The sequence below is a fragment of the Streptomyces sp. NPDC034085 genome (assembly GCF_055575555.1).
In genome coordinates, this window is sequence record NZ_JBVISL010000007.1 from 170,200 (window position 1) to 227,870 (window position 57,671).

General features: G+C 73.6%; 42 protein-coding genes (1 of these 42 running past the window's edge). 9 read left to right on the top strand and 33 right to left on the bottom strand.

Annotated features, from left to right (window positions below):
• The 25 genes from ACZ501_RS24035 to sbnA all read right to left on the bottom strand — a co-directional run.
• Window positions 1-251, bottom strand: the 5' end (the start) of a protein-coding gene (locus tag ACZ501_RS24035; RefSeq protein WP_361596520.1) for an FtsX-like permease family protein. The gene continues 2,311 nt to the left of window position 1, outside the view; the window shows 251 of its 2,562 coding nt (coding positions 1-251); the start codon lies at window positions 249-251; its stop codon lies off the left edge, out of view.
• The gene (locus ACZ501_RS24040; RefSeq protein ID WP_361596523.1) at window positions 251-1,030 is read right to left on the bottom strand and encodes an ABC transporter ATP-binding protein; all 780 of its coding nucleotides are present in this window, start codon (window positions 1,028-1,030) and stop codon (window positions 251-253) included. Before ACZ501_RS24040 ends, ACZ501_RS24035 begins: the two co-directional genes overlap by 1 nt.
• 186 nt (window positions 1,031-1,216) lie before the next feature.
• The gene (locus tag ACZ501_RS24045) at window positions 1,217-1,927 is read right to left on the bottom strand and encodes a hypothetical protein (RefSeq protein ID WP_468797941.1); all 711 of its coding nucleotides are present in this window, start codon (window positions 1,925-1,927) and stop codon (window positions 1,217-1,219) included.
• Window positions 1,928-2,072: 145 nt separating this feature from the next.
• Window positions 2,073-2,894 carry a 4'-phosphopantetheinyl transferase superfamily protein gene (locus tag ACZ501_RS24050; protein ID WP_361610354.1) on the bottom strand — a complete coding sequence of 274 codons (822 nt, stop codon included), beginning with the start codon at window positions 2,892-2,894 and terminating at the stop codon, window positions 2,073-2,075.
• A gap of 30 nt (window positions 2,895-2,924) precedes the next feature.
• Window positions 2,925-4,313, bottom strand: a complete 1,389-nt coding sequence (locus ACZ501_RS24055) for an alkaline phosphatase family protein (RefSeq protein WP_468797944.1) — start codon at window positions 4,311-4,313, stop codon at window positions 2,925-2,927.
• Complete coding sequence (gene eboE / locus ACZ501_RS24060; protein WP_468797947.1) at window positions 4,310-5,524, bottom strand: metabolite traffic protein EboE; 1,215 nt, start codon at window positions 5,522-5,524, stop codon at window positions 4,310-4,312. Before eboE ends, ACZ501_RS24055 begins: the two co-directional genes overlap by 4 nt.
• 21 nt (window positions 5,525-5,545) lie before the next feature.
• Window positions 5,546-6,403, bottom strand: a complete 858-nt coding sequence (locus ACZ501_RS24065) for a TatD family hydrolase (protein WP_361610351.1) — start codon at window positions 6,401-6,403, stop codon at window positions 5,546-5,548.
• A gap of 106 nt (window positions 6,404-6,509) precedes the next feature.
• The gene (locus ACZ501_RS24070; protein WP_362464328.1) at window positions 6,510-7,190 is read right to left on the bottom strand and encodes an EboA domain-containing protein; all 681 of its coding nucleotides are present in this window, start codon (window positions 7,188-7,190) and stop codon (window positions 6,510-6,512) included.
• Window positions 7,187-8,083, bottom strand: a complete 897-nt coding sequence (locus tag ACZ501_RS24075; RefSeq protein WP_361610348.1) for a sugar phosphate isomerase/epimerase family protein — start codon at window positions 8,081-8,083, stop codon at window positions 7,187-7,189. Before ACZ501_RS24075 ends, ACZ501_RS24070 begins: the two co-directional genes overlap by 4 nt.
• Entirely contained in the window at window positions 8,080-9,042 is a 963-nt protein-coding gene (locus ACZ501_RS24080; RefSeq protein WP_468797949.1) for an SCO3242 family prenyltransferase, read from the bottom strand. The genes ACZ501_RS24075 and ACZ501_RS24080 overlap by 4 nt, the downstream gene beginning before the upstream one ends.
• Window positions 9,043-9,062: 20 nt before the next feature.
• Complete coding sequence (locus ACZ501_RS24085) at window positions 9,063-10,277, bottom strand: inositol-3-phosphate synthase (RefSeq protein ID WP_361606762.1); 1,215 nt, start codon at window positions 10,275-10,277, stop codon at window positions 9,063-9,065.
• 89 nt (window positions 10,278-10,366) lie between these two features.
• Window positions 10,367-11,155: a Tat pathway signal sequence domain protein gene (locus tag ACZ501_RS24090; protein ID WP_361606759.1), complete on the bottom strand. Its 789-nt coding sequence runs from the start codon at window positions 11,153-11,155 to the stop codon at window positions 10,367-10,369.
• 182 nt (window positions 11,156-11,337) lie between these two features.
• Window positions 11,338-12,744 (bottom strand): MFS transporter, encoded by a 1,407-nt coding sequence (locus ACZ501_RS24095; protein ID WP_468797952.1) that lies wholly within the window; start codon window positions 12,742-12,744, stop codon window positions 11,338-11,340.
• Window positions 12,741-13,751 carry an ornithine carbamoyltransferase gene (locus ACZ501_RS24100; protein WP_361606753.1) on the bottom strand — a complete coding sequence of 337 codons (1,011 nt, stop codon included), beginning with the start codon at window positions 13,749-13,751 and terminating at the stop codon, window positions 12,741-12,743. Before ACZ501_RS24100 ends, ACZ501_RS24095 begins: the two co-directional genes overlap by 4 nt.
• A gap of 4 nt (window positions 13,752-13,755) precedes the next feature.
• A complete protein-coding gene (locus ACZ501_RS24105) occupies window positions 13,756-20,289 on the bottom strand; it encodes an amino acid adenylation domain-containing protein (protein WP_468797955.1) in 6,534 nt (2,177 codons plus the stop codon).
• Entirely contained in the window at window positions 20,286-25,562 is a 5,277-nt protein-coding gene (locus ACZ501_RS24110) for an amino acid adenylation domain-containing protein (protein ID WP_468797958.1), read from the bottom strand. The genes ACZ501_RS24105 and ACZ501_RS24110 overlap by 4 nt, the downstream gene beginning before the upstream one ends.
• Window positions 25,563-25,718: 156 nt before the next feature.
• A complete protein-coding gene (locus ACZ501_RS24115) occupies window positions 25,719-25,946 on the bottom strand; it encodes an MbtH family protein (protein ID WP_468797961.1) in 228 nt (75 codons plus the stop codon).
• A gap of 142 nt (window positions 25,947-26,088) precedes the next feature.
• Window positions 26,089-27,261, bottom strand: coding sequence for an FAD-dependent monooxygenase (locus ACZ501_RS24120; protein WP_361608435.1), 1,173 nt, complete (start codon window positions 27,259-27,261; stop codon window positions 26,089-26,091).
• Complete coding sequence (locus ACZ501_RS24125; RefSeq protein ID WP_468797964.1) at window positions 27,258-28,736, bottom strand: condensation domain-containing protein; 1,479 nt, start codon at window positions 28,734-28,736, stop codon at window positions 27,258-27,260. The genes ACZ501_RS24120 and ACZ501_RS24125 overlap by 4 nt, the downstream gene beginning before the upstream one ends.
• Entirely contained in the window at window positions 28,733-29,452 is a 720-nt protein-coding gene (locus ACZ501_RS24130) for a DsbA family protein (protein WP_468797967.1), read from the bottom strand. Before ACZ501_RS24130 ends, ACZ501_RS24125 begins: the two co-directional genes overlap by 4 nt.
• A 45-nt stretch (window positions 29,453-29,497) precedes the next feature.
• The gene (fabG, locus tag ACZ501_RS24135) at window positions 29,498-30,241 is read right to left on the bottom strand and encodes a 3-oxoacyl-[acyl-carrier-protein] reductase (protein ID WP_468797970.1); all 744 of its coding nucleotides are present in this window, start codon (window positions 30,239-30,241) and stop codon (window positions 29,498-29,500) included.
• Between the two features lie 89 nt (window positions 30,242-30,330).
• The gene (locus tag ACZ501_RS24140; protein WP_468797973.1) at window positions 30,331-31,425 is read right to left on the bottom strand and encodes a beta-ketoacyl synthase N-terminal-like domain-containing protein; all 1,095 of its coding nucleotides are present in this window, start codon (window positions 31,423-31,425) and stop codon (window positions 30,331-30,333) included.
• A complete protein-coding gene (locus ACZ501_RS24145; RefSeq protein ID WP_361608445.1) occupies window positions 31,422-32,690 on the bottom strand; it encodes a beta-ketoacyl-[acyl-carrier-protein] synthase family protein in 1,269 nt (422 codons plus the stop codon). The genes ACZ501_RS24140 and ACZ501_RS24145 overlap by 4 nt, the downstream gene beginning before the upstream one ends.
• Complete coding sequence (locus ACZ501_RS24150; protein ID WP_361608447.1) at window positions 32,687-32,950, bottom strand: acyl carrier protein; 264 nt, start codon at window positions 32,948-32,950, stop codon at window positions 32,687-32,689. Before ACZ501_RS24150 ends, ACZ501_RS24145 begins: the two co-directional genes overlap by 4 nt.
• A 107-nt stretch (window positions 32,951-33,057) precedes the next feature.
• Window positions 33,058-34,092, bottom strand: coding sequence for a 2,3-diaminopropionate biosynthesis protein SbnA (gene sbnA, locus ACZ501_RS24155; protein WP_361608449.1), 1,035 nt, complete (start codon window positions 34,090-34,092; stop codon window positions 33,058-33,060).
• A gap of 178 nt (window positions 34,093-34,270) precedes the next feature.
• On the opposite strand from sbnA, the gene ACZ501_RS24160 reads away from it, so the two are divergent.
• From ACZ501_RS24160 to ACZ501_RS24170, 3 genes are all read left to right on the top strand, one after another.
• A complete protein-coding gene (locus ACZ501_RS24160) occupies window positions 34,271-35,869 on the top strand; it encodes a tryptophan halogenase family protein (RefSeq protein ID WP_361608451.1) in 1,599 nt (532 codons plus the stop codon).
• Window positions 35,870-35,972: 103 nt separating this feature from the next.
• Window positions 35,973-36,653 (top strand): flavin reductase family protein, encoded by a 681-nt coding sequence (locus ACZ501_RS24165; protein WP_468797976.1) that lies wholly within the window; start codon window positions 35,973-35,975, stop codon window positions 36,651-36,653.
• Window positions 36,640-37,947 (top strand): cation:proton antiporter domain-containing protein, encoded by a 1,308-nt coding sequence (locus ACZ501_RS24170; RefSeq protein WP_361608455.1) that lies wholly within the window; start codon window positions 36,640-36,642, stop codon window positions 37,945-37,947. Before ACZ501_RS24165 ends, ACZ501_RS24170 begins: the two co-directional genes overlap by 14 nt.
• Before the next feature lie 90 nt (window positions 37,948-38,037).
• On the opposite strand, the gene trpD is transcribed toward ACZ501_RS24170, so the two are convergent.
• The 7 genes from trpD to ACZ501_RS24205 all read right to left on the bottom strand — a co-directional run bounded on the left by trpD (window position 38,038) and on the right by ACZ501_RS24205 (window position 47,288).
• A complete protein-coding gene (gene trpD / locus ACZ501_RS24175; RefSeq protein ID WP_468797979.1) occupies window positions 38,038-39,132 on the bottom strand; it encodes an anthranilate phosphoribosyltransferase in 1,095 nt (364 codons plus the stop codon).
• A gap of 36 nt (window positions 39,133-39,168) precedes the next feature.
• A complete protein-coding gene (locus ACZ501_RS24180) occupies window positions 39,169-39,369 on the bottom strand; it encodes a hypothetical protein (protein WP_361599515.1) in 201 nt (66 codons plus the stop codon).
• Window positions 39,370-39,634: 265 nt separating this feature from the next.
• Window positions 39,635-40,963, bottom strand: coding sequence for a class II 3-deoxy-7-phosphoheptulonate synthase (locus ACZ501_RS24185; protein WP_361599518.1), 1,329 nt, complete (start codon window positions 40,961-40,963; stop codon window positions 39,635-39,637).
• A 15-nt stretch (window positions 40,964-40,978) separates the two neighbouring features.
• Window positions 40,979-41,575: an anthranilate synthase component II gene (locus ACZ501_RS24190; protein ID WP_468797982.1), complete on the bottom strand. Its 597-nt coding sequence runs from the start codon at window positions 41,573-41,575 to the stop codon at window positions 40,979-40,981.
• Window positions 41,572-43,110, bottom strand: a complete 1,539-nt coding sequence (locus tag ACZ501_RS24195) for an anthranilate synthase component I family protein (RefSeq protein WP_361599524.1) — start codon at window positions 43,108-43,110, stop codon at window positions 41,572-41,574. Before ACZ501_RS24195 ends, ACZ501_RS24190 begins: the two co-directional genes overlap by 4 nt.
• Before the next feature lie 92 nt (window positions 43,111-43,202).
• Window positions 43,203-44,237, bottom strand: coding sequence for a 2,3-diaminopropionate biosynthesis protein SbnB (gene sbnB, locus ACZ501_RS24200; RefSeq protein ID WP_468797985.1), 1,035 nt, complete (start codon window positions 44,235-44,237; stop codon window positions 43,203-43,205).
• Between the two features lie 66 nt (window positions 44,238-44,303).
• Window positions 44,304-47,288 carry an AfsR/SARP family transcriptional regulator gene (locus tag ACZ501_RS24205; protein ID WP_468797988.1) on the bottom strand — a complete coding sequence of 995 codons (2,985 nt, stop codon included), beginning with the start codon at window positions 47,286-47,288 and terminating at the stop codon, window positions 44,304-44,306.
• Between the two features lie 814 nt (window positions 47,289-48,102).
• Between ACZ501_RS24205 and ACZ501_RS24210 the strand changes: the two genes are divergently transcribed.
• The 6 genes from ACZ501_RS24210 (at window position 48,103) to ACZ501_RS24235 (ending at window position 54,220) form a co-directional block, all read left to right on the top strand.
• Window positions 48,103-48,558, top strand: a complete 456-nt coding sequence (locus tag ACZ501_RS24210) for a helix-turn-helix domain-containing protein (RefSeq protein WP_361599533.1) — start codon at window positions 48,103-48,105, stop codon at window positions 48,556-48,558.
• Window positions 48,559-48,831: 273 nt separating this feature from the next.
• Window positions 48,832-49,359, top strand: a complete 528-nt coding sequence (locus tag ACZ501_RS24215; RefSeq protein WP_361599536.1) for a M48 family metalloprotease — start codon at window positions 48,832-48,834, stop codon at window positions 49,357-49,359.
• Entirely contained in the window at window positions 49,356-50,546 is a 1,191-nt protein-coding gene (locus ACZ501_RS24220; protein WP_468797991.1) for an MAB_1171c family putative transporter, read from the top strand. Before ACZ501_RS24215 ends, ACZ501_RS24220 begins: the two co-directional genes overlap by 4 nt.
• Window positions 50,543-51,712, top strand: coding sequence for a cytochrome P450 family protein (locus tag ACZ501_RS24225; RefSeq protein WP_468797994.1), 1,170 nt, complete (start codon window positions 50,543-50,545; stop codon window positions 51,710-51,712). The genes ACZ501_RS24220 and ACZ501_RS24225 overlap by 4 nt, the downstream gene beginning before the upstream one ends.
• Window positions 51,713-52,030: 318 nt before the next feature.
• Complete coding sequence (locus tag ACZ501_RS24230) at window positions 52,031-53,893, top strand: DNA/RNA helicase domain-containing protein (protein ID WP_468797997.1); 1,863 nt, start codon at window positions 52,031-52,033, stop codon at window positions 53,891-53,893.
• A 198-nt stretch (window positions 53,894-54,091) separates the two neighbouring features.
• Window positions 54,092-54,220, top strand: coding sequence for a DUF6408 family protein (locus ACZ501_RS24235; protein ID WP_361599548.1), 129 nt, complete (start codon window positions 54,092-54,094; stop codon window positions 54,218-54,220).
• 54 nt (window positions 54,221-54,274) lie between these two features.
• Here the strand turns inward: ACZ501_RS24235 and ACZ501_RS24240 are convergent, their stop codons facing one another.
• Window positions 54,275-56,419 (bottom strand): DUF2075 domain-containing protein, encoded by a 2,145-nt coding sequence (locus ACZ501_RS24240; RefSeq protein ID WP_468798000.1) that lies wholly within the window; start codon window positions 56,417-56,419, stop codon window positions 54,275-54,277.
• Window positions 56,420-57,671: the final 1,252 nt, after the last annotated feature.

Consider the following 57,671-nt stretch of genomic DNA (forward strand, 5'->3'; position numbering starts at 1 on the left):
AGCGGCTTCTCCTTCGCCTTCGTCTTGGTCTTGTCCCCCTTGTTCTTGACGGTGACCTGGTGGACGTTCTGGTCACCGCCGACGATCACCGGGGCACCGGCGTAGCGCTCGGTGCCGATCGTTCCTCTCAGGCCGGTCTCCAGCAGGATGCCGCAGGCGGTGACGAGCGCGGCGGCGCAGAAGAGGGCGAGGAAGGCCCCGATGAAGCCGCCCTTGCGGGCGCGCAGGGTCTGCAGGGCGTATCGCAGCATCAGGCCCACGCTCCCAGGTGGGTCATGCGGTCGGCGACGCGGTCGGCGGTGGGGGCCTGCATCCGGTCGGCGATCCGGCCGTCGGCGAGGAAGAGGACGGTGTCGGCGTAGGAGGCGGCGACCGGGTCGTGGGTGACCATGACCACGGTCTGGCCGGTCTCGTCGACGCAGGACCGCAGCAGGGAGAGGATCTCCTTGGCGGTCACGGTGTCGAGGGCGCCGGTGGGCTCGTCGCCGAAGATGACGTCGGGACGGGTGATCAGGGCGCGGGCGATGGCCACGCGCTGCTGCTGGCCGCCGGAGAGCTCGGCGGGCCGGTGGGTGGCGCGGCCGCCCAGGCCCACGCGCGTGAGGATCTCCTCCAGCCAGGCCGCGTCGAGGCGCTCGCCGGCCAGGCGCAGCGGCAGCTCCACGTTCTGGCGCACCGACAGCGCCGGAATGAGGTTGAAGGCCTGGAAGACGAAGCCGATGCGCTGGCGGCGCAGCTTGGTCAGCTGGGTCTCGTTCATCCCCCCGAGTTCGGTGTCGCCGATGAAGGCCTTGCCGCTGGACGGCTTGTCCAGGCCGGCCGCGCAGTGCAGGAAGGTCGACTTGCCGGAACCGGAGGGTCCCATGACGGCGGTGAACGAGCCGCGCTCAATGCCGACCGAGACGCCGTCCAGCGCGCGCACTCCGCGCCCGCTCTTTCCGTACTCCTTCACGACACCGTCCAGGCGCAGCGCGAACCCGGGGGATCCGGTGCTGCTCTGCCCACGGAGGCTGTTCGTCTGGGTCCGCATGCGCGACCAGTCCTTCCAATGCGTTTGAGGGGGGGTGTGTCGGCAGCCCCGTCCGCCCAGGGCGGCGGATGCAACACGCCGATCCTTGGGGGCGGATCTATATTCGCTCTACGCGGGAAGGCCCCGGGCGCGCGTTTCCGGCCGGGGGCGGTGCCCTCCGGCCGGATCCGTGCGGTCCGGGGCGGTTCAGCGGGTGGTGCGGGTGCGGCGGCCGCGGGTGAGGCGGTGGACGAGGGCCGCGACGGTGGCGGCGGCGCACAGGGCGTAGGCGGCGACGACCCAGGCGGCGGGGGTCCGGCCGGCGCCGAGGCCGTGGACCAGCCCGGCGGCCCAGCCGGCGTACGCGAGCCCGTGGAGTATCCGGAAGGGGCGGATCCAGCGGCGGGTGGCGAAGACGCCCCGCCACAGGCCGGTCAGCAGGGCGAGTACGAAGAGCTGGGCGGCCAGGGTGCCGAGGTCGACGAGGAGGTCCCCGCTCCCCCAGCCGAGCACCGCGTCGGCGGCGTCGATCCTCTCGCCGGCGACCTTGACGCCGATGTGGACGAGCAGGAAGCCGACGCCGGCCAGGCCGGCCGCGCGGTGCAGGAGCTGCGCGAACTGCCGCCGGCCGGGGGTGAGTACGTCGCGGAAGACGGTGGCGAGGCCGAGCATCACGGAGCCGGAGAGCGCGACCAGCGCGAAGACCCCGGCCATCCGGTCCAGGAACTCCTGGACGGCGCCGCCGGCGAGGGGGCCCGCGCACAGCAGCAGGGCGACGACGGCCAGCCCGCCGGTGACGGCCCCGGCCCCGGGGGCGGGCGTGTGCGGGGGCCCCGGCCGGACGGGGGCCGGGGCGGTGGCTGCGGCGGCCGTGGGGGCGGCTGCGGCCGGGGCGGCGGGGGTGGCGGACTGGGCCATGGGGAGCTCCGGAAAGGGTCGGTCCTCCGTGCGGGGAGGTCGGCCGGGCCGGGCCCGGGCCCACGGGGTGGGATCCGGGCCCGGAGCCTGGTGGTGGACACGGCGTCCCTGCCGGGACGGGGCCCCGGCAGCGCCGGGCAGGTGGTTACGCCGGGCGGTGGCGGTGGACCGGGCCCAGGGGGGAGCCGTCCACCGGGCGGGCCAGGGAGGCCGACCAGTTGCCGTCCAGGTCGAGGTCGTCGATCTGCCAGCTGCTGACCTCGCCCTGGTAGCCGTGCTCCACCTCGACCGGCCCCGCCGTGCCCGGGCTGACGTCCAGGGCGTTGAGGTCGATGCCGAGCAGCCCCAGCCCGACCCCCTTCAGCACGGCCTCCTTGCGGGTCCACACCCGGTGGAAGGCGGCGGTGCGCTCCGGACCGGCCGGCAGCGACAGGATGTAGGCGTGCTCGGCGGGGGCGAGCACCACACTGGCGAGGGAGCCCGACTCGACGGGCCGCAGCGCCTCGACGTCCACGCCGATCCAGTCCCCCGCGTGCAGGGCCAGCACCCCGCAGCCGCTCGTGCGGGTCAGGCTCACCGCGAGCCCGACGGCGGGGCTGGCCACGGCGGGCGGGCCGTGCTCGAGGTCTCCGCAGCCGGGGCAGACGCGGCGGCCGAGGGCCACCGTACGGGCCTCCACCCCCAGCAGCGCTCCGATGGCGCGCCGGGCGCCGGCCCGGGTGCGGACGAAGGCGGCGGCGTCCTTCTCGGCCCGGTAGCGGCGGGCGCGCACCTGCTCGACCTCGTCGAGCAGGTCGAAGTCCGCCTGGTCCACGCGGTCCTCGAGCGGCCACCACCACACGTGCGCCTCGCCCGTGGCGCGCAGTCTCGCGGCCTCCCGTGCAGCCGGTCCCGGCACGGGCAGTACACCGGTCGTGGCGGTGTGGTCGATGCGGCCGCGCACGGCGGTCAGGGTCTGGCTCGTCATCGGGTCCTCCTCTCCCCCTTGAGGGCGTTGTCAGGTCAGTCCGCCCAGGCGCAGGAGCAGGTCCTTCACCTCGGTGGCGTGGTAGCGGGGCCGTTCCTCGGACGGGTCCGAGCACAGCAGGACGGGGGCGTCCCGGTCGTCGCCGGGCAGCCGTCCGTGGCTGCCCCGGACACAGCCCGGGTCGAGGGGCACCACCTGGAGCGGTGCGCGCATCCCCGCCTTCTTCTTCAGCACCGCGAGCGCCGCCTTCGCCTTGGCCGCCGGATCGGCGGGGTCGAAGAACAGCTCGGCCGGGTCGTAGCCCGGCTTGCGGTGGATCTCGACGCCGCGCGCGAAGTCGGGGGCGCGCTGGTCGTCGAGCCAGTAGTAGTACGTGAACCAGGCGTCGGGTTCCGACACGGCGACGAGCTCGCCGGCGTTCGGGTGGTCGATGCCGTAGTCGGCCTGCTGGGTCCGGTCCCAGACCTCGTCGACGCCGTCCAGGGCCTTCAGTACGTCGCGCACGCGCGGGATGTCGGCCGGGTCGGCCACGTAGACGTGGGCGGCCTGGTGGTCGGCGACGGCGAACGCCCGGGACGTGTAGGGGTCGAGGTACTCCATCCCGCGCTGGGCGTAGACCGACAGCAGTCCCTCGCGGCGCAGCGCGCGGTTGACGTCCACGGGCCGGCTGACCGGTGAGATGCCGTACTCGCTCAGCGCGACGACGGTGGTGCCGCGCTCGCGCAGGGCGTCGAGGAGCGGGCCGAGGGCGGCGTCGGCCTCGCGGGCGGCCCGGACGGCCTCGGGGCTGTCGGGGCCGTACCGCTGGAGGTCGTAGTCGAGGTGCGGGACGTAGATGAAGGACAGGTCGGGATCGCGGGTGTCCGCCACGTGCAGGGCGGCGCCGGCGATCCACCGGGTGGAGGTGAGCGAGGCGGTCGGGCCCCAGTAGTTGAAGAGCGGGAACTCGCCCTGCCGGTCGGTAAGTTCGTCGCGCAGGGCGTCCGGGACGGTGTAGCAGTCCGGGGCCTTGCGGCCGTCGTAGTGGTAGACGGGCCGCGGGGTCAGCACGGTGTCGACGTCCGCGCCCATGGCCCACCACCAGCACAGGTAGGCGGTGGTGTGGTCCGGGTCGTGGCGGCGGGCGGCCTGCCAGACCTTCTCGCCCCGGACGAGGGCGTTGTGCTGGCGCCACATCATCACTTCGCCGTGGTCGCGGAAGTACCAGCCGTTGCCGACGGCCCCGTGTTCGCGGGGCAGGGTGCCGGTGGTGAGGGTGGCCTGGACGGTGGCGGTGACGGCCGGGAACACCGTGTCGAGCGGGGCGGCGAAGCCCTGTTCGCCGATGGCCCGGACGTTCGGCATGTGCGGCAGCAGCCGGGACGTCAGGCCGACCGTGCACAGGACGGCGGTCTTCTTCCGCCGGGGGGAGGGGGTCATGAGCCGGGCTCCTTCTGCGCGGCGGGGGCCGTCGGGGTCAGGTCGAGGGGGGTCAGCCCGAGTGCGGTCAGCTCGCGGGCCGTCCAGGAGAGTTCGGCGGCGATGCCCCGGGCGAGGCCGGCCGCGCCGACGGGCCGCGCGTCCTCGGGCAGCACGGACCAGGTGTACGTCTCCACCTCGATGTGGTCGGTGACGGCGTGGTCCCCGCCGAACAGCGCCCGCAGGGTGTCCCGCAGGACCGGCGCGGTGGAGGCCAGCGGCGGGGCGGGTTCCTCGTGCAGCGGCACGTGGTAGTGGATGCGCCAGGGGGCCTTGCCGGGCAGGGCTCCGGCCAGGGCGGGGCCGAGGTCGTCGGAGCCGAGGAGCGCGGAGCCGTCCGGGCCGGCCTCGCGGGTCTGGTGCAGGAAGCGCGGCTCGGCGAAGGCGGCCAGCGCCTCCCGTACGCGGGGGTCGTGCGGGTCGGCGGCCTCCAGGGCGCTGGAGGCCTGGAGCTTGACCACCTGGAGCCCGGCCGCCAGCAGCCGGCCGACGGCGGTGCCGGGCTCCTCGTGGGCGACGGCGAGGTGGCAGGCGTCCAGGCAGAGGCCGATCCGGTCGTGGTCGACGTCGGACAGCACGTCGATGGCCTGCTCGGTGGTCTCGGCGACGCAGCCCGGCTCGGGCTCGACGGCGACGCGCACGGTCCGGCCGGTCTCCTCCTCGATCCGGGCGAGGCCGGCGGCGAGTGCCTGGAGGTGGCGGGCGGCGGCGGCCGTACGGGTGCGCGACCAGGCGGTGCGCCAGGCCAGCGGCAGGGTGGAGACCGAACCGCGCTCGGCGTCGTCGGGCAGCAGTCCCGCCAGGATCCGGGCCAGGTTCAGGGTGTAGTCGAGCCGGGCGGGCTCCGACCAGTCCGGGTAGTACACGGCCCGCTTGACCACGGGGGCGTGGAAGCCCCGGTAGGGGAAGCCGTTGAGGGTCACCGTCTCCAGTCCGCGCGCGGTGAGCTCCCCCCGCAGCCGGGTGACGGCGGCCGGGTCGGCGGCGAGGGCCGCCGCGGCGTCCACGGGCAGCCACAGGCCGAGGCCGACGACGGGTTCGCCGGCAGCCCGGCGGACCGGTTCGGCGTACGTGTCGAGCTGGGCGGTGATCCCTTCCAGGGTTTCGGCCGGGTGCACGTTGGTGCAGTAGGCGAGGTGGACGGCCGTGCCGTCGGGGTGGCGGAAGCGCATCAGGCGGTTCCTCTTTCCTGATCAGTTTCCGCCGCGGGCGATGGAGTTGCCCGCGTAGAGGCCTGCGGCCTGTACGTCCGTGTACCCGTCGAGGCCGAGCCGGCCCGACTGGCCGTAGAAGGCCACCGGGTTGCGCCACAGCACGCGGTCCACGTCGTCCTCGTCGAAGCCGGCGGCGAGCATGGCCTCGGCGGTGGCGCGGGTGAGCAGCGGGTCGCTGTGGCCCCAGTCTGCGGCGGAGTTGACGAGGATCCGCTCCGTGCCGTGTTCCTCGAGGACGGCGACCATGCGGTCGGGGGTCATCTTGGTGTCGGGGTAGATGGAGAAGCCCATCCAGCAGCCGGAGTCGCGGACCTCGCGGACGGTGACCTCGTTGAGGTGGTCGAGGACGACGTGCCCGGGGTCGATGCCCGATTCGCGGATCACGGCCAGGGAGCGGCTGGTGCCGCCGGCCTTGTCGCGGTGCGGGGTGTGGACGAGGGCCGGCAGGCCGAACTCGACGGCGAGGGCGAGCTGGACGGCGAAGGCGTGGTCCTCGGCCTCGGTGACCGTGTCGTAGCCGATCTCGCCGACCGCCACGACCCCGTCCTTGGCGAGGTAGCGGGGCAGCAGGTCCAGGACGGGGGTGCAGCGCGGGTCGTTCGCCTCCTTGGGGTTGAGGCCGATGGTGCAGTGGTGGCTGATGCCGAACTGCGCGGCGCGGTAGGGCTCCCAGCCGAGGAGGGCGTCGAAGTAGTCGGTGAAGCTGGCGGGCGAGGTACGGGGCTGGCCCAGCCAGAACGCGGGCTCGACCAGCGCGCGCACGCCGGCGGCGTGCATCGCTCGGTAGTCGTCCGTGGTGCGGGACGTCATGTGGATGTGCGGGTCGAAGATGCGCATGGTCGGGCTCCGGTCAGGGGTCGGTGGTGGCGTCAGTGGTCGGCGGGCGCCGGTGGTGTGGCCGCGGAGGCGTCCCGGGGCGCCGCGGTCCGGTGGACCGGGGCGGTCACGGCGCCAGGGACCACAGGTCGGCCGGTACGGCGCGGTCGGCGGCGCGCCGCTCGGCGGCGAACCCGTGCGCCATGCGGGCCAGTTCGGCGTCGCGGCGTTCGTTCAGGCCGGCGACCTTGGCCAGCGGGATCCCGGTGAACAGGCACTTGAGGACGGCCTGGCGCCAGCGGTACTGGTCGAGGTGGGCGCGGGCGTAGGGGCCCAGCGCCGCGGCGATGAGCCGGTTGTCGTTGGTGCGCACGGCGTCGTCGGTGAGGTGCACCGCGCGGTCGCCGACCGGCAGGAACGGCAGGGCGCGCAGCACACCGCGGCGTTCGGCGGCGTCGCCGTGCGCGTACCGCTCGGCGGCCTCCCCGGCCAGGGCGGCGCCGGTGGTCCCGTAGCGGGTCAGGGCCAGCAGCAGCACGGTGCGTACGGCGTCCTCGACGGCCCAGTCGGCCCAGCCGGGCAGGGAGCCGCGGCCGTACTCGCGCCCGGCGGCGGGGAAGCGGCGGTCCAGGGCGGCGGGTCCCTCGGCGGCCACGGCGTCCACGGCGGCGGTGAGCCGCAGGCGGTGTTCCTGGTCGAGGACGGAGCGCAGGGACTCCCGGAGGGTGCGCAGGGTCAGGGCGTCGTGTACGGCGCCGTCCGCGCTCGCGGCTGCTGCGGCGGGCGGGGCGAGGGTGGGGGCGGTCATACCGGTACGGCCTCCTTCTGTGGAGCCTGCTGCTGCGGGCGCCGGCCGGCGGCCGCGTGCAGGAACGCGATGCTGTGGCGGGCCGACTCCGCTCCGGCGTGGCTGTGGCGCGGGAGTTCGACGGAGACGAGCCCCTGGTAGCCGGCGTCGGCGAGGGCGCCGAGGACGGGCGGGAAGTCGATCTCCCCCTCGCCGAAGGGGAGGTGTTCGTGGGTGCCCCGGCGCATGTCCTCGATCTGGACGTGGGCGAGGCGGTCGGCGGCCAGGGCCACGCAGTCGGCGACGGGCCAGGGCTCCAGGCACCGGCAGTGGCCGAGGTCGAGGGTCAGCCGGAAGCGGTCCGGCCGGCCCAGGGCGGCCAGCAGCCGGCGGTAGCCGGTGAGGTCGGCGACGAGCATGCCCGGCTCCGGTTCGAAGGCCAGGTCGATCCCGGCGTCCTCGGCGTGGGCGACGGTCTCGGCGCAGCCGTCGACCAGCCGCTGCCAGGCCTGCTCGCCGGTGGTGCCCGGGTCGGGGGCGCCGCTCCAGAAGTGCACGGCTCCGGCGCCCAGTTCGGCGCCGATGGCGACGGCCCGGCGCAGCAGGCCCAGGCGCAGCCGCCGGCCCTCGGGCTCGGCGGACAGCAGCGTGGGGCGGTGCTTGCGGCGCGGGTCGAGGAGGTAGCGGGCGCCGGTCTCCACGACGACGGCCAGGCCGGTGGCGTCCAGGGCGCGGCGGACCTCCTCCACGCGGGCGGCGAGGTCGGGGGCGTACGGGTCCAGGTGCTGGTGGTCCAGGGTCAGCGCAACGCCCTCGTAGCCGAGGTCGGCGAGCAGCCGCAGGGCGTCGCCGAGCCGGTGGTCGGCGAGGCCGTTGGTGCCGTACGAGAACCGGAGCGCGGCGGGGCCGCTCATGTCGGGGAGACCTTCCTGGCGAGCCGCCGCACCAGCGGCAGGGCGGCGGCGAGCGGGACGGCGACGCGGGGGGCGCCGGCCCGGGCGGCAAGCGCGGCCTGGAGGGGCAGCAGCGCGTGGATGCCGGCGCCGACGGCCCGGCGCACCTCGGGGGCCGCGGGGTGGCGCACGGCCGCCGCGAGGGCGGGGCCGTAGCCGGCGCCGTACAGGGTGAGGGCGGCGCCCTGGGCGGGGCCGGCGGTGCGGGTGAGGGTGGCGGCGGCCGCGGCGGCGGACGCCAGCGCGGTCAGGGCCGCCTCGTGGGGCGGGGCTCCGGCGACCTCGTGGCGGCTGAGCCGGGTCAAGGCCAGGGTGTGGCCCGCGACGGCGGCCGCGGGCGCGAGGGCCGCCCGGGCCGGTCCGGGGCCGGTGCCGTGCAGGACGTCCAGGGCCCGGGCGGCGGCCATCACGGCGGGACCGAGCGGGGTGTTCTTGGCCCCGAGGTCGTAGGCCCACACCGCGGCGGCCAGGGGCAGGGTGCGCCGCAGGACGGTACGGGGCCCGCCCGCGAGGGCCGCGGCGCCCAGGCCTGCGGCGGTGAGCGCGGCGGCCGTGGTGAGGGCGGCGCGGGGGCTGATCCGGCCCGACGGGAGGGGGCGTTCGGGCCGTTCGAGGGCGTCCTGCTCCCGGTCGGCCCAGTCGTTGAGGGCCATGCCCGCCCAGTAGAGGCAGACGGAGGAGCCGGCCAGGCCCAGGGTGCGGGGGCCGGTGCCGCGTCCGGCGGCCAGGGCCCCGGCGAGGACGTCGCCGGGGACGGTGATCGCGGCGGGCGCCCGCAGCAGCTCGGCGTAGGCGCGCAGGGTGCGCCGGGCGCGGAAGGCCCGGCCGGGGAAGGGCGGCAGGCGCAGCGGTCCGGCGGAGGCTTCGGAGCCGGGGCGGGCCGTCCGCCCGGCCGCGGCGGCGGTCGCCGCGGGGCTCACGGCGGGACCCGCTGCCGGGCTCACGGCCGGGCCCCGGTCAGCGGTCGCGGGCGGGACGGGGCGGCGGCGGGGACGGCTGGGGCGGTGGCCCAGGTACGCAGGGCCTCGTACTGGAGGGTGAGGTTGTGCTCGGTGGAGCCCGCCGGGTCCTTGAAGAAGAAGCCGAGGGCGGCCAGCGCCCCGGCCTCGCCGCGGCGGCCCGCCAGCGCGGTGAGCCGTACGAGGTCCAGGACCAGCGGGGCGGCCAGCGCCGAGTCGCAGCCCTGCCAGGTGAACTGCATCGTCATGCGGACGCCGAGGAAGCCCTCGAAGGAGATGTGGTCCCAGGCGGTCTTCCACTCCCCCATCTCGGGGACGTTGTCGATGTGGACCTGGCCCTCGACGGCGTGGCCGACGGTCTCCTCGAGGCTGCGCTGCTTCGACTCGGTCTTGGAGCGGGCGGCCGCCGGGTCGGCGAGGGTCGCTCCGTCGCCGCCGCCGAGCAGGTTGGTGCCGGACCAGGAGCGCAGGCGCAGCGCGCGCTGGGTGAACATGGGCGCGAGGGCGCTCTTGACGAGGGTCTCGCCGGTCTTGCCGTCGCGGCCGGCGTGCGGGACGCGGCGCAGCCGGGCCAGTTCCTCCAGGGCGGGCAGGGCGGCGCCCGCCGAAGGGGTGAAGTTGACGTAGGAGAAGCCCGCGGTGAAGGCGGCGTAGGCGTAGAGGGAGCTGGCGGGCAGGGTGACCGTGCCGGCGGCGAGGCCCGCTTCGAGGGCGGCGAGGTCCAGGAAGGCCGGGTCGGGTTCGGGCAGCGGCTCCGTGGAGGAGACGTTGACGACGACCACCTGTTCCAGGGCGTGCCGGTCGCGGAAGGAGGCCATGTCCGCCGCGAGGCGGGCCGCGGTCTCGGACTGGGCCTCGCCGGCCCGCGGGGATCCGTCGCGGATCTCCAGTTCGGCGGCGGCCAGCGGGGTGTCCAGCGCCTTCAGCACGGACGCGGGCAGTACCCCCGCGTCCACGAGCTGCCCGGCCCTCGCCGCCAGCGGGGTGTCGACGACGTCGTGGCCGCCGAACACCAGGTCGGCGAGGGCCGGGAGGGGCGCGTCACGGAAGGGGGCGGTCTCGGTGACGCACCCGACGGGGGAGGCGGCACCCGCGACGATGGCGGCGGTGCCGGCGACGGCGGCCGTGGCGACCGAGCCTCGCGCGCCGACCATCCAGACGCCGATTCGGGGTGCTGATCCGGTCGTGTCTCGCATGGTGTGCCAATCCTCCTGAGCCGAAAGGAACGTGGGGGCCGGGATGTGGGGGGTCCGGGGCCGGTCCGGCGGACGGGCCCCGGCGGGGGTCACTTGCCCAGGTCGGCCGGGTGGGGCCAGACGTCGAAGGCCGCGGTGACCTTGGAGTCGGAGCGGCACAGCCACTTGGCGGTGACCTTGTTGACCACGTGCCTGGGCAGGTGCTTGTTGTCGTTGGCGTCGTTGACCGGCTTGCCGATCGACTGGAGCTCCCAGGCCGTGCCCGCGAGGCGGTTGATGTGGGCCCAGAAGCGGCGGTCGATGTTCAGCAGCTGGAAGGACTGCAGGTAGGCGTGCCAGCGGTGGTAGGCCTGGGTGGGGGTCGGCGGCGTGTAGTTCATCATGTGGACCTTGTTGCCGGCCGGGCGGCGCGGGTCGAAGAGGGTGCCCTGGCCGAACTCCTGGAAGGCGAAGACCAGACCCTTGGGGTCGTGGCCGTACCACTTGTCGTAGACCTTCTTCTGCTCGCGGGAGAGCAGTTCGAAGTGGGCGCGGTTCGGCTGGATGATCTCCATCCAGCTGCGCGGGTAGCGGCCGCCCTGGCGGGTGGCGAGCCAGGCGTCGTACGACTTGGTGAACCCGCCGAAGGGGGCCGTGATCGCGGCGACCGCGGCCTTCATCTCCGCGGTCGGCGTGTAGTACGACATCTCGTCGTAGTCGTACCAGAACTCGCTCGCCCAGCGGTCGCCCACCAGGCCCTCGACCTTGGGGAGCTCCGGGCGGTGGCGGCCGTGTGCGGCGGCCGGCGCGGCACCGACGAGGCCGACGGTGGCGGCGGCCCCGGCGACGCCGAGGGCGGTCCGCAGGACGCTCCTCCGGTCCATGGAGTTGAGCGGCATGGTCGTGCTCCTTCAGGGTCTGGCGCGGATGCGGACGGGCATTCGGGAGACTGCGATGACCTGTACTTTTCCGTGGCCGGCTATGGCCGCTCTATACGTCCCGTACGTCCGCGCGAGCTGCGGGAACGCAGCCGCGCAGGCCCCCGGTGCGGGGGCCTGCGCGGGCTGGAGCGGCGGGCCTGCTACGCGTCGAGCGGATTGCGGCGCAGGGCGGGCGAGAGCAGCGCGATGAGGGCGGTGAGGCCCATGGCGGCGCTGAGCCCGAGGACGGTACGGGTGGGCCCGAAGGCCTCGAGGGCGAAGCCGGCGGCGACCGGGCCCGCGGCCATGGCTCCGCCGCCGACCAGCATCGCTAGGGAGTTGGCCCTGCCCCGCATCCGGTCCGGGGCGACGCGGACCATGAAGACCCCGCCGGCCACGTTGAAGACGCCGCCGACGTACCCGCTGGCCGCGAACAGGGCGCCGAGGGCGAAGGGATCGCGCAGGACCGCGACGGGCACCATCAGCACGGTCCAGACGGCCAGTCCGCCGAGGACCAGGGCGCGCAGCGAGAACCGGGTGGCCCACCAGCCGCCGCTGAGGGCGCCGACGAGTCCGCCGGCCCCGCTCAGGGACAGGACGAGGCCGATCTCGAACTGCGATCCGTGGTTCTCCTGGATCCCGGTCATGACGGCGAGGTTGAGGCCCTGGAAGAGGACGTTGGAGACGGCCACGGCGGCCATGACGGCGCGCAGGAAGTGCTGGCGCCACATCCAGACGAGCCCCTCCTTGACGTCCGCGAGCAGGTCGGGGCGCGGACCGGTGCGTTCGGTCTGGAGCTTGCCGCGGACCCCGAACAGCAAGGCCACGGAGGCGAGCTGGCCGGCCAGCGCCGCCACGTAGGGGAAGGAGGCACCGAGGGCGACCAGGCCGCTGCCCAGCGGCTGGCCGGCGATGGCCGCGCCGCGGGTCCTCGCCTCGTTTCCGGTGAGGGCGGCGGGCAGCTGCCCGGCGGGGACGACCGCGGGGACCGCGGCCCGCTCGGCGAGCTGGTGCAGGACGCCGAGGGTGCCCTCCACGAAGGCTGCGGCGAGCAGGGCCCACAGCCAGACGTGGCCGCTGAGCAGCAGGGCGGCGACGGCTCCCGCGACCAGTGCCTGGCCGAGGCCGGCGCCGAGCATGATCCGGCGCCGGTCCCAGCGGTCCACGAGGGCGCCGCCGGGGAGCTGGACGAGGAGCTGCGGGAGGAGCAGGGCGGTGCCGACCAGGCCGGCGTCGCCGGGTGAGCCGGTGAGCCAGAGGACGGTGAGGGGGTAGGCCACCGCGGTGGCCCGCCCGGCGAGCAGCGACAGTCCGGCGCCGCCCCAGAGCAGGGAGAAGTCCCTGTTCCGCCGCAGCGGCACGACCTCCGTCGCGGCGCCGCCGCCGGCCTCGGATCCGGCCTCGGCGCCGGCCCGGGATCCGGACCCGACGTCCGCTCCGGCCTTCGGGGCGGCCGTGGCTCGCTCCGCGGGCCCGGTGTCAGGGGTGTCCCCGGCGTTCGCGGTGCCCTCGGCCTGGTGCCACGGGAGGACCGCCGGGTCCGTCACCGTCTTCGGCGGCGGGGTCACCGTACGGCCAGTGCGGGACGCGGCCCGGCGAGGTCGTCCGCGGTGTCCCGCGGACCGGAGTGGGTGTACTCCAGCACGGCCATGGCGCTGTGCATCTTGTTGGTGGCCTGGGCGAAGGCGATGCTCCGCGGCCCGTCCAGCACCTCCGCGGTGACCTCCTCGCCCCGGTGGGCGGGCAGGTCGTGCATGAAGACCGCCTGCGGACTGTCCTTCCACAGGTCCTCCGTGACCTGGAACGGGGCGAAGACCTCCCGCCAGTTCGCGTCCGGCTTCTCCGTGCCCGTGGTCTGCCAGCGCGTCGTGTAGACGACGTCGAAGCCCCCGGGCAGGGCCTCCATGTCGTGCCGCTCCGCGAGCACGGCGCCCGTGCGCCCGGCCCGCGCCAGCGCCCGGCGCGTGATGGAGGGGGACAGCCCGTAGCCAGGCGGGGTGCGGACCTCGAAGTGGACGCCCGGGAACCGGGTGAGGGCCAGGGCCAGGGCGGCGGCGGTGTTGTTGCCCTCGCCGGCGTACAGGACGCGCAGCCCCTCGATCCGGCCGAAGTGGCGCAGCAGGGTGGTGAGGTCGGTGAGGGCCTGCGTGGGGTGCTCCTCGGCGCTCATCGCGTTGACGACGGCCATCCGGTCCTGGGCGGCCCAGCCGCGCAGCTCGGCTTCGGGGCCGGCGGTGCGGGCGACGAGGACGTCGAGCATCCCGGACAGGACGCGGCCGGTGTCCTCGACGGACTCCCCGGTGTTCAGCTGGAGGTCGCCGGGGCCGTAGGCGACGGTCCGGGCGCCCACGCGCAGCGCTCCGGAGGAGAAGGCGGTGCGCGTGCGGGTGGAGGTCTTGGCGAAGTAGATGCCGGCGACGAGGCCTTCGAGCGCGTCGGAGCCGGTGGCGGTGCCCGCCGAGAACTCGGCGCCGCGTTCGACGATCCGGAGCAGGTCCCGGTCGGTGAGGTCGTCGATGGAGATCAGGTGGCGGGCGGGGCGGCGGCCCTGCCGGTCGGTGGTGTGCGGGTCCATCGGATCAGCCCTTCCGGGGGTGGTGTGCGCCGTCCTGGCGGGCGGCGGCTTCGAGCGCGGTGGCGGTCTGGGCGACCGTGTGGTGGCGCAGCGCGGTGGCCAGGTCGAGGGCCAGGCCGTGCCGGCGGGCGGTGACGAGCAGCGGTGCCACCAGCAGCGAGTCGCCGCCGAGGTCGCGGAAGTCGTCGTGGACGCCGACCTGTTCGAGGCCGAGGACCTCGGACCAGACCTCGGCGAGCACCTTTTCCAGGTCGGTGCGGGGGGCGGTGTGGGGCAGCGGGGTCGCGGTGGCCCGGCGGGAGGCCAGGGCGGCCTTGTCGCGCTTGCCGTTCGCGGTCAGGGGCAGCCGGTCGACGACGGTGACGGTGGCCGGGATGACGGCGGCGGGCAGGACGGTGCGCAGCCGGTCGCGCAGGGCGGGGACCTCGACGGCCGCTCCGTCCGCGGGGACCACCCAGGCGGCGAGCCGCTTGCCGCCGTCGGCGGCGTCCACGGGAGCGACGAGTGCCTCCCGTACGGCCGGGTCGGCGGTCAGGGCCGCTTCGGCCTCGCCGGGTTCGACGCGGTGACCGCGGATCTTGACCTGCTCGTCGGCGCGCCCGGTGAACTCCAGGATACCGCCGGGCAGGACGCGGGCCAGGTCGCCGGTGCGGTAGATGCGGGTGCCGGGGAGTCCGTACGGGTCCGGCAGGAACGATGCGGCGGTGAGTGCGGGCTGTCCGGCGTAGCCGCGGGCCAGTCCTTCGCCGCCGAGCCAGACCTCGCCGGCGATCCCGTCGGGCACCGGCCGCAGCCGCTCGTCCAGGATCCGCAGCAGCACGCCGGGCAGCTGGGAGCCCAGCGGGACGAGCGTGCGCCCGGTGTTCGGGCGTACGTACCCGAAGGTGGCGGCGACGGTGGCCTCGGTGGGCCCGTACTCGGCGCCGAGCAGCATCCCCCCGCCGACCGCGGCGATCCGGGCGGAGACCCGCTCGGCCTGGGCGGTGGGGTAGGCGTCGCCGGCGCAGACGGTGATCCCGGCGAGGCCGCCGAGTTCGGCGTCGGTCAGCTGGGCCTCCAGCAGCCGGAGGTGGCCCGGGGTGAGTCCGACGAAGGAGTACGGGGCTCCGGCCAGCAGCAGCGGCCCGAACTCCCCCGGCTGCCAGCTCTGGGGCAGCAGGTGCACCCGCTGCCCGGTCAGCAGCGGCGCGTACAGGGCGGGCAGGCCCAGGTCGAAGCCGACCGAGGTGAACCAGGGGGCGCCGCCCGCGCCCGCCTCCGTGTAGGCCCGTACGGCCCAGTCGAGGTAGTGGGCGAGCGAGCGGTGGCTGATCTCGACGCCCTTGGGGGTGCCGGTGGAGCCGGAGGTGTGCAGGACGTAGGCGAGCCGGTCCGGGTCCAGGTCCAGGCCCAGGGGGCTGCCGTCGCCCTCGTGGGAGACCTCCGCGACGGCCAGGACCCGCCCCTCGGGCAGAATCCCGGCGAAGCGGCCGGCGTACGGGGCCTCGGTGAGGGCCAGTTCGAAGCCGAGCCCGGCGATCCGCGCGTCCGGCGTGCAGGGGTCGACCGGCAGCTGCGCCGCGCCGGCCTTCCACACCCCGAGCAGGGCGGCCACCAGCTCGGGCCCGCGGTCCAGCAGGACGGCGACCCGGGTCTCGGGGCCGGCGCCGAGCGCCCGCAGCCTGCGGGCGATCCGGTTGGCCCGCTCGTCGAGTTCCGCGTACGAGGTGCCGGAGGTGCCCGCGCCGGTGAGGGCGGTGGCCCAAGGGGTGCGGGCGGCCTGCGCCTCGAAGCCGGCGAGTACGTCGGCCGGGGTGTCGGGGTGCGGCAGGGGCGGCGCGGCCAGACGGGCCTTCTCGTAGGCGGTGGGGAAGGCGCCGGTGGCGTCCCCGCCGGCCCCGGTGCGGGCCATGTCGGCGAGCACCGCCCGGTAGAGCCCGGCGAGCCGTTCGGCGTTGGCCTTGGCGAGGGTCCTCGTACGGGAGGCGATCGACAGGTGGCCTCGGACCGGGGTGCCGACGACGAGGGGGAACTCGTTGGGGCTGTCGTCGCGGCTGGCCATGATGTCGATGAGCTCCACGTCGACCTGGTGGAAGTCCAGGTAGTGGAAGAGCACGTCGATGAGGTGGCTCTCGCCGCCGGGCACGCGCATGGCGGGCATGGGGTAGCGGCGGTGCGGCCACAGCGACACCTCGCGGGCGAACACCTCCTGGGCCATTTCGCCCCAGGTGGCGGCGCCCCTGCGGTACGGGAAGGGCACGGAGTTGAGGTACATGCCGGAGACCCGCTCGGCGCCGGCCTCCTCGGGACGGGCGTCGGCGACCATGCCGCCGCGGAACGCCCCGGCGCGGGTCAGCATCGACAGCACCTTGCTGTGCGCGGCGTGCAGGACGCTCTTGTAAGGGACCTGCGCGGCGGAGGCGAGGGCGCGCAGGCCCGGCTCGACCTCGGCGAGGTCGATGTCGACGCGGTACCGCTCGTCGGCGCCGTGCGGGTCGCCGCCCCAGCCGGTGGGGATGGTGAACTTCTCGTGGGCGTCGACCAGTTCCCGCCAGTAGTCGCGGTCCCCGGCGTCGGCCAGGGAGCGCAGTTCGCCGGCGATGAAGTCGGCGTAGCGCACCGCCGGTACGGGCGGGGCCGGTTCGGGTCGGCCGCCGGCGCGCAGCGCGTGGTAGGCGCGGAGCAGCTCCATCAGCTGGGAGTGGTAGCTCCAGCCCTCGATGACGGGGTGGCACTCGGTGATGGACAGCCACCAGCTCTCGTCGTCGACGAGGTGGACGGCCATCCGCATGAGGGGGGCGGTGGTGAGGTCGAACAGCTCCTCGCGGTCGCGGTCGGCGAACGACCAGAGGGTGGCCTCGCGTGCGTCGCGCGGCAGGTGGCGCAGGTCCTCGAAGACGCAGGGCATGGCGACGGTGCCGACGGCGTGGACCAGCTGGAGCGGCTCGCTGTAGCCGGCCATGGCGAAGGAGGTCCGCATCACCTCGTGGCGTTCGACGATCAGGTCGGCGGCCCGCTGGAACAGCTCGGGGTCGAAGGGGAGCGCGTCGCGGATCCGGAAGGAGGTGATGTTGTGGTAGCGGTTCTCGCCGCTGCGGCCGTGCATCTCGACCAGCATGCCCGCCTGGACCCGGGAGACCGGGTAGGCGTCGGTGACGTCGGCGGGCAGGGTGATCCGGTCGTCCTCGCTGATCAGGGCGAAGGGGGCGACGGGCCCGTCCGCGCGTTCGGCGGAGCCGTCGCCGGCCTGGTCGCCGAGGGCGGTGCGCAGCCGGGCGACGGTGCGGTGCTCGAAGACGTCGCGGACGCTGGTCTCCCAGCCGGCCTCGCGCAGGGCGCCGACGAGGGAGACGGCCCGGATGGAGTCGCCGCCGAGGTCGAAGTAGTTGTCGTGGACGCCGACCGCCTCCAGGCCGAGCACCTCGGCCCAGACCGCGGCGATGGAGGCCTCGGCGGCGTCGCGGGCCTCGACGTGCTCGCCGACGGTGGTGGCCTCGCGGCCGGGGGCGGGCAGGGCCCGCCGGTCCAGCTTGCCGTTGGCGGTCAGCGGGAGGGCGTCCAGGCGCAGGTAGGCGGAGGGGATCATGTACGGGGGCAGGGCCTCGGCGAGGGCCTCCTTGAGGGCGGCGGGGGCCAGGCCGGCCTCGTCGGCGCCGGCGGCGGGCACGACGTAGGCGACGAGCTGCTTGTCTCCGGGGCTGTCCTCGCGGACGAGGGCGACGGCCTCGCCGACGGCCGGCTGGGCGGTGAGGGCGGTCTCGATCTCGCCGAGTTCGATGCGGTAGCCGCGCAGTTTGACCTGGTGGTCGATGCGGGCGACGAAGTCGAGGCTCCCGTCGGGCAGGACGCGGGCGAGGTCGCCGGTGCGGTAGATGCGGGCGCCTGGGGCGCCGTACGGGTCGGGCAGGAAGCGCTCGGCGGTCAGGTCGGGGCGGCCGGCGTAGCCGCGGGCCAGGCCGGTGCCGCCGATCCACACCTCGCCGGGGACGCCGACGGGCAGCGGCCGCAGCCGCTCGTCCAGGACGTACATGGTGGTGTGGGGGATGGCCCGGCCGATGGAGACCAGCTCGGTGGCGACGGGGCCGCGGGGGGCGCCGTCCGCGGCGAGGAAGTGGGCGGAGTTGCCGACGGTGATCTCGGTGGGGCCGTATTCGGCGGCGAGGCGGGTGCCGCCGGGTCCCGCGGCGGCGGCCCAGCGCTCGGCGAGGCGGTGGGTGAAGGAGTCGCCGGCGGCGATGACCAGCCCGGCCAGGTCGCGGACCTGCGCGGGGTCGAGCTGCTGGGAGAGCAGGTCCAGGTGGCCGGGGGTGAGCTTGATGAAGGCGTACGGTCCTCCGGCGGCGAGCAGCGCGCCCAGGTCGGCGGTGTCGAAGTCCTGCGGGAGCAGGTGCACGCTCTGCCCGGTCATCAGGGGGGTGTACAGGTCGGGGACGCCGAGGTCGAAGGCGACGGAGGAGAACAGGGGCGCGCCGCCGGTGCCGGCCGAGGCGTAGGCGCCGGCCGTCCAGGTGAGGTAGTTGGCGAGGCCCCGGTGGCCGATGAGGACGCCCTTGGGCTTGCCGGTGGAGCCGGAGGTGTAGATGACGTAGGCGAGCTGGTCGAGGTCGTACGCGGCCGGCAGCTCGGCCTCGGCGGTGGCGAGCGCGGTCCGCTCGGCCGGGTCGTCCACCACCACGAGCTGCGGGCCGTCGAAGCGGCCGGCGTGCCGGGTCTGGGTGATGACCAGGCGGGTGCCGGTGTCGCCGAGCATGAAGGAGATGCGCTCGTCCGGGTAGCCCGGGTCGATTGGCACGTACGCGGCCGCGGCCCGCCAGATGCCCAGGAGTGCGGCGACGAGGTCGGGCCCGCGGTCCAGGAGTACGCCGACGGTCTCGTCGGGGCGCACGCCGAGCTGGATCAGCCGGCGGGCGAACCGGTCGGCGCGGGCGTCGAGTTCGGCGTAGGTGAGCTCGCCGGCGGCGTGCCGGACGGCGACCGCGCCGGGGGTGGCGGCGGCCCGCTCGGCGATGGTCTCGAAGACGGGCCGCAGGGCGGCGGCGTCCACGGGGGCGCCGACCGGCTCGGCCGGGCCGTCGAGCAGCAGGGCGCGCTCGGCGTCGCCGATGAACTCCAGGGTGGACAGGGGGGCGTCGGGGTGCTCGGCGGCGGCGGCGAGCAGCGCCGCGTAGTGGCCGGTGATCCGCTCGGCGGTGGCGGCCTCGAACAGGTCGGTGGCGTACTCCAGGGCGCCGTGCAGGGATCCGTCGGGGCGCTCGGCGAGGTGCATGGTCAGGTCGAAGCGGGCGATCCGGCCGACGGCGGCGACCGGGCCGACGGTGAGGCCGGGCAGCTCGGGGCTGTCGGCGCCCTGGCCGGAGGCCAGGTCGAACATCACCTGGAAGAGCGGGGTGGTGGACAGGTCGCGTGCGGGCTCCAGCTCGTCGGCGATCCTGTCGAAGGGGGTGTCCTGGTGGTCGAAGGCGTCCAGGACGGCGGTGCGGTTGCCGGCGAGCAGCTCGCGGAAGGCGGGGTCGCCCTCCCAGCGGCCGCGCAGGACGAGGCTGTTGTAGGCGTAGCCGGCCATCTGCCGCAGTTCGGGGCGGGTGCGGCCGGAGACGGCGGTGCCGACGCTGACGTCCTGCTTGCCGGTGTAGCGGCCCAGCAGCGCCTGGTAGGCGCTGAGCAGGACCATGAAGAGGGTGGCGCCCTCCTGTTCGGCGAGGGTGCGCAGCCGCGCGGCGGTGGCGGCGGGCACGTCGAACTCGGCGACGGCGCCGGCCCAGCCGCGCACGGAGGGGCGGGGCCGGTCGGTGGGCAGGCCGAGGGGTTCGGTGCCGGCGAGCTGTCCGCGCCACCAGTCGAGGGCCGCCTCGGCGGCGGGGCCGGACTGGCGGGCGTTCATCCAGGCCGCGTAGTCGGCGTACTGGACGGGCGGCTCGGGGAGTACGCCGTCCAGCGGGCCGGTGACGGTGCCCGCGGCCCGGTAGCAGGCGGCGAGGTCGGCGAGGATCAGCGGCCGGGTCAGCGCGTCGCAGGCGATGTGGTGCATGACCACGACCAGGACGTGGTCGTCGGCGGCCAGGCGCAGCAGGCGCACCCGCAGCGGGGCCTGGGCGGCCAGGTCGAACACCTCGCCGGCGCGGGCCTGGGCGAAGGCGGCCGCGGCGGCGTCCCGGTCGGCTTCGGCGACCCCGGTGGCCTCGGTGACCGCGTAGTCGACCGGGCCGGCCGGGTCGACGACCTGGCGGGGCTCGGCGCCGTCGAGGAGGTAGCGGGTGCGCAGGATCTCGTGGCGGGCGGCCAGGGCGTCGAAGGAGCGGCGCAGGGCGCTCTCGTCGAGGGTCCCGCGCAGCCGGTGGGCGAGCGGCAGCAGGTACTCGGGGCTGTCCGGGTCGAGCTGGTGCAGGAACCACAGCTGGCGCTGGCCGGCGGAGAGCGCCAGCGGCGCCCCGCGGTCGGCGCGCGGGATCCCGGTGCGGGCGGGGCCGCGGCCCGCGGCCCGGCCCGCGCGTCCGGCGAGCCGTCTGCGCAGCAGTTCCGCCCGCAGCTCGTCCTGCGTGGGTGCGGTGGGTGCGGTCACGGCTGGTACTCCCTGTGGGCGATGGCGAGTTCGGCGTGGTCGAGGGTCTCGATCTCGAGGCGCACGGCCTCCTCGACGGCGGCGGCGAGACCGGCAACGGTGGGGTGCTCGAAGACGGCGCGCAGGGGCATCTCGACGTCGAACTCCTCGTGGAGGCGGGCGATGACGCGGGCGGCGAGGACGGAGTTCCCACCGATCCGGAAGAAGCCCTGGCGGGCGCCGATCCGGCGGGCGGTGCCGTCCTCCCCGGCGAGGACCTCGGCCCAGATCCCGGCGACGATCTCCTCGACCGGGCCCTCGGGCGCGGTGTACGGCTCGTCGCGGAGGGCGGCGGCGAGGTCGGGGGCGGGCAGGGCCGCGGTGTCGACCTTGTTGTGCCGGGTGAGCGGGATGTGCGGTACGGGCACCAGCAGCGCGGGGACCATGTAGTCCGGCAGGCGGCGGGCGCAGTGGTCGAGGAGTTCGGAGTCGCCGGGCGGGTTGGTGCCGCGCGGGACCCAGTAGCCGATCAGTGCGGCGGTGGGGCCGCTGCCGTGCACGACGACCGCGCAGTGGGCGACGCCGGGGTGCTCGGCGAGGACGCCCTGCACCTCGCCGGTCTCCACGCGGCGGCCGCGGATCTTGGCCTGGCCGTCGGCGCGGCCGGCGAACTCCAGGGTGCCGTCGGGCAGCATCCGGGCGCGGTCGCCGGTGCGGTAGAGGCGTGCGCCGGGGGCCCCGTACGGGTCGGGGACGAAGGCGGCCGCGGTCAGGTCGGGGCGGCCGTGGTAGCCGCGGGCCAGGCCGCCGCCGCCGACGCAGAGTTCGCCGGTGGTGCCGTACGGGACCGGTTCCAGGTACGCGTCGAGGACGCGGGCGGTGACGTGCGGGTAGGCGCGGCCGACGGGGACGGCGGTGGCGGTGTCGTGGGCGTCCCAGCGGGTGGCGGCGATGGTCGTCTCGGTGAGCCCGTACTCGTTGACGAACCGCAGCAGCCGGCGGGACAGGTCCCGGGCCAGGGCGGGCGGGCAGGGCTCGCCGCCGGTCTGGCCGACGAGCGGACGGCGGCCGAGGCCGGCGTCGATGAGCATCTGCCAGTGCGGCGGGGCGACCTGGAGGTGGCTGACGCCGTGCTCCTCGATGAGCCGCAGCTGTGCGGCGTGGTCGGTGAGGTCCGGCTCCTGGGCCAGGACCACCCGGCCGCCGGCGACGAGCGGCATCAGCAGCTCGGTGCAGGAGATGTCGAAGGTCGGCTGGGCCAGGGCCAGCCAGGCGTCGTCGGGGCCCTGGCCGAAGTCCAGGTGGGCCTGGGAGGCGCGGAGCATCGCCAGCAGGGTGCGGTGCTCGACGGCGACGCCCTTGGGCCGTCCCGTGGAGCCGGAGGTGTACATGACGTACGCCAGCCGGGCGGGGTCGGCCGGTGCCTCCGGCGGTGTGGCGGGCCAGGACGGCAGCCCCTCGGTGTGCTGCCCGCCGGGGCCCCCGGCCGGGGGTGCGGTACGGGCCAAGGAGGCGAGTCCCTCGGCGGCCAGGGCGGGGTCGCTGCACGCCGCGAGGGCGGCGGCGCCGGCCCCGAACCCTGTGGCCCCGGCGGGGACCGGCCCCGAGGAAGCACGCTGCGGACCGCCGGAGGCCAGGGCGGCGAGGCGCTCGTCGGTGTCCACCGCCAGCCAGGGGCCGTCGTGGTGGCCGCGCAGCCGGGTGGCGCCGTCCAGGTCGGAGACCAGCAGGGTGGCCGCGGCGTCCTGGAGGACGTAGCCGAGCCGGTCGTCGGGGGCCGCCGGGTCGAGCGGTACGTAGGCGGCGCCGGCCTTCCAGGTGCCGAGGTAGGCGGCGATCAGGTCGGGGGTGCGCCCCAGCATCACGGCGACGGTCGTCTCGGGGCCCGCGCCCAGTTCCCGCAGCCGCTGCCCGAAGGCCTCGGCGCGGCGCTCCAGCCGGGCGTAGCTCCAGCTCTCGCCGCCGCAGACGACGGCGGTCTCGTCCGGGGAGCGGCGGGCCACGGCCGCGATCGCGGTGTGCACGGCGTCCTCGCCGGTCCGGCCGGCGCCGGGCTCGGGCGCGCCGGGGCCGAGCGCCAGGATCTCCGTACGCAGGGCGTCGGGGAGCAGGGCGGCGCGGCCGAGGCGGACGTCGGGGTCGGCGGTGACGGACTCGAGGAGGCGGACCCAGCCGGCCGCGAACCGTTCGACGGTGGCGGCGTCGAAGAGGGAGGTGGCGTACTCGACGAGGCCGAGGAGGGAGCCGTCGGCCTGCCGCTGCACGACGAAGGTGAGGTCGGTGCGGGCGGAGCGCCAGGCGCCGCGGAAGGCGTCGACGTCGTCGCCGGTGGTGGCGGCGCCGGTGCGCCCTTCCTCGTGCAGGTCGAACATGACCTGGTAGAGGGGGGTGCGGCCGGGGTCGCGGGCCTCGTCCAGTGCGGCGACGAGCCGGTCGAAGGGCAGGTCCTGGTGGGCGAAGGCGGCGCGGGCGGTGTCGCGTACCCGGACCAGGGCCTCGCCGAAGGTGGCGTCGGCCGGGGCGTCGCAGCGCATGACCAGGGTGTTGAGGAAGAAGCCCACGACGTCGGCGACCTCCGGCCGCTCGCGTCCGGCGACGGGCACGCCGACCGGCACGTCCCAGTGGCCGGTGAGGCGGGCCACGAGGGTCCCGAAGACGGTCAGCAGGGTCTGCTGGAGCGTCGCGCCGTGGCCGCGCCCGAGGGCGGCGGCCCGCTCGGCGAGTTCGGCGGGGACGGTGAACACGTGGGCGGCGCCGAGCCCGTCGCGGACGGCGGGCCGGGGGCGGTCGGCGGGCAGGTCGACGGGCAGGATCCCCTCCAGGGCCTGCTTCCAGTACGCGAGTTCCGCGTCGGCGGCGGCCCCGGCCAGCCGGCGCCGCTGGTGGGCGGCGTGGTCGGCGTACTGCACCGGCAGGGCGGGCAGTCCGGCCGCGGTGCCGTGGTGCGCGGCCTCGGCGAGGGCCGGCAGGTCGCGTCCGAGGACGACGGAGGACCAGCCGTCGCAGGCGATGTGGTGGATGGACAGCACGAGGTGCAGGGAGTCGGTCCCGCGCACGCCGAGCGCACGCCAGACCGGTCCCTCCTCCAGGTCGAAGGGGCGGGTGAACTCGTCCTCGATCAGGGCGCCCCGGGCGGCCGCGGTCTCGGCGCGGGTGGTGCGCAGCTCGACGCGGGCCTCGGCGTCGGTGATCTGCACGGGCTCGGCGCCGCGCAGGACGTAGCGGGTGCGCAGGATCTCGTGGCGTTCGGCGAGGGCGGTCAGGGCGGCCGCGACGGTCTCGTCCGTGTACTCCCCGGGCAGCGTGATGAAGACGGGGGCGTTCCACTCGGCGCTGCCGGGGCGCATCCGGTCCATCAGCCACAGGCCCTGCTGTCCGGGCGACAGGGGCAGGCCCTCCGCGGGGCGCGGCACGGGCCGGACGGTCTCGTCGTCGGCGTCGGCGCCGTTGTCCGCGGCGGGGTCCGCACCGGGACCGCCGGGCGACAGCGCCGGGGCGTCGGCGAGCAGGGCGGCCTGGGCCTCCACGGTGGTGGCGGTGAACAGGGCGCGGAGCGGGACCCGGGTGCCGGCGGCGGCCGACAGGGCCTCGGCGAGCCTGCTGAGGAGCAGGGAGGCCCCGCCGAGCTGGAAGAAGTCGTTGGTGGCGCCGATCTGCGCGGCGGGGATGCCGAGGAGGGCGGACCACTGCTCGGCGACGACCCGTTCGGCGGCGGTGCGCACCGCGACGTGCGCGCCCTCGGCGGCGGAGGCGGCCGCGGAGGCGGGGTCGGGCAGGGCGGAACGGTCGATCTTGCCGTTCGCGGTGAGCGGGAACTCGGTGACGGGCACGTAGAGGGACGGGATCAGCGGGTCGGGCAGGGCCCGGCGCAGGAAGGTGCGCAGTTCCTCGGGGCGCAGCAGCTCGCCCCGGGACTGGACCCAGGCGACGAGGCGGTGCCCGCCGGAGCCGTCGGGGACGGCGGCGGCGACGGCCGCGCGCACCCAGGGGTGGGCGGCGAGGGCGGCTTCGACCTCGCCGGTCTCGATGCGGACGCCGTTGACCTTGACCTGGTGGTCGAGGCGGCCGAGGTACTCCAGGGTGCCGTCGGCCAGCCAGCGGACGCGGTCGCCGGTGCGGTAGAGGCGCTCGCCGGGCGGGCCGTAGGGGTCGGGCACGAAGCGTTCGGCGGTCTGGCCGGGCCGGCCCTGGTAGCCGAGGGCGAGGCCGATACCGCCGGCGTGCAGCTCGCCGGGGACGCCGACCGGGACGGGCCGGCCGGCCGCGTCGAGGACCAGGGCGCGCATGTGGGCGATGGGGCGGCCGATGGGGACGGCTCCGGTCTGCTGGGCCGGGTCCCACCGGTGCTCGGTGACGTCGACGGAGGCCTCGGTGGGCCCGTACGTGTTCCAGATCTCGGCGCGCGGGGCCAGCTCGGCCAGCGCCCGGCACAGTTCGGCGTGCAGCGGCTCGCCCGCGCTGAAGATCAGCCGCAGGGCTCCGGCGTCCTCCCAGCCGGACTGCTCGACCAGGCGCCGGTAGACGGAGGGCACGCCCTGCAGGACGGTGACCCCGTGGTCGCCGACGGCGCGCAGCAGGGCGGCGGGGTCGCGTTCGGCGTCCTCGGGGGCGACGGCCACCGCTCCGCCGCTGATCAGCGGGGAGAAGAGCTCCAGGCCCGCGGCGTCGAAGCCGATGGTGGTCTTGAGCAGGAAGCGGTCGGCGGCGCCCAGCTTGTGGCGGTGGGCCAGCCAGCGGACCCGGTTGGCTATGCCGCCGTGCGGGACCAGGACGCCCTTGGGGCGGCCGGTGGAGCCGGAGGTGTGCAGGATGTACGCGGGCCGCGCGGCGTCCGGGGCGAGCGGGAAGGCGGCGGCCTCCTCGGCCGGTACGGACTCCGGCACGCCGGCGACGTCGAGGACGGCGGTGCCGGCGGGCAGCCGGGCGGCGGTTCCCCGCCCGGCGAGGACCACGGCCGCGCCGGCGTCCTCCAGCACCAGGGCGAGCCGGGCCTCGGGGTAGCCGGGGTCGAGCGGGACGTAGCCGGCGCCCGCGAACCAGACGCCGAGCAGCGCGGCGACCAGCTCGGGGCCGCGCGGCAGGCAGACGCCGACGAAGTCGCCGGGCGCCACGCCCCGGGCGCGCAGGGCCGCGGCGTGGCGGCAGGCGAGGCGGTCCAGGGCGGCGTAGGTGAGGACGGCTCCGTCGGCGCCGAGGACGGCGGGGGCCTGGGGGGTGCGGGCGGCCTGGGCCCTGAACAGGGCGGGCAGCAGCAGACGGCCGGGGGCGGATCCCGACTGCGTACGGTCGTTCACGTTCTCTCCTTCATCGGGATCGGTTGGCGTCGGCCGCGCCCATGGCCTGGCGGCCGGAGCGGGCCCGGATGCGGGTCCCGGAGGCCGGGGCCTGGTTGTCGTCGGCCCGGAGCCGTGCGGGGGCGCCGGGAAGCCGGTGGCCCGGGGGCGGCGGGGTCAGGCCGAGGACGCGGCGGACATGCGGCGGCGCAGGCTGGCGGGGCGCAAGTCGGTCCACACCTCGCTGATCCGGGCGAGGCATTCCTCGCGGGTGCCCTCGGTGCCCTCGGCCCGCCACCCGGCGGGCAGTTCGCGCCCGGCCCACCAGATCGAGTACTGCTCCTCGTCGTTGAGGACGACGCGGTAGCGGGTGTCCTGCCGGGTCTCGTGCTGCTGTTCGCTCATCGCTGTTCCCTTCGCGTGATCAGGTGTGGCCATCCTTGAAGAGGGCGCTATCGATGCCCTATCGAGCGCATATACGGGCCCGGACACGGCGAAGGCCCCCGACGCCGGTCGGCGTCGGGGGCCCGTTGCGGGGCAGGCCGGTTCAGCCGGCCGTGCTGCTCACCGGGGTGCGCAGGGCGGCTTCCGCGTCGTGGCCGAGGATCCAGCTCACGTCGGCGGCGGCGCCCTTGACGTCGCCGTCGGGCTTGCCCTGGGGCTTGGCGCCCGCGCGGGAGCCGAGCTGCACCCGGGTGGTGTGCGGGCGGCGGGCCGTCTCGTAGCGCTCCAGGGCGGCCGCGAGGTCCTGCGGCCCCTCTCCCGCCTCCGCGAGGCAGACGGCGAGGGCGACGGCGTCCTCGACGGCCTGGTTGGCGCCCTGCCCGTGGTGCGGGAGCATCGGGTGGGCGGCGTCGCCGAGCAGGGTCGTGCGGGCGGTGCTCCAGCGCTCCAGGGGCGCGCGGTCGTACAGGGCCCAGCGGCGCACCTCGCCGGCCGCGCCGACCAGCTCGCGCACCTGCGGCGCCCAGCCGGCCAGTACGGCGTCCAGGTCGGCGCGGTCGCCGGCGCTGGTCCAGGACTCGGCGTCGCCCTCGGGCGCCGGCACCACCACCACGTACGTGAACTGCCGTCCGCCGGACACCGGGTAGCACAGCACCCGCGCCCCGGGGCCGGCGAACATGTACATGCGGGCCGGGTCGAGGCCGGGCACGTCCGCCGCGTCGACCAGTCCGCGCAGCGCGCTGTTGCCCGAGTACACGGGGGCGTCCTCGCCGGCCACGGCGCGGCGCACCATTGAGTGCACCCCGTCGGCTCCGACCAGGACGTCGGCCGCGGCGGTGGTGCCGTCCGCGAACTCCAGCCGCACCCCGTCGGGGTGCTCCTCGTACCGGACGAGCTCCTTGCCGGTCCGCACGCGCTCGCCCGGCACCAGGCCGGCCAGCATCCGGTGCAGGTCGCCGCGGTGGACGGTGAGGTAGGGGGCGGCGAACTGCGCCTCCCAGGCCCCGCCCATCTCCTGCACGGCCACCGTGGCGCCGTCGTGGAAGGCCCGGACCTCCAGGGCCTCGGGGCGTACGGCCAGCTCGGCGAGGCGCGGACCGAGGCCCAGGCGCTCCAGCAGCCGGGTGCCGTTGGGGCCCAGGTGCATGCCGACGCCCTGTTCGCGCAGGGCCTCGCCGCGCTCGTAGACGGTGACGTCCAGGCCCCGCGCGTAGAGGGCCGCGGCGGCGGTCAGGCCGCCCAGGCCCGCGCCGATGACGGCGATCCGCGGGCTCACCGGGGCTCCCGGGCGCTCTCGAAGGACTCGAACGCGTCGAACTCGTCGAAGGAGCCGAAGGCGTCGAAGCCGTCGAAGCCGTCGGGCCCGCCGCCGGTGCCGGTGCCCAGGGCCAGCAGGGCCTCCAGCTCGCCCGCTCCGGCCAGTTCCACGTCGGCGACGGGGGTGTCCGGCTGCGCAACGGCGGCCGCCAGCATCCGCTCGAAACCGTCGGCGAAGCGCGCGACCGTCTCCCCGTCCAGCACGTCCGTGTCGTAGGAGAAGACGGCCGTGATCCCGTCCGGGGTCTGCTCGATGCGCAGCAGCAGGTCCAGCTGGCCTTCCTGCTGCGGGACGTCGATCAGGGCGATGTCCAGCCCGGCGTAGCGGACGGACGGGCCCTCGCCCGCGCCCGGCGGGACGTTGGGCACCGGCGGCTCCATCCGGTCCATCTGGACCAGGAACAGCGCGGTGCGGAAGACCGTGGCGCGGGGGAAGGCCAGGGCGCAGGGGTAGCGCACGTTGACCATGCCGCGCATGACCCGCTCGCCGGCCTGGGCGGCCGTGCTGCGGAAGGTGGAGCGCTCGTCGAAGTCGGCGCGCACCGGCATGGTGTTGAGGAAGCAGCCGATCACGTCCCGCTGCGCACGGCCCATCCGGCTGGTGGCCGGGACCCCGAGGACGAAGGCGTCCTGGCCGGTCCAGCGGTGGGTGAGGGCCTGGAAGACCGCGAGCAGGTACGCGAAGGGGGTCACCCCGGCCGTCGAGGCGGCCCCGGGCAGGGCGTCCGCGGTGTCCTTCGGGAGCTGCCGTACGACGGTCGCGCCCCGGTAGGAGCGCAGGGCGGGCCGGGGCCGGTCCAGCGGCAGCTCGGCCGCGGCGGCGTCCGCCACCGACTCCTGCCACAGCGCGGCGGCCCGCCGGCCCGCCTCCGAGGCGGTGTAGCGCAGCTCCTCGGCCGCGTGGTCGGCGTACGAGCCGGGGAGGGGCCGCCAGGCGGGCTCGGCGGCGGCCGCGAGGCCCTCGTAGGCGTCGAGGACGTCGCGGACCAGCAGCCAGCGGGAGGTGAAGTCGCTGACGATGTGGTGGGCGGAGGTGACCAGGGCCCAGTCCTCGTCGGAGCGGCGCAGCAGCACCACCCGGAAGGCCCCGGACTCCAGGCGGAAGGGGCGGGATCCGGCCTCCTCGGCGGCGCGGTGCAGCGCGGCCTCGTCGGCGCCGTCGAGGTCGCGGAACTCCAGGCGGACCAGGGGGGCTTCGCTGACGGTGCGGCGCACTCCGGCGGCGCTCTCGGTGAAGACCGAGCGCAGCAGTTCCTGGCGGGCGCCGACGGCGGTGACGGCGGCGTCCATCGCGGCGGGGTCGACCGGGCCGCGCAGCCGCAGGGGCATGACGATGTTGTAGGCGGACGCCTCGGGCGAGACCCGGTAGGCCGTCCACATGGACTGCTGGATCGCGGTGAGCGGCAGCGCCTCGGCGGTGGTGGTGGTGCTCATCCGCAGCCTCCCGCGTGGCTCATGTCGGTGGTGCGGCCGGCGCCGACCGCCGCGAGCTCCCTCTCGGCGGGGGCCTCGGCGGGGGCGGCCGGCTCGGCCGGCGCGAAGGAGGCGGCGAAGGCGGAGAGCCGGTCCAGGCCCCAGTACGGCTCGCTGCCGTGGATGAAGTACGGGACGCCGAAGACCCCGTCGCGGTGCACGTCCGTCAGCGCGGCCGCCCCGCGGGCGCGCAGCCCGGCGTCGTCGGTGGCAGCGGCGACCGCGGCCGGGTCCAGGCCGATCCCGGCGGCGAGTTCGACGACGGTGGCGGGGTCGCAGATGTCGCGGCCCTCCAGCCAGCGGGCCCGCCCCGCGCGGGCGACCCACTCCCGGCCCAGGCCCGCGTCGGCGGCGAGGAACCAGGTCAGGTGCGCCGGCTCCCACCACGGGGAGCGGTCGGCCGGCCAGGTCAGCGGCAGGCCCCGGTCGGCGGCGAGGCGGCGTACGTCGCGCAGGATGTAGAACTGCTTGGCGCGGCTCATCGGCGTGTACGGGAACTGCCCGCCGGCCTCGTCCAGCAGGCGCGCGCTGGTCTCGTCCGGCTCCCAGAAGGGGCGCCATTCGACCCGGTCGAGGAGGCCGGGGTGCTCGCGCTCGATGTCGTGCAGGGCGAAGAAGCTGTAGGGGCTGCGCAGGTTGAAGTAGAACCGGGGCGGTTGGGCGGCACGGCCGGCCATGTCGAACTCCTCTGTGAATCAGGCTGGTCCCGGTGGTCGGGCGGGTCAGACGACCAGACCGCCGTCGATGTGGAAGACCTGTCCGGTGATGTAGGAGGCGCGGTCGGAGGCCAGGAAGGACACCAGCTCGGCGACCTCGTGGGCCTCTCCGAAGCGGCCCAGCGGGATGCGGGCCGTCATCTCCTTCGCGTGCTTCTCGGACAGGCCGCCGACCATGTCGGTGGCGATGAAGCCGGGGGCGACGGCGTTGGCCCGCAGGCCGCTGCGGCCGGATTCCTTGGCCAGGGCCTTGGTGAAGCCGATGATTCCGGCCTTGGTCGCCGAGTAGTTGCTCTGGGTGGCGTTGCCGGCGGCGGCGACCGAGGACAGGGTGATGATGGTGCCGCGCCGGCGCTTCATCATCGGGAAGGCCAGCGCCTTGGCGAAGTTGAACGTGCCGTCGAGGTTGGTGCGGACCACCGCGTCCCAGTCCTCGTCCTTCATCATGGCCAGGTGGCCGTCGCGGACGATGCCGGCGGCGGTGACCAGCACCTCCACCGGGCCCAGTTCCGCCTCGGCCTCCGCGGTGAAGGCCCGGACCTGTTCGCGGTCCGTGACGTCCACCCGGCGGGCCAGCACCCGCGCCCCCAGCGCCTCGGCGGACTTCGCGGCGAGGGCGGCGGCCTCCTCGTTGGACTGGTAGCAGAAGGCCACGTCGTGGCCGTCCCGCGCCAGGATCTCCACCACGGCCCGGCCGATGCCGCGGGAGCCGCCGGTGACGAGGGCTACCGGCCTCGGTGTCTCGGACATGGATAGATGCCTCTCTCTTCGGGACGCGGGTGCGCGTGTAGGGGGTGAGGTGGCGCGGGGGGCGCGTCGGCGTGCGCCCCCCGGCGGGTTCAGCCGAGCCGCAGCAGGGTGGCTCCGACGGTGCCGTCCCGGTCGATGGCGGTGACCAGGGCGAGCCGGTCGACCAGGGCGGGCTCGGCGCCGGCGTGGGCGAGCACCGCGGCCAGCTGGAAGGCGGCCGAGGCGGCGGTCGCGTCGCCGACGAGGGGGCGCACGGTGATCCGCTCGCCCGCGACGGCCTCCAGCGCGGACTCCTCCTGCTTGCCGAGCAGCCCGGCCGGGGTGCCCGGCGCGACCAGCGCGACGTCCTCGGGGGCGGCGCCCGCGTCGGCGAGCACCTCCGCCACGCAGCGCGCCAGCGCGGAGCCGGCCCGTCCGCTCTCCGGGAAGGCCCGGAAGCGGGAGCCGAGCACGGTGGCGAGCACCTGGCGGCCGCCGTCACGGGCGGCGGCCCCGCTCTCCAGCAGGAACAGCGCGGCGCCCTCCCCGAGGGGATCGGCCGCGGCGCCGCCGTGGTCGGCGACCCGCTCCAGGCGGGCCCGCTGGACGGAGAACTCCTCGGCCGCGCCGGCCAGCAGCGCGTTGGCGTGGCCGCCGCGCAGCAGCCGGGAGGCGTAGTTCAGGGCGAGCAGGCCGGTGGCGGAGCCGCCGGAGACCGTGACGTTGGGGCCCTTGAGGGTGTGCCGGATGGCGCTCTGGCCCGTCGGGCAGTTCATCACAGTGTTCGGGAAGCGTGCCGGGTCGACGAGGTAGGGCTTCTCCCCCGTCAGGGCGTCCTTGGTGAAGTCCATGATGGACTGGACGCTGCCGGAGGTCCCCAGCACGAGCCCGGTCTTCTCCGGGTCTGCGGCCAGGCCCCGGCCGAAGTCCTCCAGGAGTTCGCCGACGGTGACGACGGCGATCCCGGTGGCCCGGTCCATGGAGCGGGTGCCCTTGCGGCCGAGCACCTCCTTGATGTCGAAGGCCGGGATCAGGCCGGCGTCCTCGTACGGGACGGGCCACAGGCCGCGGTCGACGGGGGCCGTGGCCGCCCTCCGGGCGAGCAGCCCCTCGGCGAAGGACCGCCGGCCCAGGCCGTACGGGGAGGTCACCGCCCAGCCCGAGATGACGAGCTGCCGCTCCCGGGGTTCGGCTGCCGTGCTCATGCGACCGCGCTCCTCTCGTCTTCCCAGTGGCCGAGGACCAGCACGGCGTTGTTGCCGCCGAAGGCGAGTCCGTTGTTCTGCACGACCTTGAGGTCGGCCTCGACCGCCTCGTTCGGTACGCAGTCCACCCCGCACTCGGGGTCGGTGGTGCGGTGGTTGATGGTCGGCGGGATGAACCCCTCGCGCAGGGCGAGGGCGCAGGCCGCCGAGGCGAGGGCGCTGGCGGCGCCCATCGTGTGGCCGATCATCGACTTGATCGAGACGGTGCGGGGCAGGTCCTCGCCGAACACCTGGCGGATGGCTCCGACCTCGGTGACGTCGTTGGCCCTGGTGCCCGTGCCGTGCGCGGAGATGAAGTCCACGTCGGCGGGGGTGATGCCGGCGTTGGCGTGCGCGGCGGTGATGCAGCGGGCGATCGAGTCCCGGTCGGGGGCGACCGGGTGGCTGGCGTCGCAGGACAGCCCGTACCCCAGGACCTCGGCGTAGATCCGGGCGCCGCGGGCCAGGGCGGATTCCAGGGATTCCATCAGCAGGATGCCGGCGCCCTCGCCGGTGAGGATGCCCTGCCGGTCGGCGTCGAAGGGCCGGCACACGTCGGGGGCGATGGTGCCGAGCCGGTAGAAGCCGGTGAAGGTCTTGCGGCACAGGGCGTCGGCCCCGCCGCACAGGGCCATCTCCACGTCTCCGGAGCTGATGGCGTCGTAGCCGTAGCCGACGGCGTAGTTCCCGGCGGCGCAGGCGGTCGGGACGGTGACCGTCTCGACGTCCTCCAGGCCGAGTTCGCGGACTATGCCGGCGGAGAGCCGGCCCGGCCACACGCGCCGGGCCACCACGGGGTCGAGGGTGTCCTCGCCCGCGGCGACCTGGAGCCCGGTGAGGTGGTCCAGGTCGCGGGACTCGCCGTCGGTGGTGCCGACCGAGACCAGGGAGCGCCTGGCCCGGACGTCCGCCTCGGTGAGTCCGCCGTCGGCCACCGCCATGCGGGCCCCGGCGACCGCGAACTGGGCGGCCCGGCCGAGCTCGTCGGCCGGGAGCTCGCGCAGCCAGGCCTCCGGCTCGAAGTCGGTGATCTCGCAGGCGTTGGAATGGGCGAAGCCGGTGGTGTCGAACGCGCTGATGGGCTTCGCCCCGCTGCGTCCGGCCCGCAGGCCCTCGGCGAAGGCGTCCACGCCCGTGCCGATGCTCGTCACGACACCGAGACCTGTGATCACCACCCGGTGCCGGGCGGCGGGTCGCCGCCCTGTCGCGGCCGTCTCGGAGGTCACTTGCCCTCGGCCTCCGCGATCACGGCGTAGACGCCGACCAGGTTGACCATGCGGCTGAGCTCGGCCTGCTCCAGCGTGATGCCGAAGACCCGCTCCAGGGAGGCGAGGATCTCGATGGTGCGCAGGGAGTCGGCGTCGTGCTCCTCCTTGAAGAGGCTGGTCTCGGTCACCTCGTCGAGGTCGAGCTCGAGGATGTCGCAGACGATTTCCTTGATCTGCTCCTTGCGCTCGGTGTCGAGGGCGGGGATCTGGGTGGTCATCCGAATTCCTCCGTTGGGTGGGGATCGTGCGGGTGGGGCGGTGCGGGTGGGGGCGTCGCCGGTGGCTCCGGGCGGGGCCGGCGTGGGATCGATGGTGGGAGCGGCCGCTATCCGTGGCCTATATCCACCAGATGGGGGGTGACCGCGGGCTGCGGGTCCTTCCACAGGTGGGAGACCTCGCCGAACTGGCGGTGCACCCAGGCGTCGTCGTAGATCGTCTCCAGGTAGCGGTCGCCGCCGTCGGGCAGGACGAGCACCACGTTGGAGCCCGGGATGATGTCCGGGGCGATCCGTTCGAGCGCGGCGACCACGGCCCCCGAGGAACCTCCGGCGAGGACCGCCTCCTGGCGGACGAGGCGGCGGCAGCCCACGACGCAGTCGAGGTCGCCGACGTGGATCACCCGGTCCGCGTCCGTGGGGCGCAGCAGCCGGGGTACGACCGAGGCGCCGTGGCCCGGGATGAGCCGGGTGACGCGTTCGGGCGGGGCGAAGAGCACGCTGCCGATGGCGTCGACCGCGTTGACGGTGGTGTTCATGCCGTGCCGGCGGATGTACTCGGCGCAACCGCCCAGGGTTCCGCTGGTGCCGGCGGCCACGACGAGCTGGTCGACGCGGCCGTCGAGGGCCTCGGCGATCTCGCGCATCGTGGTCTGGTGGGCGACCGGGTTGAGCGGGTTGGAGTACTGGTCGGGCCAGTAGGCGTCGGGGGTCTCGGCGACGAGGTCGGCGACCCGCCGCAGCCGGGCGGGCAGCAGCTCGCCGGTGACCGGGTCGGGGTCGACGACGATCTCGACCTCGGCCCCGTAGGCCCGCAGGATCGCGACGTTCTGCCGGGTCGTCCGGGCGTCCACCACGCAGATGAAGCGCAGGCCGAAATAGCCGCAGATCTGGGCGAGCCCGATCGCGAGATTGCCCGAACTCGACTCGATCACGGTGGATTCACCGGGAACGAGTTCCCCGGATCTGATGCGCGCCAGCACCATGGAGAGTGCCGAGCGGTCTTTGATACTTCCTCCGGGATTGAACCGCTCCACCTTCGCGAACACCCGCGAGCCGAGGCCCGGCAGCAAACGCTCCAGTTCGATGAGCGGCGTTCCTCCCACTGTCGAGAGGATTCCCTTCGTCCCTTCGTCGTACGGCATCTGATGCAGCCATCCTCTGCTGGGAGTTGCGGGGTGCGGATACAACGGGACCGAGATTCGGCCAATCCGCTATACCGATGCCATACGGCCGGTTATAGGTGGCGCATAGTCGTCGGCCGGAATCTCTTTCCCATCGCACAACGGAACTCCCCATGCAGACGGAAGAGAGAGTCCCTACATGACCGGCACCGACTCGCGCATTCAGAAAGTCGTCATCCTGGGCGGCGGTACCGCCGGCTGGATGACCGCCGCCTACCTCGGGAAGGCGCTCCAGGGCACCGTGGACATCACCGTCCTGGAAGCGCCGGCGATTCCGCGGATCGGTGTCGGCGAGGCCACCGTCCCCAACCTCCACAAGGTCCTCTTCGACTACCTCGGCATCGCCGAGGAGGAGTGGATGCGGGAGTGCAACGCCAGCTTCAAGATGGCGGTCCGGTTCGTGAACTGGCGCACCGGCGGCCAGGGCCAGCCCGACGCGCGTGAGCTGGACAACGGCGGCCCGGACCACTTCTACCACCCGTTCGGCATCCTCCCCGACAGCGACAACGTGCCGATGTCGCACTACTGGGCCAAGCGGAAGCTGGAGGGCCAGACCGAGGAGCCGTTCGACTACGCGTGCTTCCGCGAGCCCCCGGTCATGGACGCGCTGAAGTCCCCGAAGTGGCTCGACGGCACCCCGTCCACCCGCTACGCCTGGCACTTCGACGCCGCTCTGGTCGCCGACTTCCTGCGCCGCTTCGCCACCGAGAAGCAGGGCGTCCACCACGTCCAGGACGAGATGACGCACGCGGAGAAGGACGAGCGCGGCTTCGTCAAGGCCCTGCACACCAAGGCCGGCCGGGTGCTGGACGCCGACCTCTTCGTGGACTGCTCCGGCTTCCGCGGGCTGCTCATCAACCAGGCGATGGAAGAGCCGTTCATCGACATGAGCGACCACCTCCTGTGCGACAGCGCCGTCGCCACCGCGGTCCCGCACGACGACGAGGCGAACGGCATCGAGCCGTACACCTCCGCCATCGCGATGTCCTCCGGCTGGACCTGGAAGATCCCGATGCTGGGCCGTTTCGGCTCCGGCTACGTCTACTCCAGCAAGTTCACGACGCAGGAGGAGGCGACCCGGGAATTCAGCGCCCTGTGGGGCCTGGACCCGGAGACGACGAAGTTCAACCACGTGAAGTTCCGGGTCGGCCGCAACCGCCGCGCCTGGGTGAACAACGTGGTGAGCATCGGCCTGTCCTCGGCGTTCCTGGAGCCGCTGGAGTCGACCGGCATCTACTTCATCACCGCCGCCATCTACCAGCTCGCGAAGCACTTCCCGGACCGCAACTTCCACCCGGAACTGGCGAACAGCTTCAACCACGAGATCGAGGTGATGTTCGACGACACCCGCGACTTCATCCAGGCGCACTTCTACTACGCGCCGCGCAACGACACGCCGTTCTGGCGCGCGAACAAGGAGCTGACGCTCCCCAAGAACATCCAGGAGAAGATCGCCGCGTACAAGGCCGGCCTGCCGATCAATTCGCCGATCGCGGACGAGTCCACGTACTACGGCAACTTCGAGGCGGAATTCCGCAACTTCTGGACCAACGGCAGCTACTACTGCGTCTTCGCCGGCCTCGGCCTGGAGCCGGACGCCCCCCTGCCGATCCTCGCGCACAAGCCCGATTCCGTGGCCGGCGCCGAGGCCATGTTCGGCAAGGTCAAGCAGGAGCAGGAGCACCTCCTCGACACCCTGCCCAGCACGTACGACTACCTGCGCAAGCTCCACGGCTAGTCCGTACGCAGTCGCTTCCATCCGGTGCGCAGGCCCGGAGCCGGCCCCTCCCTCCGGCTTCCGGGCCCGCGCCGCACCCCGAGCCCCAGGAGGGTCCCCACCCATGTCAGCCACCTCCCAGCCGTCCCCGTCCGTCCGCGCAGGCCTGTCCGACGGCGCGGCCGAAGCCGACATCAGGCCCCTGATGTCGGCGTTCCCCTCGGGCGTCTCGGTGATCACCACGATCGGCGCGGACTCCGAGCCGCGCGGCATGACGTGCAGCTCGCTCGCCAGCGTCGCCCTCTCCCCGCCCACCGTCGTGCTGTGCCTGCGCACCGCGAGCCCCACCGTCCAGGCCGTCCTGGAGACCGGGCACGTGGCCGTCAACCTGCTCCACGAGAACGCCCGCCCCGTCTCCGACCTGTTCGCCTCGGGCACCCCGGACCGCTTCGAGCGCACCGAGTGGCGGCTGCCGCTGGGCGCCGGCGGCCCGCACCTGACGGAGGCCTCGCACGCGGTAGCCGACGGGGAGGTCACCCAGGCCGTCGAGTTCGGCGACCACACCGCCGTGTTCGTCCGCATCAGCCGGGTCTCGCTGCGCGAGGACGAGGAGCCCCTGCTGTACGGCAAGCGCAGATACGCCCGCTGGACCGACGCCACCGCCGTCCCGGGCCCACCCGCCGCGGCCCCGCCCCCGCCGGCGATACCGGCCCCGCTCGGCGCCTCCCCGGCCCCGCTCGGCGCCTCCCCGGCCCCGCTCGGCGTGCCCTCGGCTCCGGAGGGGGCGGCCCGTGTCCGCCCGTGACCCGCTGCCCGACCTGCTGATCGCGATCCCCGCCGTCATCCTCGCGTGCAAGGCCGGCGCGATGCTCTTCCGCCGTCTCGGCCAGCCGCCGGTGGTCGGCGAGATCGCCGTCGGCATCCTGCTGGGCCCCTCGCTGCTGGGCTGGCTGTGGCCCGAGGCCCAGACATGGCTGTTCCCCGGGACGGTCCTGCCGTTCACCGGGGCGTTCGGAAACATCGGTTTGCTGGCGTTCATGTTCCTGGTGGGCCTGGAGCTCAACCTCTCGGCCCTGCGCGGTCACAGCCGTACGGCCATCGCCGTCAGCCAGGCGAGCATCGCGCTCCCGCTGGTGCTCGGCTCGGGGCTGGCCCTGCTGATGTACGACACGATGGCGCCGAAGGGGGTCACCAAGCTCGCGTTCGTCCTGTTCATCGCGGTGTCCATGAGCATCACGGCGTTTCCGGTGCTCGCCCGGATCCTCACCGACCGGGGGCTCTACAACACCCGCATCGGCGCCCTGGCCATGGCCTGCGCCGCGGTCGACGACGTGACCGCCTGGTGCCTGCTGGCCGCGGTCGTCGCGGTCAGCACCAGCAGTTCCCCGCTCGAGGCGGCCACCACGGCGGCCCTGGCGGCGCTGTTCCTGGCGTTCATGATCTACGCCGTCCGGCCGCTGCTCGCGCGGTGGGCCGTGCGGGCCGCCCGCACGGTGGACTCCGTCGTCCTGGTGGTGCTCTTCAGCGGGCTGTGCCTGTCGGCCTTCACCACCGACAAGATCGGTGTGCACGCCCTGTTCGGCGCCTTCGTCTTCGGGGTGGTCACCCCGCGCGGTTCCCGGGTGATCGAGCTCTGCGCGGCGCGGCTGCGGGCCTTCACCATCCCGGTCCTGCTGCCCCTGTTCTTCGTCAACACCGGTCTGAAGACCGATGTGGGGCTGCTGGCCGCCGATCCGGCGATGTGGCTGTGGGCCCTGGCCGTCATGGTCGTGGCCTTCCTCGGCAAGTGGGGCGGCAGCACCACGGCGGCACGGGCCACCGGCCGGTCCTGGCGGGACGCCATGTCGATCGGTGCGCTGATGAACTGCCGCGGACTGACCGAGCTGGTGGTGCTGAACCTGGGGCTGGAGCTGGGGGTGATCGGGCCGGAGCTGTTCACGATGCTGGTCCTGATGGCCCTGCTCACCACGGCGATCACCTCCCCGGCCCTGTCCTGGCTCCGCAAGGGCGTGCCCCCGGGCGCGGAGGCCGCCGATCCCCCCGAGGGGCCCCCGGTCCACGAACCGGTGCGGCTGCCGGCGCAGGCGGCCGCCCTGTGACGCCGGTGCCCTGACCGCCGCCGGTGCGGCCGGGCCGTCCCCCTCCCGGGGACCGGCCCGGCCGCACCGCGGCGCACCCGCGCGTACCGCTCACCGCCCGGCGGCGGCGAGCGGCGCCGCGGCGTGTCCGGCCGCCGCCCGCACCCAGCGCCCCAGGACCGCCTCCGCGGCCCCCGAGTCGAGGGAGGCCGCCGCGGCGGCGACGCCCTCGCGCAGCCGCTCGGTGACCGGGCGGCCCCCGGACGGCTGCGCCGCGGCCAGCGCGGCGCCCGCCGAGAGCAGCACCGCGTCGCGTACCGGGCCCCGCTCCCCGCCGGCGAACAGCCGCCGCGCCACCCCCGCGTTGTGCTCGGCGTCCCCGCCGCGCAGCGCGTCCACAGGAGCGGGCGCGATGCCCAGGTCGCGGGGGTCGAAGGATTCCTCCCGGACCCTTCCCCCCTCGACGCTGAGCACGGTCGAGGTGGTGGTGACGCTGAGCTCGTCGAGGCCGTCGTCACCGCGGAACACCAGGGCGCTGCCGCCCCGGCGGGCCAGTACGCCCGCGATGAGCGGCAGCAGCCGCGCGTCGGCCACTCCGACCGCCTGGGCGGTGGGGCGGGCCGGGTTGGTCAGCGGTCCGAGCGCGTTGAAGACGGTGGGGACCGCGAGCTGCTTGCGGACGGCGGCGGCGTGCCGCATGGACGGGTGGAAGTCGGGGGCGAAGCAGAAGGTGATCCCCGCTTCGTCCACGAGGGCGGCCACCCGCGCCGGTTCGAGGCGCAGCCGCACGCCCAGGGCCTCCAGCACGTCCGCGGATCCGGAGGCCGAACTGGAGGCCCGGTTGCCGTGCTTGACGATCCGGGCGCCGGCGCCGGCGGCGACGATCGCGGACATGGTCGAGATGTTGACGGTACGGGCCCCGTCGCCGCCGGTGCCGACCACGTCGACGGTGGCACCGGGGACGTCGAGGGGCACCGCGTGATGGAGCATGGCCCGTACCAGGCCCTCCAGTTCGCCGACCGTCTCGCCCTTGCCGCGCAGGGCGACGAGGAAGCCGGCGAGCTGTGCGTCGGCGGCCTCGCCGCTCATCACCCGGTCCATGGCCCAGGCGGTGTCGGCGGGGGCCAGGTCGCGGCCGGCGAGCAGGGTCTCCAGCAGGGCGGGCCAGCTGCGCGGCTCACGGCCGGGTTCGGGTCGGGCGGTCACGTGGGTCTCCCTCGGTGGGTCGTGGGGTGGGGCGGCTCAGCCCCACTCACGCTCGTCCGTCGAGGAGGACGGGGTGGGGGTCGGGGCCGCCGGGCTCTGCTGGGTGGTGCCGTCCGCGGTGATGCCGCTCCTGCCGGTCGCCGCGTCATCCGCTATCTGCGCACCGCCCGCGATCGCCACCGCGGCGGTGATCGCGATGGTGATGCGCTTGACCTGAGTGCGCCACGTCTGCTGCATCTCTGTTCTTCTCCCCGTTGAGTACCGCTTGAGCTTCGCTTTGTTCCGGTGAGAAGAACACTAGGAAGGAGCGGCTTCGAGCTGATATCGCTCGGTCTTCGGGGGCTGCACGATTTCGATAATGACGATATACCCGCAGGTCAGGAGGGGTCCGCAAGCCGATGACAAAAGCTTGGGACCCCTCTGGACCACCGCTCGCGGGCTGCTTGAGGGATCATCGGGGGGGCCATCGCGGACCGCCCGCGATAACGCCGATAACCGGAATTCAGCGTTCCCGGTACATCTCGGCCACCAGGAATGCGAGATCCAGCGACTGGGTGCGGTTGAGCCGGGGGTCGCACGTGGACTCGTAGCGTTCGCTCAGTCCGTCCAGACTCACCTCCTCACCACCGCCCACGCATTCCGTGACGTCTCCCCCGGTGAATTCCAGGTGCACGCCCCCGGGATGGGTCCCGAGTTCGCGGTGGACCTCGAAGAAGCCCTTCACTTCGTCGACGATGTCGTCGAAGCGGCGGGTCTTGAGCCCCGAGGGCGCCTCGAAGGTGTTGCCGTGCATGGGGTCGCTCACCCAGGCCACCGGAGCACCCTCCGCGGCCGTCTTCTCCACCAGTTCGGGCAGCCGCTCGCGGACCTGCCCGGCGCCCATCCGGACGACGAAGGTGAGCCGGCCGGGCTCGCGTTCGGGGTCGAGCCGGTCGATCAGCCGCAGCACGGTGTCCGCGTCGGTGCCGGGGCCGAGTTTGACCGCGACCGGGTTGGCGATCCGCGAGAAGAACTCCACGTGGGCGCCGTCCAGGTCGCGGGTGCGCTCCCCGATCCAGAGCATGTGCCCGCTGGTCGCGTAGCGCCGGCCGGTCGCCGGGTCCTCGCGGACCAGCGGTTCCTCGTACTCCAGGAGCAGGCCCTCGTGGCTGACGTAGAACTCCACGGCGTGCTGGATGCGCTCGTCGGCGCCGCAGGCCCGCATGAAGTTGAGGGCCTGGTCGATCTGGGTGGCGAGCGCCGCGTAGCGCTCGCCGACGGGCGAGCGGGCCACGAAGTCCTGGTTCCAGGCGTGCGCCTGGCGCAGGTCCGCGTAGCCGCCGGTGGTGAAGGCCCGTACGAGGTTCAGCGTGCCGGAGGCGGCCTGGTGCATCCTCAGCAGCCGGTCCGGGTCGGGGGTGCGCTCGGCCGCCTCGAAGGGGAAGCCGTTGACGGCGTCGCCCCGGTAGGCGGGCAGGGTGACCCCGCCGCGGGTCTCGGTGGGCTTGGAGCGGGGTTTGGCGTACTGGCCCGCCATCCGGCCGATCTTGACGACCGGCACGGAGGCGGCGTACTGGAGGACGAGCGCCATCTGGAGCAGGGTCTGCACCTTGCGGCGCACCGAGTCCTCGCGGACGTCCGCGAAGGTCTCGGCGCAGTCCCCGCCCTGGAGCAGGAAGGCCTCGCCCCGGGCGACGGCGCCGAGCCGGTGCTTGAGCTGCTCGCACTCGGCGGCGACGACGAGCGGGAAGGTGTCGCGCAGTCGTGCCCGTACCTCCTCCAGGGCGGCGGGGTCGGGCCATTCGGGCTGTTGTGCCGCGGGCAGGGCCCGCCAGGAATCCACGTGCTCCACGAGTTGCTCCTTGGGTCACCCGGTGAGGGTGTTCGCGGGCTGGGTACGTGCGCTGGTGAGGAAGTTGTCCAGGAGCCGCATCCCGCCCACCGTGGTGATCGACTCGGGGTGGAACTGCACCCCTTCGACGGCCAGGGTGCGGTGGCGCAGGCCCATCACGTAGCCGTCGTCGACGGCGTGCGCGGTGGCGAGCAGCTCCTGCGGCAGGGGCCGGGAGACGATGAGCGAGTGGTAGCGGGTGGCGGTCATGGTCGCGCCGAGCCCGGCGAAGACGCCCGCGCCGTCGTGGGCGACCTCGCTGGTCTTGCCGTGCTTGAGCCGGTCGGCCACCTCGACGGTGCCTCCGTAGGCCAGGCCGATGGCCTGGTGGCCCAGGCAGATGCCCAGCAGCGGCACCCGTCCGGCGAAGCGGTGCACCAGCTCGACGTGGCCCGACGCGGCGGGGTGGCCGGGGCCGGGGCCCAGCACGACCGCGTCGGGGCGGCGCGCGGCGAGGGCGTCGGGGCTCTCGGTGCGGGAGCGGACGACCTCGGTATCGGCGCCTAGGGTGCGCAGGTACTGGTCGATGATGTGGGTGAAGCTGTCGTAGGCGTCGACGAGCAGGACCTTCACGGGAGCAGCTCCTCACCGGTGAGCGCCCAGTAGGCCGCCCCCATCTTGTGCAGGGTCTCGCGCCACTCGGCGGCGGGCGAGGAGTCGGCGACGATGCCGGCGCAGCTCTGGGTGGAGTAGGCCTCGCCGTCGTGGGTGACCGTGCGGATGCACAGGGCGAGGCGGGACCAGCCGCGTACGTCGACCAGTCCGACGGCGCCCGCGTACATGTTCCGGGAATCGCACTCCAGTTCGGAGATGATCTCCATGGCGCGGATCTTGGGGGCGCCGGTGACCGTCCCGGCGGGGAAGGTCGCGGCCAGCGAGGACCAGGTGTCCTCGCCGGGGGCGAGGCTGCCCTCGACGGTGGAGACCAGGTGGAAGACGTGGCTGAAGGCCTCGACCGCCATCAGCTGCGGGGCGTCGAGGGTGGTGGGCAGGCAGACCCGGCCGATGTCGTTGCGGCACAGGTCGACCAGCATCACGTGCTCCGCCCGTTCCTTCTCGCTCGCGAGGAGGGCCTCGACGCGCGGCCCGTCCACGGCGGGGTCGCCGCTGCGGGGGGTGGTGCCGGCGATGGGGCGCATGACGATCCGGTCGCCGTCGGTGCGGAAGAGCACCTCGGGGCTGGCGCCGATCAGGGTGGACCCGTCGCGGGGGACGAGGTACATGTACGGGGACGGGTTGCGTCCGCGCAGCCGCCGGTAGACGTCGAGCGGGGTCAGCTCGGTGTCGACCTCGATGCGGTGGCCGATCTGGATCTGGTAGATGTCGCCGACGCCGATGTGGCGCAGGCAGCGCTCGACGTTCGCGCGGAACGCGCTCTCGTCGGTGCTGTCGCGCACGGCGCGCGGGGCGGGCGCCTCGGGGATGCTGCCGGCCGGCTCGGTCATCCCGGAGGTCAGGCGCTCGACGATGCCGGCCAGGTCGGTACGGGCGGCGGGGCCGCCGTCGGGGCCGAAGGCCTCGCTGCGGGCGGCCAGCCGGACGGCCGTGCCGGCGTCCAGGTCGTACCAGACGGTGTCCTGGAACAGGGTCAGGACCAGGTCGGGGTCCCCCTCGGCGGTCTGCTCCCGGACGGGCAGCTCCTCCATGTACCAGGCGGCGCCGTAGCCGATGGTGGCGAGGAAGCCGAAGGCGTACTCGGGGCGGGAGCTGTCGACGTCGAAGCGGGCCTGCACGGCCCGCAGGACGTCCCAGACCTGCCCGGGCCGTTCGAAGGTCCGGTCGCCGCCGGGTCCGACGGCGAGCCCGAGTCCGTCGGCGACCCGGGACAGCTCGGCCAGTACGGGGGCCACGCCGACGGCGGAGATCCGTCCGGCGCGTATCCGCAGCTCGGCGAGGCGGCCGAAGCCGACGACGGCGGAGTTCCCGTCGAACTCGGGGCTCTCCAGGGACTCCAGGAGGAACACGTCCTCCCCGAACCGCGCCCGCAGGGCCTCGTACAGCTCGATCGGGGGGTGCGGGTCGAGGGCGGTCTCCTCGATCCGGACGGGGAGGGGGCGCCGGCCGCGGCCGGCCGGCGCCCGAGTGGCGGTGTCGAGCAGTGTGGTCACTGAATCACTTTCCTCGGATGGCTCGGGGCCGTTCGGGGCGGCCGTGGTACGCCCGGCGGACGGCGCGTGGGGGGTGCGCGTGGGGGCCGGTGTCAGCCGTGGCGGCGCATTTCGTGGAAGAAGTCCTCGACGACCGTCAGAGCGCCCTGCGCCTGGAGGGTGTCGTAGATGTGCCGGCCGACCGCGAGGTCGAGCACGCCCAGCCCGAAGGGGGAGAAGAAGACCGGCTTGTCCCCGGGCACCGCCAGCGTGCCGGCGAGCACGTCGTAGAGGGTGCCGTCCAGGAACTCTCGGCTGCCGGTGAGCTGTTCGGCCAGGTGGGGGGAGGTGTCGGCCTTCAGGCAGTGCTCGATGTCGTCCACGACGTTGAAGCCGGAGAGGAGCACCTCGGGCGACAGGTCGCGCAGCGAGACGTGCAAGACCAGCGGGTTGTGGCCGAACCAGTCGGGCTCGGTGACGTGCGGGGTGCCGGCGACGGTCGCGAAGACGACCAGGTCGCTGCTGCGGATCAGCTTCTCGGCGCTGTCGTGGACGGTGACCGGGCCCTGTTCCCCGGAGCGGGTGAGGTAGTCGGCGAAGCCCCCGGCGTACTCGGCGGACAGGTCGTGCACGCCGATCTCGTCGAAGTCCCAGCCGGTGCCCGCCAGGTACTGGTGGATGAAGCGGGCGATCAGGCCGGCGCCAAAGAAGCCGATCCTGCGCGGCCGGCGGCCCGCCGGGCTGAGCCGGTCGGCCGCCAGCGCGGCGGAGGCGGCGGTGCGGGCCGCGCTGATGATCGAGGATTCCAGGCAGGCGATCGGGTATCCGGTCTGCGGGTCGTTGAGGATCAGCACGGCGGAGGCACGCGGAATTCCGGCCGCCACGTTCTCCGGGAAGCTGGAAATCCACTTCACTCCGTCGACGGGCGCCGCTCCCCCGATCGAGGCCGGCAGCGCGATGATCCGCGAAGTGGGCCGGTCGGGAAAACGCAGGAAATACGACGGCGGATTCACCGTCCCGCCCTCTCCGTGCACCCGATAAGCGGATTCGATCAATCCGACCACTTCGGGCGCACGGCCGTCCAGGACTTCGTGCACCTGGGCGCCGGGGATCACGGCGAAAGAGGGCGCGCCGGTCGTACGTGACATCGCAGGCTCCACAGCTCGGCAGTTTTCTCGTCTGCGATGACGCTAGGGAGCCGCTTTATCGCCGGGTTATTGACTGGTTACGCCCTCCTGCGACGTCTCCCGCAGCCGTTCCAGGGCGGCGGCCGCCTTCCCCTCCCAGGGCGGGGAGCCGATGCGCTGGAAGATGGCGAGCGATTCGGCGAGGTGCGCCCGGCCCGCGTCGCCGTCACCCCGCTCGCCGTACGCCCGGCCCAGCGCGAGCCTGATCTGGCCCTCGATCATCGGGCTCCGGGTCCGCCGGGCCACGTCCAGGGCCTCCAGGAAGGTCCGCTCGGCCGCCTCCTCGGCGCCGGTCTGGAGCCGGGTCTCGGCGAGCCCCAGGAGCGAGTGGGCGAGGCCGAGCAGGTCGGACCTGGCCCTCACGATCTCCACGACCCGGGCGAACTCACCCTCGGCCGCCTCCAGCTGCCCCAGCGCGAGGTGCGCGCTGGCGAGGCGGTGCGTGGCCAGCGCGAGGCCGTGCTGGTCGCCCTTGATGGACTCGCAGACGCGGACAGCGTCCTGGCTGAGCTCCACGGCGACCTCCGGCTGCCCTTGGTCGAGGGCGAACTGGGCCATGTTCTGCAGGGCGTACGCCTCGGACGAACGGTCGCCCGCCGCCCGGAAGACGGGCAGCGCCTCCCGCAGCCGTTCCATCCCCCGCTCCCGTTCCCCCCGGATCCGGTCGATGAACGCGAGGTCGCTCAGCACCAGTGCCCGCCCGAGCAGGTCCCCGGCCTCGGTGTAGAGCGCGAGGGCGGCCTCCTGCCGCATGGTCGCATCGGGCAGCCTGCGCAGCCTCAGTTCCACCAGGCCGAGCTTGCGCTCCATGGCCGCCCGGCCCCGCAGGTTCCCCGCGTTGCGCGCCGCCTCCAGCGCGTACTCACTGCAACGGCGCCAGTCCTCCAGGTAGTTGCGCGACTCGAAGAGCACCTCCATGGACACGACCAGATGCCAGGCCAAGTCGTCCAGGCCGAGCTCGGCCGCCTGCTCCACGACCGCGACCAGCGAGAGCCGCTCCGCCTCGAACCACTCCAGCGGAGCCACGAGCAGCTCTTCCAGCAGAACGGAGTCGATTTCCCGCCGCGCCGCACCGCCGTCCGCGATGCCGCCGCCACTGCCACCGCCACTGCCACCGCCGCTCTCGCGCCGGAAGGCCTCCTCCGCGATGGTCAGACAGGTCCGGAACACCCGCTCGCACGCCGCCAGCCGGTCCTCCTCGCTCTCCTCCGCCCGGGCCAGCTCCTCCGCGTACAGCCGCATCAGGTTCTGGAAGCGGTACCGCAGCTGCCCGGTGGCGTCGACGCCGACGACCTCCAGGAACTGCGCGTCCACCAGGTGCTCTATCAGCCGCTCCGCGTCCATGACGTCCCCGTCCAGCAGCGCGGCACCCACCCACGTGGTGAAGTCGGGTACGGCGAGCAGCCCGAGGAGCCGGTAGAGCCGGGCCGCGTCCTTGTACAGGTAGCGGTAGCTCAGCTCGAAGCTCGCCCGGACCTGGGACTCGCCCTGGCTGAGCTCGTCCAGCCGGCGCCGCCCGTCGCTGAGCCGGGTCACCAGGTGCCGCACCGTCCAGTGCGGCTTGGACGCCAGCCGGGCGGCCGCGATGCGCAGCGCCAGGGGCAGCCGGTCGCACAGCTCGACCAGGCGGGCCGAGTCCCCGGGGGCGGCCTGTATCCGGACGTCGCCGACGATCCGGCCGAGCAGCTCGACGGCGTCGTCCTCGGGCAGCACGCCCAGGTGCACCCGGGCCCGCTGCGGCCAGGTCACCAGCTGCTCCAGCTGCTCCCGGCTGGTGACGAGCACGGTGCAGCCGCCGCTGCCCGGCAGCAGCGGCCGGATCTGCGCGAAGGTGCGTACGTTGTCCAGCACGATCAGCACCCGGCGCTCCGCGAGCACGCTGCGGTACAGGGCGATCCGGTCCTCCAGGCCGTTGGGCACGTCGTCGCTGTCCACGCCCAGGGAGCGCAGGAAGCGGCTGAGTATGTCGCCGGCCGTGGTCGGGGCGTGGTGCTCGTCGTAGCCGCGCAGGTCCGCGAAGAGCCGCCCGTCCGGGTACTGTTCGGTGACCCGGTGCGCCCAGCGGACCGCGAGGCCGGTCTTGCCGACGCCGGCGACGCCGGTGATCAGACCGACGGTGGGTGAGGGGCTGTCCTCACCCTGGCCCGCCACGAGGCTGTCCAGCGCGTCGAGTTCGGCACTGCGGCCCGCGAACCCCGGCACGTCGGGCGGCAGTTCCGAGGGCATCACGCGCACGCGGGCGTCCAGGGCCTCCGCCGCCGCGTCGGCCGGGCCGGCCGCCGGCTCGAACGCCAGCGACGGGTCGTCCCGCAGGATCGCGTCGTGCAGCTCCTGGAGTTCGGGACCCGGGTCCATGCCGAGCTCGTCGATGAACTGCCGGCGCGCCTCGCGGAAGCTCTCCATCGCCTCGGCCCGCCGCCCGGAGCGGTACTGGGCGAGGATGAGGTGGTACCGGGTGCGCTCGCGCAGCGGGTGTTCCCTGACGGCGGCCGCCAGTTCGGGCAGCAGCAGCTGGTGGCGGCCCAGTTCCAGCTGCACGCCCGTCATCGCCTCGTAGACGTTGATGCGGACCTCTTCCCAGCGGGCCGCCTCGTCCTCGACGAACTGCCCGGTGACCCCGGCGAGGGCGGGGCCGCGCCAGAGGGCGAGCGCCTCGGCGTAGCAGCGGGCCGCGTCGGCCGGGCGGTGGGTGCGGACCGCCTCCTCCCCCTGGGCGACGAGGCCGGTGAAGGTGACGGTGTCGAGCACGTGCCCGTCGGGGCGCAGCAGGTAGCCGGGGTGCGCGGTGGCGATGACCTCCTCGGTCACGCCTTCGTTCTTGAGGGCCTTGCGCAGGGCCGCGATGACGATGGCGACCTGGGTGCGGGCGGTGGCTGGCGGGCGACCGTTCCAGACCACGTCCACCAGGGTGTCAACCGGAACGATCCGCCCCGGGCTCAGGAGCAGAAGGGCCAGAATCGTACGTTGCCGGGCACCTCCGACTTGTACCGTCCGCTCCCCCGCGGTCACCATGAGTGGTCCGAGAATTCCGAATCTGAGTGGCTCGCCCAATGTGTCTCCCCCCGTCACCGCCGGGCCCGGCAGCGTGATCACCCTACCTGTCTGCCGCTGACAGAAAAGAGGCGTGACGCAAGCTGTGCGGCTGGTGGGGCACCATGTCCGAAAGCTGATTGATCATCTCGCGATTGGCTGGAATGCATCGGAAAAGAGGCTCGGCGTGACCGAATGCGCGTGGGGCGACATCCAGCCACTCACCAGGAACAGGAAGGTCCCGTTCACGCCTCCCCGACGCCACCCGAACGCCACCCCGCGGACCCCTGCCGGCGCGCCCGCTCGTTGACGGTGCCACTCACTGCCGCATCGGCACGACCACGGGGAGGGCTTGGGGTGTTCGGCCTCCTCGCCGCGCACATCCGGCATGCGGTCCGGGGAGACCGGGACGGGCACCACGCGGCAGGTCACGCGCGGTCGTACGGAGGAGCTGTGGGCGGCGGGGGCGGGAGCGACTCCCGCGTCCCCGTCGGGGTGGGGCGCACGGCGGAGTCGGACCGCCGCCCGGCGCGGACGGCGTCCGGCGGAACCCGTCCGGCAACGGCCGCGGCGCTCCGGGCCGTTCAGCCGAGCCCACCCCCGTGAAGCTCGACCCCGACCCGGCCGGCGCCGCCGCCACTCCCCCGTCGATACTCTAGTGGCGAAGAAGCATTGGTAACGTACACCAGAGTGACTGTCCGGCGTCAACCAAAGTGTTGCCGGTGCCGGCCCGAGGGGGCTTCGAGAAACACTGTGGTGGGCAAAGACTCGGCATCACGCCAAGGAGGTCGTGTACGTGGAGGATGACCAGTCACCCACCTTCGCCCAACTCCTGGACCACCTCTTCCGCGAGGTGCACCCCCCTTCCCGGGGGCCCTACACCTACGCGGAGGTCGCCGAGGGAATCCGCAGGGCCGCGACCGGAGAGGGCCGCGGGGTGACGGCGAGCGCCATCCAGCAACTGCGCACCGGCGCCAAGCGGAACCCGACGCGGCACACCATCAAGGCCCTGGCCGACTTCTTCGGCGTGCCGGCGGGCTACTTCGTCGACAGCGCGGCGGCCGAACGCACCAAGGCGGAGATCGGCCTCCTCGCCGCCATGCGCGACCAGGGCGTCCGCAAGGTGGCCCTGCGCGCCAACGGCCTGAGCGTCGACAGCCTGAAGATGCTGTCCACCGTGATCGAACAGGCCCGCAAACTCGAAGGGCTCACCACGGACGACCCCGCGCAGGACCTCAACCTGGACGACTGAACCGCGCCCCGGGCGGCTGGTGTTGCACGCGGTGGCGCGCGACCCCGCGGTCCCCGCCCGGCCCCGTACCCCCCCCTGTGCTCGCATCGACAGGGGGCATCCGGCGTTTCCGGGGACAAGCCCGGCATCCGGGCCGCACGGCCCCGCCTCGGCACGACACCCCGCCCTCGGAACGACGTCGCGGACATGTCAGCATGGGGGGCGCGCGTGCCGGGCTGCCAGGGAGGGTGGCCCCGGCCGGCCACCCCCGACCGGCGTCACCAGAGTGAGGACATGGACCTCGAGCAGCTTCGCGCCACCTGTGAGGCGCGCGTCGAGGCGCTTCGGCTCCCGCACCGGTTCAGCACCCGCGACCTCCGCGACGCCGTCGCGGAACAACGCGGACGCCCCATCGTCCTGCGCCCGCTGAGCACCCTCGGGGCCCTGGACGCCCCGTGCGGCATCCGCCTGGAAACCCCGGACGCCGATCTGCTGTTCTACGAGGAGGGGACCTCGGCCCTCCACCAGAACCACATCCTCGCCCACGAGATCAGCCACATCATCTGCGACCACCCCGGCAGCCTGGAGCTGGACCAGGACACCCTGCGCGCGATCGGGTTCGACCCGACCCTCGTCCAGCGCATGTCCGGCCGGACCAGCTACACCAGCGAGGACGAACGCGAGGCCGAGGTGATGGCCAGCGTGATCCGGCAACTCATGTACCGGGGACGCGAAGGCCCGTCGAGCCGGCCCGCCAGCGGCGCCGAGAGCTGGGACGCTCTGTTCGCCAAGCCACACAGGAAGATGCGCCACCGGAAATGATCAACATCCTCTTCACGGGCACGGCCGTCGCGCTGCTGTGCTTCGCCGCCTACTGGGTGCGGGGACGCGGCGGGCACCGTCCCACGGGAACCTGGGCGATGGCGGCGCTGCTGACCTCCTTCGCCCTCGCCTTCGCCTCGTACGCCCCCGCGGTCGAGGGCGCGGTCGAATCGGTGGTCCCCCACGTCGCCCGCCTCCTCAGCAACACCTTCACCCTGACGGCGGCCACCTCGGTCCTCGCCTTCCTCTTCCAGCTCAATCTGGACCGTGAACGGGCCCACCGGCAGATCCGGCTGCGCGTCATCGCCCTCGCGGTCGCCGTCGCCGGCATGGCCTCCTTCTTCGTCGCCGAGCAACTGACCGGACGCAACCCGGTGTTGTACGCGTGTTACGTACTCATCTACATCTCCTACCTGGGGTACACGGCCAAGGACTTCCTGCTCCAGACCTGGGCCCAGTCCAAGCGCTCGACCCGGCGCAGCCAGCGCTGGGGCCTGCGCACGACCTCGGTCGGCTGTGGCTTCGCCCTCGTCTACGCCGCGTACAAGCTCTTCACCCTGGTCTCCATCGGCCTCGGCCTGGGACTCGTGCCGGACCACGCCCGGTGCGCGAGCCCGCTGTCCCCCTTCCGCTGCGCGTTCAGCGTGACCGCACCCGCCGTCGCCGTCCTCCTCATCACCGTCGGGCTCACCCTCCCCGCCCTGCTGTGGCCGCTCAGCCAGCTGCGCCGGCGCCGCTGGGAACGGAACTCGTTCACCGCGCTGGAACCCCTGTGGCGCGAGGTCACCTCGGCGGTACCCGAGGTCGTGCTCGACCCGGGCAACACCGCGGCCGACGCCCATGACCTCGACTTCCACCTCCACCGCCGGGTCATCGAGATCAACGACTGCGTCCTGGCCCTGCGCCGGTACCGTCAGACGTCGGTACGGGACGCCGCCGCGGCCGAGGCCGCCCGCCGGGGCACGGCCGGCACCCCCGAGGGCGACGCCGAGGTGGAGGCAGCGGTCATCGCCGCGGCCGTCCACGCGAAGCGCGCCGGCCTCCCCCTCGACGGCGACGAGGCCCCGCCCGCCGCCGGCACCCGCTCCCGCAAGGGAGACCTCCCGGCGGAGACCGCGTGGCTGCTCCTCGTGGCGCAGGCGTACGCGCGCCGGCCGGCGTCCGAGCACGCGGGCGCGGCCTCGTGACCGCCCCGCGGCAGGACCCGCTGCGCGACCCGCGCTTCTTCGCCGACCCCTACCCCACCTACGACCGGCTCCGCGAGGGCTGCCCGGTCCAGCGGATCCCCACCGGCTCCGGCGGACACCACGCGTACCTGATCACCGGCCACCGCGAGGCCCGCGAGGCGTTCACCGACCCCCGCCTATCCAAGGACACGGCCCGGTTCTTCGCCGACCGGCCCTCCCACCGCGACCTGCACCCGGCGATCTCCCGCAACATGCTGGCGAGCGACCCGCCCGCGCACACCCGCCACCGGCGGGTGGCGACCCGACTGTTCACGACCGGCCGCGTCAGGGAGCTACACCCCTTCATCACCCGGGTCGTGGACGACCTCACGGCGACGTGGCAGCCCGGCACGGACATCGACCTGGTGGCGGACCTGGCGATCCCCCTGCCGGTCACCGTCGTCTGCGAACTGCTCGGCGTACCGGCAGCCGATCGCGCCTCCCTCGCCGCCTGGTCCCACGACCTCTTCGACGCGACCGACACCGCTCGCATCGACGCCGCGTCGCACCGGATCGGCGACTACCTCGCGGACATGATCGACGGCTCCCCCGACCACTGGTTCGTCCGTGACTGCGCGGCGGGCGGCCTGGACCGGGACGAGACGGTCTCCCTGGCCGCCCTCCTCCTGGTCGCCGGGCACGAGACCACCACCCACTTCATCGGTAACGCCGTCCTGGCCCTGCTCCGCAACCCGGAGGCCTTCGACCGCCTGGTGCGGGACCCGGACCTGATCCCCGGCGCCCTCGATGAACTGCTCCGCTTCGACTCCCCGATCAGCGTGGCCACCTTCCGCCACAGCACGCAGGACCTGCGCGTCGGCGACACCGACATCCCGGCCGGCTACCCGGTCCTGATCTCCCCCGGAGCCGCGAACCGCGACCCGTCCAGGTTCCCCGACCCGAACCGCCTGGACCTCGACCGCGACGCCTCCGCCCACCTCTCCTTCGGCCACGGCATCCACCGCTGCCCGGGCGCCCCCCTGGCCCGGGCCGAGGCGGAGATCACCCTCCGCACCCTGCTGACCCGCTTCCCGAACACCCGCCTGACGATCCCCCCGCACTCCCTCCCCTGGCGCCCCACCCGCCTCACCCACGGCCTCACCACCCTCCCCCTCACCCTGGCCTGACCCACCCACCACCGAATCCCACACCCGCGCTCCGGCCCGGAGCGGACCGAGGAGATGTGCGGGCGGACCCGGAGGTACACGAACGCGCCGCGGCGGCCCTGCACGGGAACCCCCTAGGACAGGGCCGCCGGAGTGCCGTGAGCAACCCTGAGGCCTCGGTCCGGATCACGATGTACGGCCTGGCTGCTTGATCACGCACTGTCATAAGATGGCAAGGACAATCTCAGCGGCCCGCCGGGCTTCCGCTCCGCCTCACGTGGAACCGAAGGACATGCCCCCACCCGCACGAGCTACTCCGTGCTGCCTGGGGGCGATTTCTTGCTGTTCCGTGAGTCCGCGGCGTCCTTGGCCAACCGCACCCGCCTCGAAGGCCGGCTGGCAGAACTCCTCAGCGAGAACTTCCTGCACCGGCACGGCCACAAGCCGCATGCTGCGGAGGTTCGCTCCTGGGAGCGGAGCATCCCCGCGCTCACCCACGCCCTGGTCGAAGCGGGTCTCGGTGAGGTCGAGATGCTGCTGGAGTACGGGCTGCCGCTGACGAGCAAGCGCGCGGACGTGATATTGGCCGGCGTCCACCCGGTGTCCGGCGAGCCGTCGTACGTCATCGTGGAACTCAAGCAGTGGAGCGAGGCCCACCCGGTGGATGACGATCCACTGCGGTGCAGCGTGCCCTCCTACCGCGAGCCCGTACTGAACCCCATCGAGCAAGTTCGCGGTTACTGCGACTACCTCGTCTCATTCAACGGGGCTCTCGAACAGAACCCCGACTCCGTCACCGGAGTGGCCTTCCTGCACAACGCGACCGAGTTCGGGGTCGCCGGGCTGCGCGAGGTCGAGGAGGACCGCCGCGGCCGCATGTTCACCGGCGATCAGCGTGGCGCGTTCCTCGACTACCTGCGTTCGAGGCTGGCAGCAAAGCCTGGCGCTGCCGCCGCCGACGACCTCCTGCAGGCCAGGATCCGGCCGTCCAGGCAGCTGATGGCCGTGGCCGCCGACGAGGTCCGCGACCGGGAGCAGTTCGTACTGCTGGACGAGCAGCGGCTCGCCTACGAGACGGTGATGGCGGCGGTCCGCAAGGCCCGCCGCTCCAACCGCAAGCAGGTGGTCGTCGTGACCGGCGGGCCCGGATCCGGCAAGAGCGTGATCGCCCTGTCCGTGCTCGGCGACCTGTACCGGCGCGGCGTGCCTGCCCTCCACGCCACCGGATCGCAGTCGTTCACGAAGACCATGCGCAAGGTAGCGGGCGCCCGCAAGCCCGAGGTCCAGCGCCTGTTCCGCTACTTCAACAGCTTCATGGACGCCGAGCCCAACGACATGGACGTACTCGTCTGCGACGAGGCCCACCGGCTCCGCAAGACCTCCGCCAACCGCTACACCAAGGCCGCCCTGCGAACCGGACGTCCGCAGGTGGTGGAACTGATCGACGCGGCCCGTGTGCCGGTGTTCCTCCTCGACCAGCACCAGGTGGTGCGTCCCGGCGAAATGGGCACCGTCGAACAGATCAGGCAGGCCGCGGCCGACCACGAAGTGGACTTCACCTTGGTGGAGCTGGACAGCCAGTTCAGGTGCGGAGGAAGCGACGCCTACTTGCTTTGGGTGACCAGTCTCCTGGGCTTGGAGGGCGAAGGACCGATCAGGTGGGAGCCGGACGGCAAGGTGCAGTTGCTGACAGTGGACAGCCCGCAGGAATTGGAGGGCTTCCTCGATGACAAGCGTGCCCAGGGGTACGGCTCCCGGCTCTCCGCCGGCTACTGCTGGAAGTGGACCACTAAGATCACTCCGGCGATGACGACGCTGCCCGCGGACGTGGTCATCGGCGACTGGTCGAAGCCGTGGAACCTGTACGGGGACCGATCCCTGCTGGGCGCACCGCCGGCTCCGCTGTGGGCCACTGATCCCGCGGGCTTCGGCCAGGTCGGCTGTGTCTACACCGCCCAGGGCTTCGAGTACGACTGGTCCGGGGTGATCATGGGCCCGGACCTGGTATGGCGGAAGAACCGCTGGGTCGCCGACCGTACCGCCTCGAAGGACCCTTCCTTCACGAAGGCGACTCCTGACGACGAGGTCGACCGTCTCATCCGCAACACGTACAAGGTGCTCCTGACCCGCGGCATGATCGGAACAATCGTCTACTCGACGGACCCGGAGACCCGCGAGAAGCTCCGCTCGCTGACTTCCTGAGCCGACGGACCCCGTCGACGGCTAGGATGATCTGGCTGCGCACCTTCCCGGAGGGTACGAGGCTGCGGTTCATACGCGAGGCCGAACAGGCTGTGAAGGACGGATGGTTGTGCCCGTCGTCTGGTGACGGACGACGTGAGCGTGGCTGCCCGGTAGGGTGCCCCCTGCCATTCCGAACTCACGCCCTGGAGTGGCCGTATGACCCCCGTTGAGTACAAGCCTGCGCGTCGTGAACGGATTCGCGGAATCCTGATCGACATCGCTGTCGGAATCGTCTCCAGTCTTCTGGTGACGGCGCTGACCGCAGTGGCAGACCTGCTCTTCTGAGCAGGTACGTGGCGGGCCCGGAGAGCCCGCCACTCCACCGTCCCACGCCCGGTGTCAGAAGAGTCGGAGGTCGGGGCCCGACGACTTCCGCCGCTTGCGGTTGCGTCTCCCGTTTCCCCGCGGCAGGTGCACCGTGCGAGCCTCCTTCGGAAGGTTCAGCCAGGTGGGTCGAAGCCCGTGGATCTCAACCTGACCCACCAGCTTCTTCAGATAGGTGCGGGTCTCCTCGTCCGTGGAGTAGAGCACCGTGGCACGGCTCGCGCGGGTCAACAGGACGTGGTACGCCTGCCGGACCAGCCGCGCGAAGTCGTCGTCGTCCACACTCGACGGGCTGACCTTCGGATCGAGCGAACCAGGCAGATCCACGCGCTTGATGTCCGAGTCGGGGGCTTCCTTGCGTTCCTTGCCCCGCTGGAACACCCACTCGTCGCCACGGCGCACCATGTCATCACCCATGATCACCCCGCACCAGTCCCATTCCAGGCCCTGCGCCGTGTAGACACAGCCGACCTGCCCCAGGCCGTTGGGGTGGACGGACCAGATGTCGGACGGCGGGACCCCGTCCGCGCAGTAGCTCTCGCTCTTCGCGTTCCAGGGCCTGTGCCAATCTCCGATGCGGACATCGGCTTCCAGGCGCTTCTCCTCGCCCACGGGTTCCGTCCAGGGCCAGCAGTACCCCGCGACCATGCGGGCGGACGCGCCGGCCGCGGCCTCCGTCCGGATGATCCGCTCGAGCTCCTCCGGGGTCTCCGCCACCTCGACGTGCATCAGCCCGTCCGCCCTCCAGGTCTGCGGCTCGTCTTCCGACCGCCAAGGCCTCGCCTCCTCGTCCGTCACACCCAGGAGGGCACGCACCCAGCGGATGTACGAGCCGCTGCCTCCACAACGGAACTGCTCGCGCAGGCCGTACTCGAGGACGTCGGCGCCGCGGCGCTCAGCCGCATCTTTGATCAACTCGACGGTGCCCACCTCCCTCGGCCGCACGGACTGGCCTTCGTCCAGGAAGAACACCGTCAGGCGTGACGCGTCGAGAAGCTCGTCCACCTGCGGCCCCTTCCCCCACTTCGCCCGCTCCTCCTGTGTCCAGAACCGATTCGTCGAGCGATCGCGCAGGCGATGCGCCTCGTCGCAGATCAGAACGTCCACGGGAGGAACCGAGGTGTCCACGAAGTTGCTGAAGTAGGTGAAGGTCTCCCTGAACTGCTTGTCCCCGTAGCCGACATGCTCCTGAATGGCCGCATTGAAAGCCCTGCTTCCACTGGCGTACTTCACGGTCCGCCCCTGCGCCTCGAGCTGGGCCTTGATCTGCAGGCCGATCGCACTCTTGCCGGTACCAGCGCCGCCTGTGACCAGGAAGATCACGCGCCTCTCGTCCGGAATCAACACGGGGTGCTCCGGGTCGGGTAGGACCTTGGAGGCCGCTTCGAGGATCTGTTCCGCAACCACCTTCTGGCGCCCGCGGAGGACGAAGACGGTGTCGTCGCCCCGGGACCAGTTCATGGCGTCGAGCAGCGGTGTATTGCGCAGGCCCATGGTCCGCAACATCGTCGCGGCCTCGGAAGCACCGCCCTCGGCGGCGAAGCTCCCCCTGAGGTCGTCGAGGAACTGGGCACGTCGGTCGGCCGTGTACACACGCGCGTAGGCGCCCGTGGGCGCATCGACACCGATCAGCGGACGTACGGAGTCGTCCGTGGCGTTGTGGAGGTAGGCGAACCCCCCGCACTCGAATTCCTCGTTCTCGAAGGGCCCCCTGTCGCTCGTAAACGCCTCGTAGTACTCACGCAACTGCAGCGCGGGATGTTTCTTGGCCCCCAGGCCTGGCACGTGCACCAGTTCAGCGGTGGCGCGCTCGATCCTGGTCACCGTGGACCAGCGCTTGAGTTCGACGAGCTGAACGGACGGCCGGTTCTCCTGCGGATGGCGGCCGACCAGCACGACGTCGATGAGTCGGGGTTCCGACCGGTTGGACTCATCGAGGGTGGCCGCGCACTCAACGACCATCTCCACGTTTCCGCGGTCGGCGGCGACCAGATCGTTCGCAAGGCTGATCAAGCTCTCCGCCCATGCGGAGCGCTCGGTGACCGAGGCGTCCGAGCCTCGGAAATGCTTCCAGCGGGCAGCAAGGTGCGGCACCATGTGGCGACGGGCATGCAAGGTGAGCAGATCCCGCGCCGAGAGCTTCAGCAGGAGCAAGGACACGAGGTGGTTCCCCCAGGGCACGAGTAACTCGTGCGGGTGGGGGCATGTCCTCGCGGGAAGCCCGTCGGGCCGCAATCGGTCCGGTGATCTTAGAGAAGACTGCGGCTACCTGGAAACGCCGCCACGGGGTGCGGCCGGAACCGTGTTCACAGTGGCCGGATCACACCTGACCGCACCCCGGAAGCTCCCTGCCCGGTTCGTCTCGGCTGCCCCGGATGTCACTGAAGATCCGTTGAGGATCATCACCGCGAACGCCGGACACGCAGACCACGCCCACCGGTCGCCGCGTTCCGCACGACAACCGCTGCACCTGGTCAGCAAGAAGGCCAAAGAGTCTTGCCGGCTGCTCGGCCAACAGCAAGCGCGTCTGGCCCGCCGAAGTCATCTGTATGACGGCCGACGACGTGCGCGTACGGGTCGCTGTGGAAGACGGGCAGCCTGGACCCGCCGAGCTTTCCCCGGGCCGCAGCAGAGCGGGTAGGCGTGACCGCACCGCCACGCAGCGCGTAGGCAACGGCTCCGGCCGGTCACGTCCGGGCACACGGCCGGTTCGAGGCGACGGGGCGTCACCTCGAACGTCAGCTTCCTGGAAAGCGCAGGGGCGTTGCCGAGGAAGGCGAGGGCGTTCCTCGACTGAATCCGTAGGCCAAGCGGCTTGCAGTCATCGCCGGACGCCTGCACTCGTTCTTTGTACGGATACAGGTCGAACAGCCGACCCAGACCAAGAAGCCTCCTCAGGCGCCCTTCGCGACCGGCTCCAGGATCCCACGCACTCCACGTGGTGCGCCTCCGAAGAGGGAAGAGGGCAGGTATGCCCGAGCCTCATCCGCGGAACCCCACCTCCAGCAGCCCTCGGGACACCGGGGGCGCTGTCTTGGACCGGTACCTGGAGGACTTACATGAACGCGTGGGCCCCGAGTGCTTCGCGGTGGTCGTGCGGGTGGTGCAGGACGCCTGCCAACGCGTGAGCGGCGACGGGCAGGGACTTCTCGGTGTGCCGGGTGAGTACGGCTGGACTTCGGTGCTTCAGCGGGAATGCCTCAGCCTCTTGGCCGTCGTGATCACCGGACAGGCCGGCCACCACCTCACCGATCACCCCGCACCCGAACGAAGCCTGGACCGGCTGGTGATCCAAGCAATGGCGACGTCGGCTCCGCCGGCACGGGGGGGTGCCGCCCCACGGTGAATCACCGGCGAAGCAGATGCGGACCGCCACCGCAGCCGCGCTGGAACGCAGCCTCCGGGCCACGGC

Excerpts from the sequence above, each read along its gene's own strand:
- ACZ501_RS24040 (WP_361596523.1), bottom strand. The coding sequence starts at position 1,030 with ATGCGGACCCAGACGAACAGCCTCCGTGGGCAGAGCAGCACCGGATCC.
- ACZ501_RS24045 (WP_468797941.1), bottom strand. The coding sequence starts at position 1,927 with ATGGCCCAGTCCGCCACCCCCGCCGCCCCGGCCGCAGCCGCCCCCACG.
- ACZ501_RS24050 (WP_361610354.1), bottom strand. The coding sequence starts at position 2,894 with ATGACGAGCCAGACCCTGACCGCCGTGCGCGGCCGCATCGACCACACC.
- ACZ501_RS24055 (WP_468797944.1), bottom strand. The coding sequence starts at position 4,313 with ATGACCCCCTCCCCCCGGCGGAAGAAGACCGCCGTCCTGTGCACGGTC.
- eboE (WP_468797947.1), bottom strand. The coding sequence starts at position 5,524 with ATGCGCTTCCGCCACCCCGACGGCACGGCCGTCCACCTCGCCTACTGC.
- ACZ501_RS24065 (WP_361610351.1), bottom strand. The coding sequence starts at position 6,403 with ATGCGCATCTTCGACCCGCACATCCACATGACGTCCCGCACCACGGAC.
- ACZ501_RS24070 (WP_362464328.1), bottom strand. The coding sequence starts at position 7,190 with ATGACCGCCCCCACCCTCGCCCCGCCCGCCGCAGCAGCCGCGAGCGCG.
- ACZ501_RS24075 (WP_361610348.1), bottom strand. The coding sequence starts at position 8,083 with ATGAGCGGCCCCGCCGCGCTCCGGTTCTCGTACGGCACCAACGGCCTC.
- ACZ501_RS24085 (WP_361606762.1), bottom strand. The coding sequence starts at position 10,277 with ATGCGAGACACGACCGGATCAGCACCCCGAATCGGCGTCTGGATGGTC.
- ACZ501_RS24090 (WP_361606759.1), bottom strand. The coding sequence starts at position 11,155 with ATGCCGCTCAACTCCATGGACCGGAGGAGCGTCCTGCGGACCGCCCTC.
- ACZ501_RS24100 (WP_361606753.1), bottom strand. The coding sequence starts at position 13,751 with ATGGACCCGCACACCACCGACCGGCAGGGCCGCCGCCCCGCCCGCCAC.
- ACZ501_RS24115 (WP_468797961.1), bottom strand. The coding sequence starts at position 25,946 with ATGAGCGAACAGCAGCACGAGACCCGGCAGGACACCCGCTACCGCGTC.
- ACZ501_RS24125 (WP_468797964.1), bottom strand. The coding sequence starts at position 28,736 with ATGAGCACCACCACCACCGCCGAGGCGCTGCCGCTCACCGCGATCCAG.
- ACZ501_RS24130 (WP_468797967.1), bottom strand. The coding sequence starts at position 29,452 with ATGGCCGGCCGTGCCGCCCAACCGCCCCGGTTCTACTTCAACCTGCGC.
- fabG (WP_468797970.1), bottom strand. The coding sequence starts at position 30,241 with ATGTCCGAGACACCGAGGCCGGTAGCCCTCGTCACCGGCGGCTCCCGC.
- ACZ501_RS24140 (WP_468797973.1), bottom strand. The coding sequence starts at position 31,425 with ATGAGCACGGCAGCCGAACCCCGGGAGCGGCAGCTCGTCATCTCGGGC.
- ACZ501_RS24150 (WP_361608447.1), bottom strand. The coding sequence starts at position 32,950 with ATGACCACCCAGATCCCCGCCCTCGACACCGAGCGCAAGGAGCAGATC.
- sbnA (WP_361608449.1), bottom strand. The coding sequence starts at position 34,092 with ATGCCGTACGACGAAGGGACGAAGGGAATCCTCTCGACAGTGGGAGGA.
- ACZ501_RS24160 (WP_361608451.1), top strand. The coding sequence starts at position 34,271 with ATGACCGGCACCGACTCGCGCATTCAGAAAGTCGTCATCCTGGGCGGC.
- ACZ501_RS24165 (WP_468797976.1), top strand. The coding sequence starts at position 35,973 with ATGTCAGCCACCTCCCAGCCGTCCCCGTCCGTCCGCGCAGGCCTGTCC.
- ACZ501_RS24180 (WP_361599515.1), bottom strand. The coding sequence starts at position 39,369 with ATGCAGCAGACGTGGCGCACTCAGGTCAAGCGCATCACCATCGCGATC.
- sbnB (WP_468797985.1), bottom strand. The coding sequence starts at position 44,237 with ATGTCACGTACGACCGGCGCGCCCTCTTTCGCCGTGATCCCCGGCGCC.
- ACZ501_RS24205 (WP_468797988.1), bottom strand. The coding sequence starts at position 47,288 with ATGGTGACCGCGGGGGAGCGGACGGTACAAGTCGGAGGTGCCCGGCAA.
- ACZ501_RS24215 (WP_361599536.1), top strand. The coding sequence starts at position 48,832 with ATGGACCTCGAGCAGCTTCGCGCCACCTGTGAGGCGCGCGTCGAGGCG.
- ACZ501_RS24220 (WP_468797991.1), top strand. The coding sequence starts at position 49,356 with ATGATCAACATCCTCTTCACGGGCACGGCCGTCGCGCTGCTGTGCTTC.
- ACZ501_RS24235 (WP_361599548.1), top strand. The coding sequence starts at position 54,092 with ATGACCCCCGTTGAGTACAAGCCTGCGCGTCGTGAACGGATTCGCGGA.